Origin of the sequence: Oceanithermus desulfurans, from assembly GCF_014201675.1 — a bacterium.
Classification (GTDB): Bacteria; Deinococcota; Deinococci; order Deinococcales; family Marinithermaceae; genus Oceanithermus; species Oceanithermus desulfurans.
This window is the reverse complement of record NZ_JACHEZ010000001.1, coordinates 387,058-439,565: the sequence shown is the minus strand read 5'-3', so window position 1 is coordinate 439,565 and position 52,508 is coordinate 387,058. Positions and strand designations below refer to the sequence as shown.

Here is a 52,508-nt window from a genome sequence, read left to right as displayed (position 1 = left end):
CCATGTGCTCGTTTGATTATCGTTCTCCTTACTGGGCGCAAGAAAGCATGGGGACGTGGATCAAAGCTTCGGATGAGTCATCGGAGCGGAAGGGTTCTTTGCGCGTACGCACGCTGGGCAACGACGATGGCCTGAGGGTCGTGAGCGTTAACCTGGGAGACCGGCGTCTGCCAACCGATCATTATTGGAAGTTTGACCCGCGCGTTCCAGAGAAATGGGAATACTTGTGGAAAGACTTACTGAAAACGCAACGCGCACATATCTATATGTTCCAGGAGATGATGGTCGAGAGCTATTATTGCAGGAGTGAGAAGATTGACGCGCCAAATCAGCATTTCTGCAGCGGTCGCGAACCCCGCACCAATTACATGGAGCGGGCGCTCCGCCTAGCCTTCGGCGCTAACTGGCGCGATCATTGGGACTACGTATGCAAGGCTTACGAATGCATCGTAGTAAATACCGACATGGTTCAATTCGTGGACAAGAACGATCCGTTCTTGACGCGCTATGTGTCCTTCCGCTGGGAGAACGGGCAGGTAGTTATCGGCGATGAGAACGACGAGGATTCGGGCATTCTCCTGACTTCGGTGTGGATCAAAGGAAAAGACGGAACATGGCGGAAAACGATTCTAACCAACGACCACTTGCGTACCCCCGCAGATCCTTTTCACGGGGCTGATCTGCGTCAAGCTGCCCTGGAGTACCAGAACAGCATCATGTACCAAGGCCAGGGTGGATATCCTTACTCGCTGGATCGAAGAGGCGGCGTCCTCCCTCAAGGCGTGGGCTTTCTAGAAAGCCTGCCGGTCATTAAATGCGGAGACATGAACATCGACCATAACACCAGCATCTACGACGCTAACGACGATACGCTTGCCCTGATCACCAGTCTGGCCTTCGCATGCCCGCCCGATGCTCAAACACAAGACGAATACCGGATGATGAGCTCGCCCTATATGCTCGTCGGCAGCGAGCGCTACACTTCGGTTGCGGGTGGAGGTATGTTTGACGTTTGTGCCACGACTGGCGAGTACACAGGGACGTCGAACCTGGCAAGCAGGAGTGGGACCAGCTGGGATGGCGTAGGCGTGGACCACAATGCTGTGGGAAGTGTCTTAAACCACTATGAAGATAGTGACACCGTGGACATCACGATAAAATTATGCCCTGAACTCCGGGACAAGGCTGGCTTGAGCCGTGGGGGTACGGTGAACGTCCCAACCTGCGCATCGGCTAATGAACCTGATACGTATGTTATCCTCGATGGCCCGCTCAATTTACCTGTGCAGCTAGATGAGGATGGGAACTTGCATCTTCAGGTTCCTAAAGCCTTATATGAAAAAGGCTTCTTACTGGACAAACTTGGCTCCGGACCTACTGATTCTGGGTTGCTGGAGACAGAATTTAAATGCAGCGCAGCAACAGGAAAATGCTGCAAGAACGACTATTCGCCTTCTCAACCATACCAACCCATAGTTCCGGGGCAGACCGAGTATGAAATATGCAACTAGAACCTGGAACATGCGCTGGCTAAAGTACAGCACGTGCCTAAGACTGGGCAGATACCGCAGTCTTATGCTGCTTCTGCTAGTGTTCGCGTTGTGGGAGCAAGGCTCGATCGGCTTTCTTTTTGGAATGGCACAGAACGGCGAATGCCTCCACGGCAATGCCGTCATCCCCCCTTCCGGCGGCGGGGTCGGCCTGCCGGGTAACGAGGTCTTCGTCTCCGTGGCTCCGGGCACCGTCGAAGAACCCATAAGGATACGCATTGAGAAGGTAACACCCGAGGACGCTCCGGGGCCGATCACCGAAGGGGTGACGGTCATCAAGGGGGTCAGGATCAGCCTTCCCGACGCCGACTACAGCCAGCGGCCCTACCCGGGGCTTTTCAAGGGGCGGCCGCTGGCCGTGCGATTCAAGGCCGAGGGGTTCGTGGAAGAGCCCAACCTGTTCGGCGACTACTACACCGCCGTCTGCTTCTGGGACGACTTCGAGGGGCGAGGAACGTTTGGAAAGCTGCGGTGGGCCTGCAGCTACGGGGCCGAGTCGAAGATCGTAGAGCTTGACGGCCAGCGGTACTACGTCTACTGGCTCCACGTGATTCCCGAGGCGGGCGCTACCTCTACCTGGTGCAGTACCCCAAGGAGCTTTCCCGGCAGAACTGCGAGGCGATCGGGGGCGAGTTTATTGGGAACGATGGAGTGCCCATGTGCTCGTTTGATTATCAGTCCCCCTTCATCACTGAAGAAAGCATGGGGACGTGGATCAAAGCTACGAAAGAGTCATCGAATCGCCAGGGTAAGCCGTAACGAGTAGGCGAGCGACTATGAAACACGCCTTGGTTCGCTTCGCGGTAGCCGCGCCGGTTTTACTGGCGCCGGGGCTTGGGCTATAGGGCGTTTTCCCGTCGGCCCGGTTGGTGCGACACCGGGTTGCGGGAGCGGGCCGCGGCTGCGGCGTTCTTCGCCCCGGGCGGTGGCAAGATTGTGCTTCCTCGGTAACGAGGTGGTTCTGCTCTGACCTGAGTGGCCGTGGCGCAGCCCGTCCGCATCCGCGTGGAGAAGGTAAGCCCGGATGACCTGCCCCGGCGGGTGGAGTTGGATGAGCTGGGTTGGGCGCGGGTGGGATGATTGGCGCGTTTCAGGGAATACGGTAAGCACAGGAAGCCTCGTCGGTACGAGAAATACCGCCGACTCGGTCGGCGGTTTTTGGCGGAGGGGGCGGGATTCGAACCCGCGGTGCCCTGACGGACACACCGGTTTTCGAGACCGGCCCGTTCAACCACTCCGGCACCCCTCCAGACTAGGTTTTGGGCTCGCGAAGATCCGCGAAAAAACCCTTAAGGAGCATAGCACTTTCGCGCGCCAGGCGTCCACCCTCGAGCTCCAGGGGAACGTCCATACCGTAGCGGGTCACCGCTCCGGCCTTGGGGTTCTCAGTCGCCCAGACGAGGCGCCCTACCTGCGCTTCGATCAGCGCCCCCATGCACATGGGGCAGGGCTCGAGCGTCACGTAGAGCGTCGCTCCGGGCAGCACCTTCTCCCCTGCGCGCTCCTGTGCCGCGCGCAACGCCAGCAGCTCGGCGTGTGCGGTGGCGTCGGCGCAGGCCTCTACGGCGTTAGCCGATTCGCCCAGAACCTCACCACCCCGCACCAGCACGGCCCCGATCGGGACCTCTCCCCTACTGGAGGCCTCGCGAGCCAGCTCAAGCGCGCGGCGCATCCAGCGCCGGTCCTCGTCTTCGGGCAAGAACCGCCAGACCCAGACGACCTCCCCCTCCCGCTCGGCCACCGGCCACACCCGGCGAAGCTCGGGGGGTACGCCGCGCTCGGCCAGGAAGTCGACGAGCCGCTTGCGGATCTTCCCCGCCCGCACCCGGTCGCCGGGCTGCGCCGTCCGCAGCGCAAGCCCGGGCGGCGGGTTCGCGGCGGCCAGCAGCTCGGGGCGCCGGGGCGCCCAGACCACGCCCCCCGCCGAAGGCCGGAGCACGAAGGAGCTCAGGCTGACGCTCGCACCCGCCAGCGCCCGTTCGGCCAGCTCCAGGTAGCGCCGCTCGGGGCGCAACCCCTGGCGCTCGAGCACCCAGCGCAGCGCGCGGCGCCTGAGCGCTGCGGATGCACGCAACAACGGGGCCGTGCGCAACGCAAAAACCGGTTCGAAGCGGCGGTCGGGCACGATCCGCGCCCGCGCGAGCGGATCGAGCGCGGCGTCGTCCGCCTGCTGGCTTTCGGCATACCGCAAGAGCGCCTCGCCCGCGCGGGGGAACCGCGCGGTGACCCGCGGCCAGACCTCGTGGCGCAGGTAGTTGCGGTCGAGGCAGACCCGTTCGTTGCTGGGGTCTTCGAGCCAGTCCGCGCCACGGGCCTTCAGGAACGCGCGAAGCTCGGCGCGCGCGACCTCGAGCAGCGGACGCACCACCCGGCCCTGCCGGGCCCGGATGCCCAGGGCGCGGCCCGCCCCCCGGAACAGCTGCAGGAGCACGGTCTCAGCGTTGTCCTCCAGGGTATGGGCGGTCAGCACGCAGGCAGCCCCGTGCTTCCGAGCCACCTCGGCCAGAAAGGCGTAGCGCAGCTCGCGCGCCGCCGCCTCCAGGTTCTGCCGTTTCCGCTGCGCCACCGCGCGCACCTCCACCCGGCGCAGCTCGCAGGGGAACCCCAGCCGCCCGGCCAGTTCGCAAACGAAGCGGGCGTCCTCCGCCGAATCGGAGCGCAGCGCGTGGTCGAGGTGGGCGACCACCACCGGGCGGCCGACCCCCGCCAGCAGGTGCAAGAGCGCCACCGAGTCGCCGCCGCCGCTCACCGCGGCCACCACCGGCTCCTCACCGGGGCAGAGCGCCTCAAGGCGGGCGCGGAACCGCCGCTCCAGCTCGTTCACGCTCCTATGCTACCGCCCGTGTAGGCTGGGGCGGTGGAGCCCGAACGCCTCGTCTTCGACTTCGACCGTTACCCCTACCTGACCCAGGACCTGCCGGGGACCGGGGGACAGATAAGGGCGCAACCCGAGGACTTCTCCGTCACCGAACTGCCCGCCTACCTCCCCAGCGGCGAGGGCGAGCACCTCTACCTCTTCGTGGAGAAACGCGGGCTCACCACCCGCGAGCTCGTGGACCACCTGATCGCCTCCCTGGGCGTACCCGAGAAGACGATCGGGGTGGCCGGCCTCAAGGACAAGCACGCCGTTACCCGGCAGTGGATCAGCCTGCCGCGCCGCTACGAACCGCGCCTGGCCGAGCTGGAGGCGCTTGCGGGGGTGCGCATCCTCGAGACCGGCGCCCACACCAACAAGCTGGGTGTGGGCCACCTGCGCGGCAACCGTTTCGAGATCCTAATTCGTGACGTTCTTCCCGGGTCGGATGTTTCGGCCCGCGCGGTGCTGGATCGGCTCCTCCGGTTCGGCGTGCCCAACTACTTCGGGCCGCAGCGCTTCGGCCTCGGCGGTCAGAACCCGGTGCGCGGCTACCGCCTCGTCAAGCAGGGCAAGGGCCGCGGCCGTCCCTGGCTCAAGAAGTTCCTGATCGGCTCGCTGCAGAGCCTGCTCTTCAACGACTGGCTGGCGCTGCGGCTCGAGCGCGGTCTCTACGATCGGGTGCTCCGCGGCGACATCGCCAAGAAGCACGCCACCCGCGGCGAGTTCCGGGTCGAGGATCCGGAGGCCGAAAACCCCCGCGCGGCAACGCTTGAGATCAGCGCCACCGGACCGCTCCACGGGCGCAAGTACTTCGAGGCCACGAACGAGGCCCGGGCCCTCGAGGACGAGATCCTGGCGCGCTACGAGCTCGCGCGCGAGGACTTCCGGGCCCGCAAGGGCGCGCGCAGGCCCCTGCGCTTCCCCCTGGAGGAAGCCCGCTTGGAGGTGCGCCCCGAAGGGCTCTGGCTCGCCTTCTTCCTCCCCAAGGGCGCCTACGCCACGGCGGTGTTGCGGGAGATCATGAAAAAGAACCCCGAAGGCGAGGCCTCCGGGGTTGGGGACGAGGACGTTTAGAAGCGGTAGCCGGCCTTGAACTGGGCCACGACCGCGCTGGGCGCGCCGGCGAAGCCGTAGGCGTAGCCCAGGTCGCCGCCCACGAAGAGGGGCAGGTTCACCAGGTCGGCGAGGTCGTACTCCACGTCGCCGCGCAGGTAGGCCTGCACGCCGCCCTGGTAGCGGACGCCCACGCCGCCGCCCACCTTGACGCCCTCAGCCACGTCGAACATGTGGCGCATGGCGAAGGCGGCCTGGAAGCCCCCGGCACCGTAGCCCAGGTCCAGCGTGGGGCGCAGCGCGCCCTTCTTGGGCTGGAAGAGGATGCAGTCCCAGCTGGCTTCGACGCCGCCGAAGACGCTGCCGGCGTAGCCCGCCGAGCCCGCCACCGAGAAGTTTCCGGCCGCGAGGGCCGAGCCCATAGCCAGTACCAGTAAAACGATCCATTTTCTCATAACGGCCTACCTCCAGGATACGATGGTAGGGTATCCCGACGGCGCGGTCAAGCGCCGCGCTCGGCGAAGCAGTCGGGCCGGTCGGCCGCCGCGTGCGCGGGCAGCAGCCCGCGCAGCGTCAGTTCGCGGACCACCAGCAGCGCAAACTCCCAGACCGCCTGATCGCTCCACCCCGCGCCTTCGAGCCGCTCGAGGGTCAACCCGCGGGCGCGGGCCGCGTCCGCCATTTCTTCCCATTCCATGGGGACAAGCCTACTACACAGCCCGGCGGCCGCTGCCTTAGGATGAGGGACGTGCGCGCTCGCATCGCTGCCCCCAGGCTCGGCAAGACCGGTCGCATGCTCCTCCTCAGCCTCTTGGTGGGCGTGGTCAGCGGCCTCGGCGCCATCGTCTTCAACCTCCTGCTCGACGGGGCCAAGGAGGTGTTTCTCCTCAAGCTCGCCGGCTACCAGCCGCCGGGGCTGCCGCGCGAAGGGGGCACGCTCGTCGAATCGCTGGCGCCCTGGGGGCGCTGGCTGATTCCGGTGGCCACCACCCTGGGGGGACTGGTGGCCGGCTGGCTGGTTTTCACGTTCGCGCCTGAGGCCGAGGGTCACGGCACCGACGCGGTCCTGAAGGCGTACCACCATGCGGGCGGCAGCATCCGCGGCCGGGTGCCGGTCATCAAGACGCTGGCCTCGGCGCTGACGATCGGATCCGGCGGTTCGGGCGGCCGTGAGGGCCCCATCGCCCAGATCGGGGCCGGCTTCGGCTCGGTGCTGGCGAGCGTGCTGCGGCTGAGCGACGGCGAACGCCGCATGCTGGTGATGTCGGGGGCCGCCGGCGGGATCGGCGCCATCTTCCACGCTCCCCTGGGCGGGGCGCTCTTCGTCACCGAGGTGCTCTACCGCAAGCTCGACTACGAGACCGACGTGCTGGTGCCCGCGATCGTCTCGGCGGTGACGGCTTACTCGATCGTCGGCTACTACTACGGCTTCGGGTCGCTCTTCATCACCCCCAGCGACTACTTCGCGCACCCCCAGCTGCTGCCGCTCTACGCGCTGCTCTCGCTCATCAGCGCCGCCGGCGCCTGGCTCTTCATCCGGCTGTTCTACGGGACCGCCGAGGTCTTCGGACGCTGGCCCGTCGCCCGGTTGCTCAAGCCCGCGGTGGGCGGTCTGGCCGTGGGGCTGATGGGCATCGCGCTCCCCTACGTGCTCGACGGCGGCTACGGCTGGCTGCAGATGATCTTCATGAACCGGTTCACCTGGGGGGTGCTGCTCCTCATCGCCCTCGGTAAGATGCTGGCCACCTCCTTCTCCATCGGCTCCGGGGGCTCGGGGGGCGTCTTCGGTCCCAGCGTCATCATCGGCGCCGCGCTGGGCGGCGCGGTCGGTCAGGTTTTCGCGCAGCTCTTCCCCACCTTCGGCGTCGAGCCGGTGCACTTTGCCCTGGTGGGGATGGCCGCCTTCTTCGCCGCCGCCGCCAAGACGCCGCTATCTTCCATCGTGATGGTGACCGAGATGACCGGCTCCTACGGGCTGCTCGTCCCGCTCATGCTCTCGAGCTTCCTGGCCTACCTGGTGCTCAGGCCCGACGAAACCCTCTACCGCTCGCAGGTGCCCGAACGCATCGACAGCCCGGTGCACGCGCACGAGTACATGCGGGCGGCGCTGGTCAACCTCAAGGAGCGCGGCCTCGCCATCCCCAGCGACGTCCCCCTGCCCGACGTGGCCCGCCTGCTGGAGACGGGCCAGCCGGTGGTGCTCGATCCCGAGGGCGAAGAGGTCATGTTTACGCTCGAGCTCGAGCCCAACCACCCCTGGGTGGGGCGGCGGATCTTCGAGCTCGACCTTCCCCCGGACGTGCTCGTCATCTCGGTCATGCGCGAAAAGGCCGACAAGGTCGTCATCCCCCGCGGGCACACGAGGCTCGAGGCCGACGACCGGCTGATCCTGGTGGGACCCGCCTACGCCTCCCAGGAGCTGATGGAGCGGCTGGCTCAGGAGAAGGAGGCGTCGGAGCAGGCGGGCGCGGGCGTCACCGAGAGCCCCAACCGCTCCGAGAGGTAGAGGCCCAACCCCTTGGCGCGCGGATGCACCCACAACTCGGCGTCGGTAAGGTGCAGCAGCACCAGCAGCGTCACCAGGTGTTCGGCGAGCTCGTCCTCGCTCAGCCCTTCGGGACCTTGGGTGCGGCCGTGCCCCGGCAGGTCGGCCGCGAGGTAGCGGCGGCCCTCCGGCAGCCGGCAGCCGCGCCAGTCGTCCGCGCTGTAGGCGATCAGCACCGTGTCGGGGCCCTCGCCCCAGCGGTCGTAGACCACGTTGGTGCCGTAGACGTTCAGGTAGGGCATCTCAGCGGGGCGCCTCCGGATCGAAACGCAGCAGCGGCGGTGCTTCGTCTTCCTCCTCCGCCTGCCATTCCGCCGGACCCTCCACGAACTCGCGGTAGCGCTCGATGAAACCGCGGGCCACGCTCGTGGCCTCGCGCGGGTTCTCCCAGAAGCTGAAGTGGCCCGCTCCGTCGAGGGTGACGAGGATGCCCTTCAGCTCGGGCACCCACTCGGTCACCTCGTGGGCGTAGCGCATGGGGGCGAAGGCGTCCTCCGCGCCCACCACGCTCATGACCGGCAGCTGCTGCAGGGTGCGCAGCCAGCGGCGCTCGTCGCCCAGCTCCACCAGGGAGCGCGCCCAGGCGGCGACCCCTGCGGGCGCGAGCCCCTCCCGCCAGGCTGCGATCAGCTCCTCACCGCGCTCGAGCATCAGACTGCCGAAGAAGAGGGGCCGCGCCACACGGGCGAACCCCTCGATGCCGCCGGCGTCCAGGGCCCAGGCGAGGGCGCGGGCGCGCGCCTTCAGGGCCGCGTCCGAGCGGGCGTAGGGCGAGAACCAGGTCAGGCTGCGGGCGCGCTTCTCGCTGGCCAGCCGCACCGCCGCCAGCCCCGCTTCGAAGGAGGCGACCAGGTGCGCCTCCTCGGGCAGCTCGGTGGCCCACGCCTCCAGCTGCTGCGCAGGCGTGGGCCGGCGTTCGAGCTCGACGTGCGCGTACCCCTCGAGCCGTTCGGCCAGCATCCGGAAACCGCTCGGGGGGCTCAGGTACCCCGGAAGGTAGGCGATCGTTTCCACCCCCGTATCTTGGCATAGAATGGCGGCGTGACCGCACTCGACCCCGAACTCCTGCAACGCCCCGGCCTCGACCGCACCCTCGGCGTCGAGTACCTGGAAGTCGGCCCCGAACGCGTGCGCGCCGCGCTTACCGTCGACGAACGCCACCTGCAGCCCTTCGGCTACCTCCACGGCGGCGTCAACGTGGCCTTAGCCGAGAGCGTGGCCAGCGTGGGGGCCACCGTCGCCGCGCCCACGGGGCAGGTGGCCTTCGGGCTGGAGATCAACATGAACCACCTGCGGCCGGTACGGCCGGGCGACCGCATCGTCGCCACCGCCGAACCGCTGCACCGCGGCCGCTCCACCCAGGTCTGGGCCATCGAGGTGCGCGATGCCCGCGACCGGCGCGTCGCCGTCGGCCGCTGCACCCTCGCCCTGCGTCCGCAGGACGCTTGACAGCCGGGCGGCGGCTTGATGTAAGGTTATGCATATGCGTCGTACCGCACGCAACGCACAGCGCAAGGGGGGTGGGGCCATGGAAGACGGCTATCCCGGCTATCCCCGCCCGGCATCGGTTGCGCGTCGTGCCTGCGATCGCGCATAAGCCCCAGACCTCTCGAAAAACCAAGGAGCCCCCGCCATGCTGATCGTTACCAAGCCCGGCATTTCCCAGGAAACCTTTGAAGCCCTGCTCGCCGAGATCAAGCGTCAAGGCTACACCCCGCACGTATCCGAAGGCGAGTCCCACACGCTGATCGGCGCGATCGGCGCGCCGCCCACCCCCGAGCTGATGGAGCATTTCCGCGCCCTCCCCGGCGTGGACCAGGTCATCCGCATCTCCAAGCCGCACAAGCTCGCGAGCTGGGAGGTGCATCCCGAACCCACGGTGCTCGACTTTCCCACGGGGCGCACCGGCAACGGCCACTTCATGGTGGCCGCCGGACCCTGCGGCGTCGAGTCGCGGGAGCAGATCCTCGCCGCCGCCCGCTACGTGAAGCGGCACGGCGCCCAGATGCTGCGCGGCGGCGCGTTCAAGCCGCGGACCAGCCCCTACGCCTTCCAGGGCCTGGGCCGGGAGGGACTGGAGCTGCTCGCCGAGGCGCGCGCCGAGACCGGCCTGCCGGTGGTCACCGAGGTGACCAGCCCCGACCTGGTGGACCTCGTCGCCGAGTACGCCGACGTGCTCCAGATCGGCGCCCGCAACGCCCAGAACTTCGCCCTCCTCAAGGCCGCCGGCGGTTCCGGCAAGCCGGTGCTGCTCAAGCGCGGCATGAGCATGACCCTGGACGAGTTCCTCATGGCCGCCGAGTACGTTCTCAGCGAGGGCAACCCGCAACTCGTGCTGGTGGAACGGGGCATCCGCACCTTCGAGAAGGCGACCCGGTTCACCCTCGACGTCTCCGCGGTGCCGGTGCTCAAGGCGCAGACCCACCTGCCGATCTGGATCGACCCCTCGCACGCCGCCGGCACCCGCGAGTACGTGACCCCGCTGGCGCTCGCGGGGATCGCCGCCGGGGCGGACGGCATCATCGTGGAAACCCACCCGAACCCCGGCGAGGCCAAGTCCGACGCCGCCCAGCAGCTCCCCGAGGAAGCCTTCGCCGACCTGATGCAGGCGGTCCGGCGCCTGCTTCCGGCGGTGGACAAGGCGCTGGCGGTGTCCGCCTAGAACGGCCGTGTTCGCGCGCGTCGGCATCTTCGGAACCGGCCTGCTGGGCGGGAGCGTCGGCCTGGGTCTGCGCGAGCGCTTCCTCGCCGAGGAGGTCGTGGCCTACGACCCCGACCCCACGGCACTGGAGGCCGCCCTCGCCCTGGGCGCGGCCGACCGCATCGAGACCCGGCTGGGGCCCTGGATCGCCGAGCTGGACCTGGGCGTCCTCGCCGCCCCCGTGGGGGCGCTCGAAGCGCTGGGGCGGGAGGTCGCCCGCTACGCCGCCCCGTCCACCCTCTGGACCGACGTCGGCAGCGTCAAGGCGCCGGTCGTGGCCGCGCTCGAGCCGCTGCTCCCGCGTTTCGTGGGCGGCCACCCGATGGCCGGCAGCGAACGGGCCGGCGTCGAGAACGCCCACGCCGGTCTGCTGCAGAACGCGGCCTGGATCCTCGCCCCTTCCCGCCGCACCGCCGCGGAGGACCTGAAGCAGCTGGAGCGGCTGGTGGAAGCCCTGGGGGCCTACCCCCTGCTCGTCGCCCCGGAGCTGCACGACCGTCTGGTGGCGCGGGTCTCCCACCTCCCCTACCTCCTCGCCGTGGCCCTGAACCGCATCGTGGACGCCGATCCCAACCGCGAGACCCTGATGTTCCTGGCGGCGGGCGGCTTCCGCGACCTGACCCGGGTGGCCTCGGGGTCGCCGCGGATGAGCCGCGACATGGTCGTGGCCAACCGCGACGCCCTGCGCGAGGCCGCGCGCGACCTCAAGGCGGTGCTCGACGAGCTGGTCGCGGTGCTCGACGACCCGGAGCGGCTGCTCGAGCTGGCGCAGGAAGCCAAACGGCTGCGCGACGGCCTGCCGGTGGTGCGCCGCAGTCTGCTGCCGGTCCAGCACGACCTCGTCGTCGCCGTCCCCGACCGCCCCGGAGAGCTCGCCCGCATCACCAGCGCCCTGGGCGAAGCCGGCGTCAACATCCGGGACATCGAGGTGCTCAACGTCCGCGACGAGGGCGGGGCCATCCGCCTGGGCTTTACGAGCGCCGAGGAGAAACGGGCGGGGCGGCGGGTGCTCGAGTCCATTGGCTACCGCACGCGCTAGCCGCGTTATAATGAGAGCAAAGAAAAGGAGGGGACCATGTACAAGCGCGTGCTCCTTCCCACCGACGGTTCGCCGTGCAGCGAACAGGCCCTGCGCGAGGGGTTCGAACTCGTCAAGAGCTGCGGGGCCGAGGCCACCGTGCTCTACGTGATCGAAAACCCGCTGCTGACCCTGCCCATGCTCCCGGAGGGCATACCCTACGAGGCCGACCTCTACGAGGACCTGAAGAAGGCCGCGGAGGAGGTGCTGGCCTCGGCGCGGAAGATCGCCGAGGAGGCGGGGGTCCCCGTCAACACGATCATGCACGAGGGGCAGCCGGTGCCGACGATCGTCGAGTTCGCCAAGGACTACGACCTGATCGTCATGGGCACCCACGGACGCGGCGGTCTGGAGAAGCTGATCCTGGGATCGGTGACCGAGGGCGTGCTGCACCGGACCGAAACCTCGGTCTTGGTCATCCACTGCAAGCGAAAACGCGCGTAATCGGTTAGGCTGAGGGTGGTGAAACCGAGATTAATCCTTAGTTTTCTAATCTTTCTCGCGGGGTGGGCCCAGGCGGCCAGCTACGTGGTGCAGATCGAGGGCACGATCGACAACCCGCTGGCCGCCTACGTGGAGGACGCGCTGGTGCGCGCCGAACGCGAGGGGGCCTCGGGCGTGGTGCTCTGGATCGACACCCCGGGCGGCCGCGTCGACGCGGCGATGCGCATCTCCGACGCGGTGCTGCAGGCGCCGCTGCCCACCCTGGCCGTGGTCAAGAACGCCTTCTCCGCCGGCGCGCTGATCGCCCTTTCCGCGGAGCAGGTGGCGATGCTGCCGGGGTCCGAGATCGGCGCGGCGCTGCCGATCGTCGTCACCCCCGTCACCGAGCCCAGCGCCGCCGACCGCAAGTTCATCAGCGCCCTGAAGGGCAAGTTCCGGGCCGTGGCCGAGGCCCGCGGCCGCCCGGTGGAGCTGGCCGAGGCCATGGTCGACCCCGAGATCGAGGTCGAGGGGCTGGCCGGCAAGGGCGAACCCCTGACCCTTACGGCCGCCAAGGCCGTGGAGCTGGGGGTCGCCGACTTCGAGGCCGCCAGCCTGCGCGACGCCCTCGAGCGCGCCGGCTTCGCCGCCGAGACGGTGGTGCTGAGCGTCCCCACCCGCATCGAGGTGGCGCGCTTCCTCACCAGCATGTACGTCGCGCCGATCCTGCTCGCCCTGGGGCTCTTGGGGCTGATCGTCGAGTTCTTCACGCCCGGTTTCGGCGTGCCCGGGCTGCTGGGCCTGCTGGCGCTGGCGCTCTACTTCGCCGGCGGGGTGCTGACCGGCATGAGCGGGGTCCTCGAGGTGACGCTCTTCCTGGCGGGGATCGCGCTGCTGCTGGTGGAGATGTTCCTCATCCCCGGCTTCGGCGTCGCGGGGATCGCCGGCTTCGTCGCCATCGGGGCCTCGATCTACCTCACCTTCGGGGACCAGGCGCTGATGGTGGGCGCGATCGCGGTGGTCACCGGCGCGGTCGGCCTGGTGCTCGTCTTCCGCTACCTGCCGCGGACGCGGGCGGCCCACGCCCTCGTCCTCGAGGGCGCGATCGGCGAGCAGGCCCCGCCGCGGGAGCGGCTGCAGGCCCTGGAAGGCGCGATCGGCACCGCGATCACCGACCTGCGGCCGGCGGGCACGGCCCGCTTCGGGCAGCTCAAAGTGGACGTCGTCTCCGACGGGGAGTTCGTACCCAAGGGCTCCACCGTTCGGGTCATCTTGGTGGAAGGTGCGCGCGTCGTCGTGCGCAAGGAGGAGGGATAACGCATGGACATAGGATTCTTGATCGTAGCCGGGCTGGTTCTCATCGGACTTTTCATCTTGTTCTCCATCGTCCCCGTCGGCTTGTGGATCCAGGCCTGGGCCTCGGGGGTGCGGGTACCGCTGACCACGCTGATCGGGATGCGGCTCAGACGCATCCCGCCGGCGCGGATCATCTATCCGCTGATCAACGCCACCAAGGCGGGCATTCCCGTGGAGCTCAACAAGCTCGAGTCCCACTACCTGGCCGGCGGTAACGTCGACCGTGTGGTCAACGCCCTCATCGCCGCCCAGAAGGCGGGGATCAACCTCACCTTCGACCGCGCCGCGGCCATCGACCTGGCGGGCCGCGACGTGCTCGAGGCCGTGCAGGTCTCGGTCAACCCCAAGGTGATCCAGACCCCGATGGTGGCCGCGGTGGCCAAGGACGGGATCCAGCTGCTCGCCACCGCCCGCATCACCGTGCGCGCCAACATCGACCGCCTTGTCGGCGGCGCAGGCGAGGAGACCATCATCGCCCGCGTCGGCGAGGGCATCGTCACCACCATCGGCTCGGCCGCCAGCCATAAGGACGTGCTCGAAAACCCCGACCTGATCTCCAAGACGGTGCTGGAAAAGGGGCTCGACTCGGGCACCGCCTTCGAGATCCTCTCGGTCGACATCGCCGACGTCGACGTGGGCAAGAACATCGGGGCGCAGCTGCAGATCGACCAGGCCGAGGCCGACAAGAAGATCGCCCAGGCCAAGGCCGAGGAGCGCCGCGCGATGGCCGTGGCCGCGGAGCAGGAGATGCGCGCCAAGGTGGAAGAGATGCGCGCCAAGCTGGTCGAGGCCCAGGCCGCGGTGCCGATGGCGCTGGCCGAGGCCCTCAAGAAGGGCAACCTCGGGGTGATGGACTACTACAACCTCAAGAACATCGAGGCCGACACCGACATGCGCGAGTCGCTCAGCAAGGCCGCTGGCGAAGAGGACGAACGCTAGCCGATGAAGATCGACGACCTGCTCGGGATCCTCTTCCTGCTCTTCTTCATTGTGGGGCCGGCGCTGCGCGGGCTGCTAAAGCCACGCGAGCCGCTCGTCGAGGTCGAGCTCCCGCCGGAGCTCGAGGAGATGATGCGCGAGGTCGCCCCGGGTAAGCAGGAACCGCCCCCGCAGGCGGCCCGCCCCAAGCCGGCGCCGGCGCAGACGAAGCCCGCCCAGAGCGCGCGGCCGTCCGCTTCCAGCACTCCCGCCCCCGCCGCGGCGACGGGAGCCCCACCGGGCGCGACGCAGACCGCCGAGGGACACGCGGCCGGCTCGCGCTCGCGCCGCCGCATCGAGGAGGCGCGCACCGACGCGACCGACATGGCCGCCGAGGAGCGCGCCGCCTTCGTGCAGAAGGGCGAACGCCCCCCGCACCACCGGCGCGCCGGGGTGCCGCTGCACCGCAAGGGGATCGTGCACGGCATGCTCTGGCACGAGATCCTGAGCGAGCCGGTCAGCAAGAAGCGCCGTCGCGTTCGCGCGAAACGGAGGAAGCTGCTAAGCTAAAGTAACGAATGGAAACGAACGACACCCCCAGGGAAAGCGCGGAAACGAGCACCAGCATCTTCGTGCGCTCCCCCGACGAAGCCATGGCGCTCTTCGGCAGCCGGGACCGCTGGCTCAAGGTGCTGCGCCAGCGGCTGGGCGCCAAAATCGTCGCCCGTGACCAGCAGATCCGCATCAGCGGCGAGGAGGAGGAGGTCCGCGTTGCTGAAGCGGTGCTCCGCGACCTGCTCACGCTGCTGCGCCAGGGGGCGGAGATCGACGAGACCGTGCTCGAGCAGACGCTGGCCCTCGCCGAGCGCGGCCGCCGTCTCCCCGAAGAAACCGAGACCCGGCTGGGCGGCTTCCGCCTGCCCGGCCGGCTGCGCCCCAAGACGCCGGGGCAGGCGCGCTACGTCGAGGCGATCGCCACCAGCGACATCATCTTCGGCATCGGCCCCGCCGGCACCGGCAAGACCTACCTGGCCGTGGCCATGGCCGTGGCGGCGCTGAAGGCGAAGAAGGTGAAGCGCATCATCCTCACCCGCCCCGCGGTCGAGGCGGGCGAACGCCTGGGCTTTTTGCCCGGCGACATCCAGGCCAAGGTGGACCCCTACCTGCGCCCGCTCTACGACGCGCTCTTCGAGATGATCGACGCCGAGCGCTTCGACCAGTACCTGGCCTCGGGAATCATCGAGGTGGCACCGCTGGCCTTCATGCGCGGCCGCACCCTCAACGACGCCTTTATCATCCTCGACGAGGCCCAAAACGCCACCGCCGAGCAGATGAAGATGTTCCTCACCCGCATGGGATTCAACTCCAAGGTGGTGGTCACCGGCGACGTCACCCAGATCGACCTGCCCGCGAGCAAGCACAGCGGCCTGCTCGCCGCGCAGAAGATCCTCCAGGGCATCGAGGGCATCCGCTTCATCTACTTCAAGGAGTCGGACGTCGTCCGCCACCCGCTGGTGGCGCGGATCATCAAGGCCTACGAGCAGGCTGAACTGAAGAAGCAGGCCGAGGCCGAAGCCGCACGCGAAGACCGTGGCGAGGGTTGAGGTCGTCCCGCAGAAACGCCCGCCGCGAGGGCTGCGGCCGCGGCTGCGCCGGGCCCTGGAGCGCCTGATGGGCGAGCTGGAGCTAGGGGACCGCGAGGTCACGGTCATCCTCTGCTCCGACCGCCGCATCCGCCGGCTCAAGCAGGCCCACTGGGGCGAGGACGCCGCGACCGACGTGCTCAGCTTCCCGACCTACGAACCCGGCGACCCCTTCATGCCCCCGCACCTGGGCGACATCTGGATCAGCCTCGACACCGCGGAGCGCCAGGCCCGCGAACAGGGGCGGAGCCTCGAGGAAGAGGTGCTCACCCTCGCGGCCCACGGCCTTTGGCACCTGCTGGGGCACGACCACACCACGGAGGAGGCATGGCGCGGATTCCGGAACGTCCAGCGCAGGATCCTCGAGCTCTGAAAGGGGTTCTGCGCTCGTTCGGCTTCGCCTGGCAGGGGCTCGCCTACGCCTGGCGCAGCCAGCGCAACTTTCGCATCGAGGTCTACCTGGCGGCCCTGGCGCTGGCGCTGGCGTGGGTACTGGACGTGGACCCGGTTCCGGTGCTGCTCCTGATCCTGGTGGTGCTGACGCTCGAGCTGATGAACACGGCGCTCGAGGCGGTGGTGGACCTCACCAGCCCCGGCCAGCACCCGCTGGCCAAGGCCGCCAAGGACACCTCGGCGGCGGCGGTGCTGGTGGCCAGCCTGATCGCCCTCGTCATCGGGGCCGGGCTCTTTCTGCCGGCCATCGCCGAAAAACTGCGTACGTATGGTAAAATTCCTTAAGCACTATGGACCGACCTCCCAGTCGTAGCCCCCGCCTGCTGGCCCTCCCCCTGCTGCTCTCAACCGCCCTTGCCCAAAACCCGGTCACGGAGGCCGCGTTCGCCTACCCCTGGATGGACGCCGCCCTGCTCGTCGTCCTCTTCGCGCTCTCGGGCTTCTTCTCCGCAGCGGAGACGGCGATCACCACCCTCTGGCCCTGGAAGGTGCGCGAGCTCGCCGAGCGCGAGGGCGCCGGCAGCCCCTTCGCGCTGCTACAGCGCGACATCACCCGCTTCCTGACCACGATCCTGGTGGGCAACAACCTGGTCAACATCGCCGCCACCGCCCTGGTCACCGACCTGGCCACCCGCGCCTGGGGTTCCACCGGGGTGGCCTACGCGACAGGGCTGATGACCTTCCTGATCCTCTTCTTCGGCGAGATCACCCCCAAGTCGATCGCGGTGCACAACGCCGACCGGCTCGCCCGCTTCTTCGTGCGCCCCATCTACTGGCTCTCGGTGCTGCTCTACCCCATCGGCCGCTTCTTCACCTGGATCTCGGCGCTGATCCTGCGCGCCCTCGGGCTCGAGCCGCGCCAGCAACCGCTCGTGACCGAGGACGAGCTCAAGCTCATCCTCTCCGGAGCCGAGGCCAGCGGCGCCATCGAAGAGGCCGAGGAGGACATGATCCAGAACGTCCTCGAGCTCGAGGAGACCCAGGTCCGCGAGATCATGGTGCCCCGGGTCGACATCGTGGCCATCGAGCACACGGCCAGCCTGCGCGAGTTCGTACGGCTCGAGCGCGAACATCGCTACTCCCGCATCCCGGTCTACCAGGAGAGCATCGACCAGATCGTCGGCATCGCCTACGCCAAGGACCTGCTCAACTACCTCGAGACCCCGGACCTGCTCGACCAGCTCACCGTCATGAGTCTGGCCCAGGACCCCTTCTTCGTCCCCGAGTCCATGCCCGTCTGGAACCTGCTGCTCGAGATCCGGCGCCGCAAGGTCCACATGGCCATCGTGGTGGACGAGTTCGGCGGCACCGCCGGGCTGGTGACCCTCGAGGACATCATCGAAGAGATCGTCGGGGAGATCTACGACGAGACCGACGTCGAGGAAGAGCAGCCCATCCAGGCGCAGGCCGACGGCAGCTTCCTCATCGACGCCCAGACCCCGCTCGACGACGTCTCCGAGGCCCTCGGGGTGGTCCTTCCCGAAGGCGAGTACGAGACGCTTTCGGGCTACCTTTACGAGACCTTCGGCTACATCCCCAAGGTCGGCGAAGAGCACACCTTCGACGGCTACCGCTTCGTCGTCGAGGCGGCCGACGAACGCAAGATCGAACGCGTACGCGCCGTGCCCGTGGTCGCCCCCGCGACCCGCGAAGCCGAGTGAGGAGGCCCCGTGCCCACCCATGAAGAGATCGTCCTCCTGGCCCAGACCGCGCTGGCGCACGCCTACGCGCCCTACTCCAAGTTTCCCGTGAGCGCCGTCGTCGTCGCCGAGAGCGGCCGCAGCTACGTGGGCGTCAACGTCGAGAACGGCGCCTACCCGCTCTCGCGCTGCGCCGAGCAGATCGCCGTGGGCGCGATGGTCGCCGCCGGCGAACGCGCGATCCGCGAGGTCCTTATCCTCTCGACCTCCGCCGAACCCGCCACCCCTTGCGGCGCCTGCCGCCAGATCCTCGCCGAGTTCGCCGGCGAGGACACCCCCGTCGTCTGCCGCAACACTGCGGGGAAGGAGCGTCGCTTCAAGCTGGGCGAGCTGCTGCCCGCCGCCTTTCGCCTCGAAGACGCGCGGTGAGCACGTAGCGGCCCCGCCGCTCCCGGTAGTCCCCCTCAAAGCCGAGGTCCCGCAGCGAACGGAGCAGCGCCTCCGGCGTGAAGAAGTGCGCGGGCTCCCCCAGGAGCCGCTCGCCCCAGTAGACCCAGCGACCGACGCCGCGACGCGGGTCGAACTCGTAGATCCAGAGGAGGCCGCCCGGCTTGAGCACGCGGGCGATCTCCGCGAGTGCCGCCTCCGGGTCCTGGAAGTGGTGCAGCGCCTCGCCGACCAGGACCGCGTCCATCTCCGCGTCCGCAAAGGGAAGCGCCTCCGCGCGCGCGACGACGACCTCCGCCGGGTCCGGGGCGTGGCGCAGCATGCCCCGGGCGGGGTCGGCGATCACCGGCTTCAGGTCGGCGCGGGCGGTCAGCGCGGCGCGGGAGAGGACCCCGGTTCCGCCCCCCAGGTCCAGCACCCGCGCGCCCCGGGGCAACGCCTCCAGGGCGCGGGCGAGCAGCGGCCAGGCCCAGCTCGGGTAGGTGCGGTGGCCCCAGCGCGCGAAGACGCGGCCCAGCAGATCGAAGGGGATGCCCACCCGCTAGCGCACCCTCCCCCCGAAGGCGACGTCCAGAAGCGTCTGCCACACCCCGGGCACCTCGGCGCGTACCGCGCCCGCGAGCTCGACGGGCAGGCCCGCGACCAGCGCGGTCGCCGCTCCGGGCACCTGGGCGAGGTCGACGCGGAAGGCCAGCGCACCGGAGCCGGTCTGGCGCGGCCGCAACGGCATATCGAGCGCCGCTTCGGCCACGCTGCGGCCGCCCACCCGCAGGGCCACCGGCCCGCGCAGGTAGAAGCCCACGGGGTTGGGATTGGCGACCCGGAAGCCCACGACGACTTCGAGCCGGCCGCCGGAAAGGCTGAGGCGGCTCTGCTGGGGATCGAGCTCGAAGCGGGGCCAGGCGAAGCGCAGATCGACGCGCACGGTCTCGTCCAGCAGGGTGAAGGGGCCCAGGTCGAGGGGAACCGGGCCCACCTGCACGCGAACCCGGCCGTCCACGCGCAGGCGTACGGCCTCGCCGCGGAGCAGCTTGCCCACGCCCTCGGTGCTCTCGGCGAGCGGCACGGTAACGCGGGTGTCCACCACCTCGAACCCTGCCGGCGGCAGCGTCACCGCGGGGAGGTCGAAGGGCAGGCGCGCGCGGTCGAAGGTGAGCGCCAGCCGGCTTTCGAGCAACGGGAGCTCGAAGGCGTTGGGGTTCGTCACCCGCAGGCGCAGCGCGAAGCGCGCCTCGCCGCTGAAGGGGTCGACGCTGATCAGGTCGAACCCTTCCACCCGCGCCTGCGGCGGCTCGGGTTTCTTCACGCCGGGGACGCACGCGGCGAGCACGAGGGCCAGAACAGCCAGCAACGCTAACGTCTTCTTCACAGCAACCACCCCTCTTCCTGCAACCTGGCCAGCAGGCGTTCGGCTTCGGGCCAGAGCGGGCTTGTCTCGGGCAGCGGGGCGCGCGGGACGCCTGCGGGCAGCCCCAGGTGGCGCAGCGCCTGCTTGAGCAGCGTGACGCCGCCGCGCCCGAAGAGCGCCGCGGTCTCGTAGGCGAGGCTGGCCAGGCGCGCGCCAAACCGCCCCGCCCGGGCGTCTTCTAAGACGCGGGCGAAGAGGCGCGGGGCCAGGTTGCCCACGGCCAGGATCGCCCCCTCGGCGCCGCTCGCCACCGCGGCCGGAAGGGTGGTGCCGCTGCCGGTAAAGACCCGCAACCCGGGGGCGAAGCGACGGTAGTGCTCGAGCCGCGCCATCTCCCCGCTCGAGTCCTTGATGCCGACGATGCGCGGGTGGCGGGCCAGCTCGGCAACAACCTCGACCGGGAAGTTCGCCCGGGTGAAGACGGGAACGTGGTAGAGCCAGACCTCGCCCAGCTCGGTCAGCCCCTCGAAGTAGACCTGGAAGGCGCGGGTGTCCAGGGCGCGGTCGTAGAACCGCGGCGGCATGGCCAGCAGCCGCTCCGCACCGCCGGCTACGGCGGCCTCGGCGTGGCGGCGCGCCAGCGCCAGCGATTCGTCGCCGACGCCGACCCAGAGCGGCTTGCCGACGTCGAGCCGCTGCAGCAGCGCGGCGCGTTCGTCGGGCGCGAGGGTGACGGCCTCGCCGGTGGAGCCCAGCACCAGGAAGCCGTCCACCTGGGGCGTCAGCCGGTCGATCAGGGCCTGGAGGGCCCCGGCGTCCGGACGCCCCGCGGCGTCGAAGGGCGTGATCAGGGCGGGAACGATCACCGGTGCACCTCCCCGTACCAAAGCACGAGGTGGGGCAGGTAGGCCGCGGCCAACCACAGCCCGCCGCCCGTCGGATCGCCCAGGATCCAGCGCACCGCGCCGTAGGCGGCCGCGAGCAGCAGCACCACCCCCCAGCCCTTGCCGAAGCTGGTGCTGCCGGGGACGAGCAGCTCGAACGCCCGGGCCACGGTGCCGGCGGCGCGGACGGTGCCCCGGGGGCGCGGCAGGAGCAGGACCCAAAGGTGCAGCAAGGCCCACGCCGCCAGGGCCACGAGCAGGGCCCAGGCGGCCCCGCTGGACCAGCCCAACGCCTCGAGGTTGCGCGTGGGGCGGACGGTCAGCTGGCGCAGGCTGCCGATCAGGTAGGCCCGGCAAAGGTCGCGGGCGCGCGGCGTACCCAGCCGCTCCACTCCAGCCGTGCGGTAGACCTCGGACCAGGCGTCGTCTCCCAGACCCAGAGCCGCGTGCAGCGGCGGGTAGACGGCCTCGGCGCGGTAGGCCGCAAGCAGCGCCTGCGGGTCGCCGGTAAGGCGGTAGCGCAGCGCCTCGACGAAGGCGAGCGGCGCCGCCCCCTCGAATGCGCGCGGGTCCGCCGCGCCCCCGGGGAGCGCGGCGTAGGCCTGCAGCACCGCCCGCTCCGGCCCCGCGCGCCAGTTATCGAAGCTCGCGCCCACCAGAGTGGCGCGGTCAAGCGGCGGCCGCGCCGTTTCCGCCTCGAAGCCGCGCACCCCGCCCCAAAGCCACAGGACCGCCACCGCGGCAAAGAAGAGCAGCGCCGCGAGCAGCCGCTCACCCCAGCCGGCGTGCGCGAAGAGCAGGTAGCGGAAACGGCGGAGCGGGTTGCGCACCCAGCTGCCCCAGACCCCGCCCCAGTTGGCGAGGCTGCGGCGCTGCGCGGGCAGGTAGCGCACGCCCAGCACCAGGACCAAAGCCAGATAGGCGAGCGCCAGGGTGGCCAGCGCCCGCTCGAGCCCGTTCGCCCTGAGGACCGGAAGCTGCGCTTCGGCCTGCCGCGCCAGGGTGCGCAGGCGCAGCGCGGCGGCGGGGTCGCCGGCGGCCGCGAAGCGGTCCGCCATCTCGCCGAAGAAGGCCGCCGCGCCCGGATGCAGCGGCGCGTAGCGCAGCAGCGCCTCGGTCAGTCGGCGCGCGGTCGCCTCGTCACCGCGGCGCGCCGCCGCCTGCCAGCGGTCGCTCCAGGCCCGCGCCCCCTCGCCCCAGACGAGTTCGGGGCGGTGGCCCCGGCGCAGCAGGTCGCGCCCCCAGGCGGCGAGGTCCCGCTCGTCCAGCCGCGCCGGGTCCTCGGCCAGGAAGGACCAGTAGGGGCGGTAGCCCCCGGGGCCCGCCGGGAGCCGCGTGGCGACGCCCTGGTCCCGCCAGAACTGGGCCAGGACGTGCAGGGGCTCGAGCGTGGACCAGTCCCCCGCGTAGGGCCGGTCAGCGGGCAGTCCGGCGAGCGGCCAGACGCCGCCCCCCTGCAGCGACACCGCGGGCCCTTCGCGCAGTTCTTCCACGGGAAGGTGGGGGTAGAAGGCAAAAAGCGGCCCGCGCTCGCCCCCGCGGGGGAAGGCGAGCACCAGCGGCGCGCCTCGCTGCGCCAGGTAGACCGCGTCGGGCGTCTCCAGCGGGGCGAGCCAGTCGCCCGGCGGCAGCGGCCAGGTGCGCGACCCGATCCGCAGCCCTTCGGCCTCGAGGGCCACCGGTGGCGGGGGCGGGGCGACCTCCAGCTCGGCGTGGTACTTCGCCCCCGGTGCGAAGAGGGTTATAACGTAGCGGCCGGGGGCGTCCGGCGTCCAGGCGAGCCGGCCGCCGTTCTCGGTGGTGACCAGGGTGACCACCTCGGTGCCGCCGGGCCCGGCGATCTCGATGGGGTAGGCCCCGGGCTCGAGCCCCTGGGCGGCGAGCTCGACCGGGCGGCCGGCCACGGCCCCCTCGGGAAGGACGAGGCCCTGGGCCAGGGCCGCGGCGAACAACCATCCAAGAATCCAAAGACGTCGCATGCTCCCATTCTGCCACGCCGCCCTCGCCCTAGAATGGGGCCATGGGACTCCTCGACATGATCGGGCCGGTGATGGTGGGCCCGTCTTCCAGCCACACCGCGGGTGCGGCCCGCCTCGCCTGGCTGGCGCGGCAGCTGATGGAGGCGCCCCCCAAGCAGGTGCGCTTCGGCCTGCACGGCAGCTTCGCCAAGACCGGCAAGGGACACGGCACCCACCTGGCGCTGGCCGGCGGGATGCTGGGCTACGCCCCCGACGATGCGCGCCTCAAGGACGCCCTCGAGCGGGCCGCCGAAGCGGGGATGACGATCGCGTTCGAGGCGGTAGAGCTCGGCGACGTGCACCCCAACACCGTCCGGATCACCATGGAGAACGACGAGGAACGCCACGAGGTGCTGGGCAGCTCGATCGGCGGCGGGGCGGTGCGAATCTGGAGGGTGGACGGCCTTGACGCCTACCTGAGCGGCGAGAGCCCGGCGCTGCTGGTGCGCCACGTCGACACCCCGGGGGTGATCGCGCGGGTGGCGCGCGTGCTCGCCGACGACGAGATCAACATCGCCCGCATCGTCTCCGGGCGCGACCACAAGGGCGGCGAGGCGCTGATGAGCCTGGAGGTCGACCACCCGCTCAGCGACGTCGCGCTCGCCTACCTGGCGCACCTCTCCTACGTGCACTGGGTCAAGGCGCTGCCGCCGCTCGGGGGCTGAGGGGAAGGTGTCGTTTACGTTTGACTAAACGCAGTAAACACTTGTAGGCTAGGGGTATGAACCCCGACGATTCCGCCCGCCGGCAACTCGCCGAACAGATGGGGCTGGCGTTCGAAGCCTTCGGGACGCCGCGCATGGCGGGCCGGGTGCTGGGCTGGATGCTGCTCGCCGAGGAGGACGAGATCGCGCTCGAGGAGCTGGCGCGGCAGCTGGGCGTGAGCAAGGCCTCGGTCAGCCACGCCACCCGGCTGCTCGAGCAGATGGGCGCCCTCAGGCGGGTGGCGCGACCCGGCACCCGCCAGGCCTTCTACGCGCTGGCCGAGGACCCCTGGAGCGCCATGCTGGCCGTGGAGGAGCGGGTGAGCCGCGGCTTCGCCCGCTTCGCCCGCGAGGCCCGCGCCGCCCTCGCCTCGCACCCCCGGCGCGACGCGCGCCTCGCCGAGATGGAAGCGGCCTTCGCGCTCTACCTGGAGCTCCTGGCCACCTTCGCCCGGCGCTGGAAGGCGCGCAAGGAGGCGTCGTGAAAGGGGCCCGCTTCGGCGTGATCGTCCGCCTCGCCTGGCGCAACATCTGGCGCCACCGCCAGCGCACCTACCTGCTGGCCGCGGTGGTCGCCTACGCCTCGGTGGCGACCATCTTCTACTGGAGCATGATCGACGGCTACAAGCTCTCGGTGCTCGAGGCCCACGCCCGCTACGTCATGGCCCCGGTCACCATCGCCCGGACGGCCTGGTTCGACGACCCCGATCCCGAGAACGGGCTGCGCGACCTGGCGCCGCTGCGGGCGGCGCTCGAGCGCGCCGGTTCCCCGCGCTACGCGCCGCGGCTGCAGTTCGCCGGACTGCTGACCTCGCCCTACCTCTCTGAGGGGGCGTTCCTGCTGGGGGTGGATCCGGCGGTGGAGCCGGCGGTCTCCCGCGTGCCCGGCAAGGTGACCGAGGGCCGCTGGCTCGAGGCCCCCGGGGAGGTGGTGCTGGGGTACAAGCTGGCCGAACGGCTGGACGTGCGGCTGGGCGAACGCCTGGTGGTCAGCACCGCGGCCCTGGCCGGGCCGCAGTCGCTGGGGCTCGAGGTCGTGGGGTTGGTCCACGCCCGGGTCTCGAGCGTGGACCGCTCCGGCGTCTACCTGCACCTCGACGACGCCCGGGCGCTGACCGGCCTCTCCGGCGCCACCCACCTGGCCGTGGACGCCCCCCTCGGCCGGGAGGAGGGCGTGGCCCGGCGGGTGGCCGCGCAGCTGCCCCGGGGCCTGACGGCCCACCCCGTGTGGGACCTGGTCGGCCCGATCAAGACCGACGTCGAAGCTGGCAAGAGGCTGTCGCTGCCCATCGGGCTGCTGCTCGCGCTCTTCGCCGCCCTGGCGGTGACGAGCACGCTGATCGTGAGCGTGCTCGAGCGCACCCGCGAGTTCGGCGTGGTGCTGGCGCTGGGCATGGACAACCCCAAGCTCGGCTGGATGATCGTGCTGGAGGCCGCCTTCGCGACCGCGGTCGGCTGGCTGCTGGGGCTGGTGCTCGGCTACGCCCTCATCTACTACACCGGCACCCACAACGTCCTCGGGCCCTTCTTCCAGCTCTCCGGCGAGGTCTGGAGCGAGGCGGGCCTGACCGAGGAGTTCTACACCCACCTCTCGCCCGTCTACGCGCTCTACTCCCTCATCACCGTGGTGGTTTCGGCTTTGAGCGCCCTCCTCTTCCCCGCCCTGCGCGCGCGCAGGCTGCACCCTTCGGAGGCACTGCGATGGGACTGAACCGCAAGACGATCCTGCTCACGGCGGCCGGGCTGCTCACGGCGGCGGCCCTGGCCCAATCCCCCGACCCCAAAGCCCTGCTGCACGAGGCGGTGAACCAGCTCCGCGGGCCCGCGATGGTGGCCACCTACACGCTGACCGTGGAGCGGCCCGGCCGCAGCAAGCGCTACGTGCTGCGCGTATACACCGACGGCGACCGCCGGGCCCTGATCCAGGTGATCGAGCCCAAGCGGGAGGCCGGCCAGGCCTTCCTGATGCTCGGCGAGGACATCTGGATCTACAACCCGCGGCTGGGGCGGGTGCTGCGCCTGCCCCCCAGCGGCCGCAACGACCGCTTCCTGGGCTCGGACGTCAGCTACGCCGACCTCTCGGGCCGCGACCTCGAGGACTATTACGAGGTCCGCCTCGAGCCCGCGGCGCCGGCAGGGCAGCTGACGCTGGCGCTCACCCCCAAGCCCCGCGCCCCCACCCCCTGGGGCCGGGTCGTCCTCCAGATCGAGGCCGCCACCAAGCTCCCGCGCCGCATCGTCTACTACGACCAGCGGGGCCAGCCGGTGAAGGAGATCGAGATGCGGAAGGTGGCCCGCATTGCCGAAGGCCGCTACCTGGTGACCGACACCCTCGTGGTTGACCGGGTGCGAGAAGGCTACCGCACCGTCTTCGAGGTCTCGGACTGGCGGGTCGGCGAGGTTCCCGACCGCTGCTTCACGCCCACGGCGCTCGAGCGGGGGTGCGAACGCTGATGTGGACCCTGGCCTGGAAGAACGTCTGGCGGGGCCGCGGACGCAGCCTGGTCACCGCAGGTGCGGTGGCCGCGGTGGTGGCCATGATGCTCGTCATGTACGGCTTCAGCGGGGCGACGCTGAACGGAATGTTCCAGAACCTTACCCGCACCACCGGGCACCTGGTGCTGCGGGTGAAGAACGCCGACGAGGTGCGCGAGTTCGACCTCGGCCTGGTGCGGGGGGTGCCCGAGCTCAAGTCCGCCATCGTGCAGGCGCTGCCCGAGGCCGACGTGGAGGCGGTGCTGGAGGTTCCCGCCCTGCTCGCCGGCGCCAGCCGTTCGCGCGGAGTGGTGCTCATGGGACTGGAGCCGGACGGGCACCTGATGAAGGAGCTCGTGGACAAGTACCGGGTGCGGGGCGCGCCCCCGACGGACGGCGCCGAGTGGACCGCGGCGCTGGGGCTGGCGCTCGCCCGGGCGCTCCAGGTCGACGTGGGGGACCCGGTCTACGCCTTCGCCCCGGGCACCGACGGCCTCGGGGCGGCGGCCTTCACCGTCTCCGCCGTCCTCGACCTGCCCGAAAGCACGATGGAGGCCCGCACCGCGGTGCTCACGCTGCGGGCCGCCCAGGAGCTCGCCGCCCCCGACGCCGCCAGCCGCATCGTCGTCTTCCTGCCCGGGCTCAAGAGCCTGGAGCAGTCCGGAGTCCTGGAGGCGGCGCGGCGCCGGCTGCAACCCCTCGTCCCGCCCGGCTACGAGGTGCTGACCTGGCGGGAGGCGCAACCGGCGCTGGCGGCCATCCTCGACATGATCAAGCCGATGATGCTGATCTACGCGGTCCTCTTCTTCGTGCTCGCCGGGCTGCTGGTGGTCAACACCGTCTACCTGGGCCTGGTCGAGCGCATCCGCGAGTTCGGCGTCATCATCGCGCTGGGCGCGGACCGCTGGCGCATCATGCGCCTCGTCGTCCTCGAGAGTCTGCTGCTGGTGACGAGCGGCGCCGTCTTTGGCGGCGTCCTGGGAGGGCTCGCGGTCTGGCGGCTCGCCCAGGGGTTCAGCCTCCCCGGGAACCTCGCGCAGCAGTACGCCGAGTTCGGGCTGCCGGTCGTCATGTACGCCAGCATCACTCCCGGCCAGGTGGTGCAGGTCTTCGCCTTCGCCGTGCTCACCGCGATCGCGAGCGCCCTCTGGCCGGCCTGGCTGGCGGGGCGGCTCGAGCCGGTGGAGGCCATGCGCCACGTCGCGTAGGGAGGAGCCAAGATGGAAGCACTGGTAGAAGCCAGGAACCTGCACAAAGTCTACAAGGCCGACGGCGTGGAGACCCCGGCGCTGCGCGGCGTCGACTTCACCGCCCGCGCCGGGGAGTTCACGGCGATCGCCGGTCCTTCGGGTTCGGGCAAGAGCACCCTGCTGCACCTGCTGGGCGGCCTCGACCTACCGACCGAGGGCGAGGTCTGGCTGGACGGCGAGCGCCTGGACGAGAAGAGCGCGGTGGCGCGCGCCCGGCTGCGCCTGTGGAAGGTGGGGTTCGTCTTTCAGGCCTACAACCTCATCCCGGTGCTGACGGCGCTGGAGAACGCCGCCTTCGTGCTCGAGCTGCGAGGCCTGCCCGCCCGTGAGCGCGCCGAGCGGGCGCGGGCGGCGCTGACGGAGCTGGAGATGGAAAGCTTCGCAGACCGCAAGCCCAACCAGCTCTCCGGGGGCCAGCAGCAGCGGGTCGCGGTGGCGCGGGCGCTCGCCGCGGAGCCCGCCGTCATCTTCGCCGACGAGCCCACGGCCAACCTGGACTCCCAGACGGGCCTGGCACTGATCGAGTACATGAAGCGGCTCAACCGGGAAAAGGGCGTGACCTTCGTCTTCTCGACCCACGATCCGCGGTTGCTCGAGCACGTACGGCGGGTCGTCCACTTGGAGGACGGCCGCATCGCCCACGAGGAGGACCGCAGCTAGTGCGCGCATCGGCGCTGCTCCCCTGGCTGCTGGGTCTCGCGCTGGCGCTGGAGACGAGCGGCTCCCTCGAGGTGCGCCTCGAAGGGCGCTACGCCGGCGGCGTCTTCGCCCTCGAGCCCGTCTACGCCGGCTCGCTCTTGGTCTCGGAAGCCTGGGGCGACTGGCTCGCTGAGGCGGCGCTCTACCCGCGCTGGAACCTGGCGACCCAGGACTTCGATGCCGGGATCTCGAAGCTCGAGCTCAGCTACGGAGCGCCGGCCTACGCCCTGGGGGCGGGCGCCAGCCCCGAGCCCACGGCCGTCCTGCGGCTACTCTCCCTCTTTCCGCTCGCGCCACCGCGGCCCGACTTCGCTCCCGGCCTCTGGGGTGGCTGGCTGGAGGTCTACCCCGACCCCTTCACGCGGCTGCGGCTGGCCCTCCGCCGCCTGCGGGACCGCCCCCTCGGCCTCTTCCGCGCAGACGGCCGGCTGGCCGGCGTGGACTACCAGCTGACCGCGCTCTACGGCCCCGCACCCTCTCCGGCGGCACTGGGTGCGGGCGCTACGGTACGGCTGGGCCCCTGGGTGGTCTATGGAGAGGGCTGGCGGGGCTGGCGCACGGCCAACCCCTGGCGCGGCGGGGTGGGGGCGACCCGCTACCTGGGGAGCGGCCTCTTCACCATCGAAGCGGGCTACCGGGAAGGCGGGCAGCTGGCCACGGCCTACACCTGGCAGGCCAGCGAGAGCTGGACCGTGGACGCAAGCCTCCACAGCGACTGGGCTCTGGGCGGCGTGCGGCTCGCGGCCTTCGCGGGCCTCCTCCACTCGAGCGACGACGGCGACGTCACGCTCGCGTTGGGCGCGCTCCGGCTGCCCGGCGCGGGGTGGCGGCTGCAACCTTCCTTTGGGGTATGCGTCTATTACTAGGGCAGAACGTGGTTGTAGCCGACCACGTATAGCCGCACCACGCCTTCCGGATCCATCGCCGTCCAAGCCACCATGGGCCATCCCCCAGGGGAAAAGGTCACCCGCGCCTCGTAACGGTTCTCCTTGTAGATCGCGCCGGCCAGGTTCTTCCAGGCCGTCGCGTCTTCGTCCCAGTAGCGGAGGTAGACCTCTTCCAGAGCCCCGTCGGCGAGGAGGACCCACAGCGTTCCCCCGGCAAAGACGGCGTCGTGCGGGTAGTTTCGGGTCGTCGTGCTTACCCGATCCCCGATGGAAACCCATGACCCCCCGCTCCAGCGGGCCGCATACACGGCGCCCCCCTCCTTCCAGAGCGCGTGCAGCTCACCGGATGGCGCGACGGTCAACCGAACTTGGCCGCTTAACGTGCCCTGCTGGCCGTCCCCGTCCAGCGGTCCGCCGCCAAGGCGGGTCCAGCCCTGGCCGTTCCCCTCGTCGACGACCGCGCCGGCCGGGCCGCCGGACTCGTCGGTATACGCCGCCCAAAGGGTAGCGCCGTGGGCCGTGAAGTCCCACTGCGACAAAGGCGTACCGGAAACGACGTCGGGACGGCCCGGGGACCACGCGCCGTGGTATGCGCTCCAGACCAGCGTGTAGCTGCTGGACTGGGTGTCCCACTCCCGCCAGGCGCCGTAGAGATCGCTCCCGGCAGCCAGCAGCGGCGTGAAGGCCGGCCGATCCGGATCGTGGTTGAGCGCGTCTGAGCGCTGCCAGTCGCCTCCGTCCCAGCGCGCCGCGCGTATCTGCGCCTTTCCCCGTACGAAGCACTGGAAGCCCACCCAGGGGTCACCCTCAAACACCGCGACGCTGGGGTAGTCGCAGCTGGTTTGCGGCGAGATATTTAGCCGCTCGCCCAGCGGTTCCCAGCGGCCCGCATCATCGTTCCAGCGCGCGGCGTAGAGGCTTGCATCCCCCGTATCGGGGTCGACCTCGCCCCAGACCACCAGCGGGCCGTTCCACCAGGTCAGGTCCAGGCTGCTTACGTCGTGCGCGGGGTCGCGGTTCAGCACCCCGCCCAGCGGCACCCAGTCGGCGAGTTCGAACGACCAGCGCCGTGGCTGCAGCCGGTTACCCGCGGGGTCGCGGATCGCCTCCTTCAGCTCGACGGTCACCGTAGCCGGCAGCCGCGGGGGCTGCTCGCTAATCCACAGCCGCAACCTGCGCCCGTCGTCGCTGAGCTCCACGACGTAAGCAAGGGGGGCCCCGTCCACGGTTAGCTCCACGGCCTGCGCGTTCACGCTTGCGGGGTCGAGCGGCTCGGAAAACTCCGCTACGAAGGGCCGGTCGAGCCGCGCGCCGGTTGCGCCCTCCGCCGGATCCAGCGAGACGACACGCGGCGGCGTAACGTCCTTGGTCTGGCATCCTACGAGCCCGGCCGACATGACCCAAAAGCCCAACACCATCGCGACAATCGTGGGGTTCCTGCTCATGCCGCACCTCCCGCTGCTTTTATTCTTTCCGCCGGGCGTCACAACCGCGTCACAAACTGTGAGCAAAGAAAATGGCGCGCCCGGGAGGATTCGAACCCCCGACCTACCGCTTAGAAGGCGGCTGCTCTGTCCCCTGAGCTACGGGCGCATGCGATGCGGGGGCGGCACGGGGCCACCCCCTTGTGGAGCGGGAGACGGGACTCGAACCCGCGACCCTCGGCTTGGAAGGCCGATGCTCTACCAACTGAGCTACTCCCGCAGGCTGGTCGGGGCGGCAGGATTTGAACCTGCGACATCCTGCCCCCAAAGCAGGCGCGCTTCCGGACTGCGCTACGCCCCGTTAGGCGGAAGCCGGGGCAGCTTCCTAGCTAAGGGTAGCATGGGCCCATAGGGGGGTCAAGGAAAGATTTTCGCCTACATGAAGCGTTTTCTGCGTTTGTACGACTTGACGTCGCGGAACGACTTACGGCCGCCCGCCTTGGCCGTGCCCAGGTAGAACTCCTTGACGTCGGGGTTCTCCTTAAGCGCCTCGGCCTCGCCCTCGAGCACGATCTTGCCCTGCTCCATGATGTAGGCGTAGTCGCTGACGGCCAGGGCGATGGCCGCGTTCTGCTCGACGACGAGCACGGTCACGCCCTCCTCGGCGTTAATGCGGGCGACGATGTCGAAGATCTCGCGCACCAGCAAGGGCGCCAGCCCCAGGCTGGGTTCGTCGAGCAAGAGCAGCTTGGGCGCGGCCAGCAGCGCCCGCCCGATGGCCAGCATCTGCTGCTCGCCGCCGCTGGTGTAGCCGGCGAGGCGGTGCTTCAGGTCGGCCAGCCGCGGGAAGTAATGGTAGATGCGCTCCAGGTCCTCGCGCACCTTGCCGTCGCGGCGGGTGACCGATCCCACGCGCAGGTTCTCCTCGACGGTCAGGTGCTTGAAGACGTGCCGCCCCTCGGGCACCTGGACGATGCCCAGCTTGACGATCTGCTCGGGTGGCAGGTTCTGGATCTCACGCCCCTGGTAGACGATCGTGCCGTCGCGCACCGCGCCGTCTTCGGGCACGAGCAGGCCCGAGATGGCGCGCAGCGTCGTGGTTTTCCCCGCGCCGTTGGGACCTAACAGCGCGGTGATGCGCCCTTCGGGTATGTTGATCGAAACCCCGCGCAGCACCTGGATAATGTCCTGGTAGACGACTTCGATGTTGTTGACGCGCAGGAGCCATTTGCGCTCGGTCTTTGCGTTCGTGCCCACGGGGACCTCCTGGGGGTGGTGGAGCGGGCGGCCGCGGCCGCCCGCTCCCCGGCTGGGCTTACTTGCCGTAGTGCACCTTGCGGAAGAGCGCGGAGCTGAAGGGCTCGGTCACCGGCTCGAAGGTGCCGTTCTTGGCCTCGAGCACCCGGAGCTGGTCCACGCCCACGTGGTCGTCCTTGCTGTAGGTCACCGGGCCCACGGCCAGCTTGTTGGGCCAGTTCATCTGCAGCAGGGCCTGGTAGACGCTTTGGGCGCTGATCTTCTTGCCCGCGTCCTTGGCCTCCTTGATCGCCTCGATGGCGATGCCCGCGGCCAGCATGCCCGAGGGGTAGTGCACGCTCTCGATCGTATCGGCGGGACGGCCGTACTTGGCGCCCAGCTCCTTCACGAACTTAGCGGCGGCGTTGTCCTCGTGCGGCATGTAGTAGGCGGTAACCCAGAGGAAGCCCTCAGCGGCGTCACCGGCGAGCCGGAGCAGGTCGGGACCGCCCGCGTAGTGCGCGCCGGCGTGCTTGATCTTGAGGCCCAGGCGCTTGGCGTCCTTGATCATGTTGGCCACCGGGCCGGCGACGTTCTGGTAGACGATGTAGTCCACGCCCTTGTTCTCGAAGCGCTTCAGGGTGGCGGTGTAGTCGAGGCCCTTGGCCATCTCCTGCACCTCGACGATCTCGATGCCCAGGTCCTGCGCCGCCTTCTTGGCGTCCTCGACCGGCGCGCGGCCGAAGGGCGAGGGGTGGATGGCCATGGCCACCTTCGCGCCCGGCGACACCTTGGCGATGTACTCGAGGACCGCGATCACCTGCTCGGAGTACGAGGCGATGGGCAGGAAGATGTAGTCGTTGTCGGGCGGGTCGATGTTGCCGATGTGGTAGGAAGCGGGGATGAAGGGCACGCCCACCTCCTGCACGAGCGGCTTCAGCTGCAGCGTACCGCCGGTTGAGTAGCCCAGGAAGACGGGGTCGCCCCGGTCCACGGCCTCCTCGAAGTTGCGCAGGGTGTTGGCGTTGTTGTACTGGTCGTCACGCGTCTCGCAGACGAACTCGACACCCGCCACGTAGCCCGTGTCGTTCGCCCAGCTGCAGTAGTCCTCGATGCCCTGAGCGTAGTACTTGCCCGCATCGGAGGTGGGCCCGGTGATGGCACCGGACCACATGATGTGCACTTTTTCTGCGGCCGCAAATCCCATAGCGAGTACCGCGGCCAAGGCCCACAACGTCCATTTGTTCTTCATACGCCTACCTCCCTTATTGCGACGGCGCGCACGGCGCCGGATCGCCTAGTACTTGAACGGCCAGTTGCGGAAGTAGCTACGCAGCAGCCGCCACCAGTTCGCGAGCCCCCGTGGCTCGAAGATGAGGAAGAGCACGATGGCGAGGCCGAAGGCCAGGGGGCGGATCGCCGAGCCGACGTCGACGCCCGGCGGGTTGTAGATCTCTTTGATCCAGTAGGAAAAGGTCTCCATGTTGATGTCGAGGAGCTCCAGGAAGGCCGGGCCGAAGAAGCTGCCCACGAGGGTGCCGAGCCCCCCGACGATGGCCATGGCCAGGAACTTGATCGAGATCATCAGCGAGTAGTCCTCGATCACCACCGCGCGCGACCAGTAGGCGTAGAGCGCTCCGGCCACCCCGGCGTAGAAAGCCCCGAGGGCGAAGGCGAAGACCTTGGTACGCCCCGGGTCCATCCCCATGGCGTCGGCGGCGCGGTCGTTGTCGCGTACGGCCACCAGCGAACGCCCGAAGCGGGTGCGCAGCAGGTTGCGGAAACCGAAGGCCATGATGACGAGTACAACGAAGGTCACGTAGTACCAGAAGTAGTGGTGGTTCTTGAACCCCACCTTGTAACCCAGGAAGACGACCCGCGGCATGGCCATCGCGCCGCCCTGCTCGAGGGCCGGCGAGTGCCCCACCGCCCACTCGAAGATCAGCTGGAAGGCGAGGGTGGCGATGGCGAGGTAGAGGTGCTTGATGCGCAGCGCCGGAATGCCCACCACCGCGCCGGCCACCGCGGCCACCAGGCCCGCGACGGGCAGCACCAGCCAGAAGGGCAGGTAGGGCGCCACCAGCGCCGCGGTGTAGGCGCCCACCCCCAGGAAGGCGGCGTGGCCGATGTTGATCAGGCCCGCGTAACCGGTGATGATGTTGAGCCCCAGGACCGCGAGCGCGTAGATGAGGATGAGGTCGAGGATCTGCATGTCGCCGCGGCTCAGGAACCGGGGCAGCACGAGCATGCCGATCAGGAAGACGACCAGGCTCGCCTGTTCGCTGTAGGTGGCGAAGATGGTGGTGTCCTGCGCGTAGCTGGTCTTGTAGTTGCCCGTGCGCGTCCAGGGGTTACGCATGGCGCCTCCTATACACGTTCGATCTCCTCGGTGCCGAAGAGGCCGTGCGGCTTGAACCAGAGCACGAGGAGCAGCACCAGGAAGGGGAAGACGTCGCCGGTGCCGCCGCCGGGAATGTAGGCGTCGAGGTAACCGGCGGCCAGGTTCTCGAGGATGCCGATGATGATGCCGCCCACGACGGCCCCGGGGATCGAGTCGAGGCCGCCGAGGATGACGACCGGGAAGACCTTGAGGCCGATGCCCACCAGGCCCTCGAGGTTGAGCCCCGAGATCGCCCCCACGATCAGGCCCGCCGCGGCCGCGGTGATCCCCGCCGCCGCCCAGGCGAGGGCGAAGACCTTCTCCACCGATACGCCCAGGCTCATCGAGGCCATCTGGTCGTCGGCCACCGCCCGCATGGCGATGCCGATGGTGGAGCGCTGGAAGAACCAGCCGAACGCCGCCAGGAAGACGCCGGTAAAGACGACGGCCAGCAGCTGCGGATAGCTGACGCTGATGCCGGCGAAGCTCACGCCCCCCTCGGGAAGGAAGCCGGGGAGCGAGAAGTTGCCCGAGCCGTAGGGCGTCAGGTGGATGAGCCCGCCAAAGACCGAGGCCAGCCCGATCGTCACCATGATGACGCTGATGATCGGCTGCCCCACGAGCGGCTTGAGGAAGACCCGTTCGGTGAAGTAGCCCACGATCGCGGTGAAGACGAGGGCGATGGCCGCGGCGATCCAGACGGAGAGGCCCAGGCTGGCCGCGAGCGCGTAGGCGGTGAAGGCGCCGATGGCGATGAAGTGGCCGTGGGCGAAGTTGATGACGCGGCTGGCCTTGTAGATGAGGACGAAGCCCAGCGCCGCGAGCGCGTAGACCGAACCCACGACGATGCCGGAGACCAGCAGCTGGAAGAAGTAGCTCATGCGCCCACCTCCTCGCGGGCGACGGAGGACGTCAGGTCGATCACGCGCACGTTCGCTTCCACGCGCTGCACCGAGCCGTCCTGGTACTTGAACTCGGTCTTCACGAGCACCTCGTCACGGTCGCCGTAGAGCGCCTCCACCAGGTCGTGGTAGCGCTCGGCGACGAACTTGCGCCGCACCTTGCCGGTGCGCGTCAGCTCGTCGTCGTCGGCGTCGAGCAGCTTGAAGAGCAGCACGAAGCGGCGGATGCGCAGCCCTTCGGGCAGGTCGGCGTTCACCTGTTCGACCTCGCGCCGGATCAGCTCGGCCACCTCGGGCTTGCTCGAAAGGTCCATGTAGGTGGTGTAGGCGAGGCCGCGGTCTTCGGCCCACTTGCCCACGGTCTGGGGATCGATGTTGATGAAGGCGGCCAGGTAGGGCCTCTGGTCGCCGTAGACGACGGCCTCCTTGATGTAGGGGCTGAACTTGAGCTTGTTCTCCAGGAACTGGGGGCTGAACATCTCGCCCGAGGCCGTGTGCATGACGTCGGAGAGGCGGTCGATGACGACGAGGTGGCCGTCGTCGGTCAGGTAGCCGGCGTCGCCCGAGTGCAGCCAGCCGCCCTCGAGCAGCTCGGCGGTGGCGTCGTCGCGTTTGTAGTAGCCGGCGCAGACGGCGTCGGAGCGGGCCAGGATCTCCCCTTCGTCGCTGATCTTCACCTCGGTGCCGGGGATGGGCACCCCCACGGTGTCGTAGCGGACGTCGCCGTCGCGGTGCACGAAGGCGATGCCGGTGATCTCGGTCTGGCCGTAGATCTGCTTGAGGTTGACGCCCAGGGCGTGGAAGAAGCGGAAGACGTCGGGGCCGAGCGCCGCCCCGCCGGTGTAGGCGCGCCGCAGGCGCAGAAAGCCCAGCTGGTCCTTGAGCGGCCGGAAGAGGACCGCGTGCGCGAAGGCGTAGGCGAGGCGCAGACCCAGCGGCATCGGCCGGCCGCGCATGCGGTAGTCGGCCGCCTTGTAACCCACCTTCATGAGCTGGCGGTAGACCCAGCGGTTGAAGGCGTAGGACTCGCTGATGTCCACCCAGATGCGGCTCTGGATGCCTTCCCAGACGCGCGGCGGACTGAACATCAGGTGGGGGCCGATCTCGACCAGGTCGCTCATCGCGGTGGCCACCTCCTCGGGGAAGTTGACCGCGAAGCCGCCGGTGAGCCCCATGCCCATCGTCATCATCTGCTCCCCGATCCAGGCCAGCGGCAGGAAGGAGAGGTAGTCGTCGCCGGGCTCCATGGGGTCGATCTCCTGGAGGGCGACGCCCATGTGGATCAGGTTCTTGTGGGTGAGCATCGCCGCCTTGGGCTTGCCGGTGGTGCCCGAGGTGAGCGAGAAGTGGGCGATGTCGTCGGGGCGGCCGGCCTCGAGCCGCTCCTCGAAGGCGCGCGGATCCGCGTGGCGGTGCTTGCGCCCCAGCTCGAGGACCTCCTCGAAGCTGACGAAGAGGTCGGGGTCGTAGCCGCGCATGCCCCGCGGGTCCTCGTAGACGATGCGGCGCAGGCGGGGCAGCTCGTCCTTGACCTCCAGCAGCTTGTCGGCCTGCTCCTGGTCCTGCACCAGCGCCATGGTGACGTCGGCGTACTCCATCACGTAGGCCACCTCGGCGGGGACCGAGGAGGGGTAGATGCCCACGGAGACGCCGCCCAGCCCCTGCACCGCCAGCTCGGCGTAGACCCACTCGGGGATGTTCTCGGCGATGACCGCGAACTTCTCGCCGGGCCGGTAGCCGAGCTCGAGCAGCCCGTGGGCGAAGTCGCGCACGTTGGCGTAGTACTCGGCGTAGGTGACCTCGTTCCAGATGCCGAAGTCCTTCTCGCGCAGCGCCACCCGCTCGCCCTCGTTCTCGGCGCGCAGCTTGAGCAGCTGGGGCAGCGTGTACCGCTTCAGTTCGGGGCTGGGACGGATGATCTTCATCCCGCACCCCCCACGTAGGCCTCGATCACGGCCGGGTTCTCGGCTACGTCCTCGGGCTTGCCGGTGGCGATCACCATCCCGAAGTCGAGGACGTAGACGCGGTCGGAGATGTCCATCACCACCCCCAGGTCGTGCTCGATGAGGATCACGGTGGTGCCGCGTTCCGCAAGGATGTCGAGGATGAAGCGGACCATGTCCTCCTTTTCCTCGAGCGTCATCCCCGCCATCGGCTCGTCGAGCAGCAGCAGCTTGGGCTCCAGCGAAAGCGCCCGCGCTACCTCGACGCGCTTGCGCACGCCGTAGGGCAGGTTGCCCACCAGCGCCTTACGGTAGGGCTCGAGCTCCATGAAGTCGATCACGTCCTCGACGACGCGGCGGTTCTCGACCTCGACCTGGCGGGCGGAGCCGTAGAAGACGGAAGCGGCGCCGATCGAGTACTTGAGGTAGGTGTGGCGCGCCAGCATCAGGTTCTCGAGGACCGAGACGCCCCCGAAGAGCTCGATGTTCTGGAACGCGCGCGCCACCCCGTAGCCCGTGATCGTGTGGGGGCTGGCGTGGGTGAGGTCGTGCCCCTCGAAGGTGATGCGACCGTGGGTCGGGTGGTAGAAACCGGAGATGCAGTTGAGCAGGCTGGTCTTCCCCGCCCCGTTGGGGCCGATGATCGAGACCAGCTCCCCCGGTTCCACGACGACGTCGACGCCGTTGAGTGCGTTGATACCCCCGAAGCTTAAGGTAACGTTTTCGACTGAAAGCTGCGCCAAGACCGCCTCCCCGGAACCAACGATGCTGTTTGCGGCGAGTATACCGACGCAGCCCCCCGTTGTCAACGCTTATTGCAGTCGCTGACGTAAAAGCGTCATATTCAAAGGACCTGCATGGCGGCCCCTGCGTTAAGTTGAGCCGAGGAGGCGCCGCAGCGCCGCTCCCGGGTCGGGATCGCGCGCCAGCGAACTGCCGATGAGCACGGCGTCGAAGCGACCCTCAAGGGACGCCAGCTCCTCGCGACTACGGTAGCCGGACTCGGCCACCAGCAGCCCCGCGAAGCCCAGGGTGCGAAGGTGGCGGGCCACCCGCGGGGCGGTGGTCAGGTCCACCCGCAGCGTCGTGAGGTCGCGGTTGTTCACCCCCAGGATCTCCGCCCCCGCCTCCAGGGCCAGCTCCGCCTCGCGTTCGTCGTGCACCTCGACCAGGGCGTCCAGCCCAGCGCGGCGCGCCGCGTCCAGGTAGGCCCCGGTGAGCGGACCCAGGACCGCGACGATGAGCAGCACCGCCGAGGCCCCGAGCGCATGCGCCTCGGCGAGCTGGAGCGGATGCACCACGAAGTCCTTGCGTAAAACCGGCAGGGCCACGGCTGCGCGCACGGCCTGCAGGTCGGCGTCGCTGCCGGCGAAGAATTCGGGCTCGGTCAGCACGCTCACCGCCCGCGCTCCCGCACGCGCGTAGGCGCGCGCCACCTCCGCGGCGTCCAGATCCGCGATCGCGCCCTCGGAGGGGCTCTTGCGCTTGACCTCGGCGATCACCGAGAGGCCGGGGGCCGCCAGCGCCTCCGCGAAGGAGGGCGGCCTACCGGCCAGCGGCGGCGAAGGCTGCGGGACGGCGGCCTCGACGAGCTGCAAACGGCGGCGGGCGATGCGCCCCAGCACGCCGGGAACGCGGCTCAGGTCAGGAACCATGGCTTCCATGCAGGGCGAACGCGTCCGGGGGCAGGTCCACTTCGGCCACCCAAACCATCAGGCGGCTCAGGTAAACCTGCAGAAAGTAGTCGGGGCTGATCACCTGATCCACAGCCAGGTAGGCGTCCTGCAACGGCGGCTCTTTGAGTGCGAAAAGGCCGTGGTACGGCTGCAGCACGGCGAGCGGTAAACTCCCGCCGGCGTAGAGGATCAGGTCGACCTCGTGCGCCAGGGCCTCGACCTGGGCCTGCGAGAGCGCGACCCGGCCGCGCTGCGGCTGCGGGAGCCGGCCGAGCACGGCCTCTCCCTCGCTGGGGCTGGCCTGCCAGACGTGCACGGTACGCGCCGTTCGCAGCGCCGAACGCAGCCCGGGGAGCGGCGGCCCCACCCAGAGGACGCGCGCCCCCGTAAACCCGGCCCGCTCGGTGGCGAAGCGAACGGCCTCGGGCCAGAGGAAGCTGCCCGTCGTCGCCCCGAACTGCACCTTGACCGCGTCCACGCGGCCCGCCTCCTCCGCCTCGGCTTCGCGCCGTGCCACCGTCTCGAAGGCCCCCGCCTGGGCCGCGGGGTCTTCCACGAAGGCCCCGGCGAAGCCCAGCGGCGCCAGGCCCGCGACGGCCTCGGCCAGGGCCGGGCCCGGCTGGGCGCTCTGAACGTGGAGGGGCAGGTCGTGCCCGTTCACCGCCGACACCAGCGCGTCGTGCCAGCGGCTTTGGGCCGCGGTGAAGAGCGCGACGAGGTTCACCGCCGCCCCCTGGTGCGGGCGGCGCGGGCGGGTGCAGCGACACGGCTCACGAGGCTGATTATACCCACGCTCACGCACCCGGAGCGATCTGCGCGCCCTCGCCGGCCGGGGTGCGCCAGGCCACGCTCATCTCGGGGGTCGTATGGTGCCAGGCCAGGCGGCCCTGCGCGTCCACCAGGATCAGGCCGCCGGCACCGCCCAAACGCGCGACCGCCTCCAGGGCCGCGCGCACCGCCCGGTCGGGGGGCGCTTCGCGCAAGGCGCTGGCGGTGCGGTACGCCGCCAGCGCCCGGGCGAAGTACTCGCCGTGTCCGGTGGCGCTGACCGCTCCCAGGCCGGCCTCGGCGTAGGTGCCCGCGCCCGGCAGGGGGGTGTCGCCGACGCGCCCCACCCGCTGGTCGACCATCCCCCCGGTGGAGGTGGCCGCCGCCAACCGCCCCTCGGCGTCCAGGGCCACCGCGCCCACGGTGCCCGAGCGCTCCTCCAGTGCCCGCCGGCGGGCCTGCGACCAGCGGCGCCGCTGACGCTCGGTAACGAGCTCTCCGGGGGCGCACGCGGGAATGCCGCGCTCGCGCGCAAAGCGGCTGGCCCCCTCGCCGACCAGCAAGACGTGCTCCGAGCGCAGCACCTCGGCGGCCAGCAGCACCGGGTTCTTGACGTCGCGCACGGCGGCGACGGCGCCGAAACCCAGGTTCACGCCGTCCATGACGGCGGCGTCCAGCTCGGCGAAGCCGTCGCGGTTCAGGGCCGCGCCGGTACCGGCGTTGAAGAGGGGGTCGTCCTCGAGCCGGCGCACCGCCTCGAGCACCGCGTCCAGCGCACTCCCGCCCTGTTCGAGCCGCGCCCACGCTGCGTCACGCGCGCGCACCACCCCGGCGACGCGGTCGTCCCAGCCCGAAGCCTCGACGCGCCCCGCGCCGCCGTGGACCGCGAGCGCGGGTCCGCCGGCTACCAACGCCACACCATCCCCAATCCGGCGCGCGCGTAGGGCGCCGCCCCGTAGTTGTAGCTGAACTCGGCGTAGGGCCGCGCCTGACCGAGGTTGAAGGCCAGCCCCAGGGTCACGACGGCGTAGGACTCCGAGCCCACGTCCATCACGAACCCCCCTTCCGAGGGGAGCCGGGCGATCATCGTGGCGGCCCCCGCGCCCGCGTAGGGCTCGAGCAGCCGCCGCCCCCAGGGGCGGTAGAGCAGGTCGAGCCCGCCCATCAGCCCTCCGCGCTCGCCAAAGAGCAGCCGGCCGCGCGCGGCCAGGGGCTGCCCTTCGAGGTAGAACCCCAGCGCGCCGGAATAACCGCCCAGCGCCATGTTCCGGCCCACGGCCAGATCCAACCCGCCCGCGGCCCACGCGGACGCCAACAACAGCAGCAGCCCAATCCCGTACCGTTTCACGAGCTCTATTCTATGCGCTCGAGCCCCGCGTACTTGACCAGGAGCCGCTTCAGCCCCGCCTCGGCGAAGTGCACCGTGACCTCCTGGCGCGCCCCCTCGCCGCTGGTGGCCACCACCGTACCCTCGCCGTAGCGCGGGTGGCGCACCTTCTCGCCGCCGCGGAAGCCCGACGCAGCCCCCGCCGCGGCGCGGTTCACCGGCGCGCTCGACACCGGCGCGGGGGCGGGTTCGTGGGCGTCGCCGAAGGGGCCCACGGGCTTCAGGAGACCGTCGGGAATCTCCTCGAGGAAACGGCTCGGCCGCACCCGCTCACGCTGGCCCCAGGTCTCACGCTCCTCGGAGAGCGTGAGGTAGAGCCGCTCCTGGGCGCGGGTGATGCCCACGTAGAGGAGGCGGCGCTCCTCCTCGATCTCGGCGTCGGAGCCCAGGCTGGAGCGGTGGGGCAGCAGCCCCTCCTCCACCCCCACGACGAAGACGACCGGAAACTCCAGCCCCTTGGCGTTGTGCAGGGTCATCAGGGTAACCGACTTCTCGGGCGCGGCGTTCGGCTCCTCGGCCCGCGCCGTCAGGGCGATCTCGTCGAGGAACTCGGCCACGCTGCCGCCGTGTTCCTCTTCCCACTCGGCGGCGGCGCGCAAAAGCTCTTCCAGGTTCTCGAGCCGCGGTTCGCTGTCGCCCTCGCGCCGCAGCATCTCGCTGTAGCCGGTCTCGGCCAGCACGAGGCGCAGGAAGGCCTCGGGCCCGGTGCCCTCGGCCGCCTCGCGCAGCGTCGCCAGCAGACCGGTGAAGCGGGCCACCGCCGCCGCCTGGCGCGCGGCGAGCAGCTCCCCGGCCCTGTGCGCGGCCTCGAGCAGGCTCACCCCCTGCTGCTCCGCCCAGGCGGCGAGCTTGCCCACCGAAGCGGCGCCCACCCCCCGCGCCGGCACGTTGATGACGCGCCGAAGCGCCACGTCGTCGGCAGGGTTGACGGCCAGGCGGGCGTAGGCGAGCACGTCCTTCACCTCACGACGCTCGTAGAACCCTACCCCGCCGACGATCCGCGCCGGCAGGTTGATGCGCCGGAAGGCCTCCTCGAGCACCCGCGACTGGGCGTTGGTGCGGTAGAGCACGGCAAAGTCGTCGACCGCGCGCTCCCGGGCCAGCCGCGCCACCTCGCGCGCCACGAAGGCGGCCTCCTCGCGGTGGTCCGGGGCGCGGTAGAGGCGCACCGGCTCGCCGGCGGGCTTGACCGGCCTCAGGGTCTTTTCGAGGCGCTGCTGGTTACGCTCGATCAGGGCGTTGGCCACCCGCAGGATCGCCGCGGTGGAGCGGTAGTTCGCCTCCAGGCGGTAGACCACCGCCCCGCGGTAGTCGCGTTCGAATCCGAGGATGTTCTGAATGTCGGCGTTGCGGAAGCCGTAGATCGACTGGTCGGGATCGCCCACCACCATCAGGTTGGCCTCGTCCCCGGCGAGCAGCTTGGTGAGGCGGTACTGGGCGGGGTTGGTGTCCTGGTACTCGTCGACGTGAATGAAGCGGGCACGCTGCCGCACGGCCTCCAGCGTCTCGGGATGGCGTTCGAAGAGCTCGATGGTGCGCAGCAGCAGGTCGTTGAAGTCGACGGCGTTGTTCTCGGCGAGGCGCTGCTGGTAGCGCGCGTACACCTCGGCCATCTGCTGCTTGGTGAGGCCGCCCACCCAGTCGTCGGCGTGGGCCAGGAACTCGTCAGTCGACCACATGCGGTTCTTGATGCGGTCGAGGATGGCGCGCACGTAGGTGGGGCGCGCCTCGAGCCCCAGCGAACCCAGCACCTCCTTGAGCAACACCCGCTGATCGTCGTCGTCGTAGACGACGAAGCCGGGCTTCAACCCGATGCGCTCGCCGTAGCGGCGCAGGATGCGCAGGCCGGCGGAGTGGAAGGTGCTCACCCACAGCTCGCCGGCCGCGCGCCCCACCATCCGCGAAAGCCGTTCGCGCATCTCGCCCGCGGCCTTGTTGGTGAAGGTCACGGCCAGCACCTCGGCCGGGTAGACCTCGCGCTCGGCCAGCAGGTAGGCGACCCGGTGCACCACCGTCCGGGTCTTCCCCGAACCGGCCCCGGCGATCACCAGCGCCGGGCCCAGGAAGTGCTGCACCGCGGCTTGTTGTTGTTCGTTGAGGGAGGAAAGGAGGTCGCGCGCAGACACGCCGAACAGTCTATCAGCTCACGCCCCCGCCGTATGATGAGGCCATGGACGAGCTCCGTTTCGGAACCGACGGCTGGCGCGACGTCATCGCCGACCGCTACACCTTCGCGAACGTCGCCCGGGTGGCGCAGGCCACCGCCGACTACGTGGCCTCGACGGGGGGCGGCCGGGTGGTGGTGGGGTACGACACCCGCTTCCTCTCGGACCGCTTCGCCGCGCACGTGGCCGGGGTGATCGCCGCCAACGGGCTCGAGGCCCAGCTGGCGAAGGGCTACCTGCCCACGCCGGTCACCTCGTTCGCGGTGGTGCGCCAGGAGGCCGCCGCGGGGGTGATGATCACCGCAAGCCACAACCCTCCCGAGTACAACGGCTACAAGCTCAAGGGGCCCTACGGCGGCTCGGCCACCCCCGAGATCTACGACGGCATGATCCGCCGCCTGGACGCGACGCCGGCCAAAGCGCCCGACCCGGGGGCCGTGCGCACCTTCGACCTGCGTGAGGTCTACTACGACCGCATCGGCGAGATCGTGGACCTCGAGTCCCTGAGGGCTTACTCCGGCGCGCTCTACCACGACGCCATGGGCGGGGCCGGCGGCGGCTGGCTCGCCGGCTTCGTGAAGCACGCGGGGCTGGCGCTCGACCTGCGCGAGCTCCACGGCGTGCCCCATCCCCTCTTCTACGGCGTGCATCCCGAACCCATCCCCCAGAACCTGGTCACCCTGCGCGCGGTGATGAGCGCCGAGAAGGACCCCGTCTTCGCGGCGGTGACCGACGGCGACGCCGACCGCATCGGCGCGGTGCTCGCAGGCGGGGTCTACTTCAACAGCCACCAGATCTTCGCGGTGCTGCTGCGTCACCTGCACCGCAAGGGGCTGCGCGGGCGGGTGGTCAAGACCTTCTCGGTCTCGCAGGTCGTCGACCGGCTGGCCGAGAAGCTGGGGCTCGAGGTGGTGACCACGCCCGTCGGCTTCAAGTACATCACCGACGAGTTCTTGAAGGGCGACGTGCTCATCGGGGGCGAGGAGTCGGGGGGCATCGGGGTGGCCGGCCACATCCCCGAGCGCGACGGCCTCCTCAACGCCCTGCTGCTCCTCGAGAGCGTGGTGACGAGCGGCCGGAGCCTTGGCGAACAGTTCGCCGAGATCGAGGAACTCGTGGGGCTGAAGCACGCCTTCGACCGCCTGGATCTGAAGGTGGCGAGCCCCGAGGCGCGCGACGAGGTGATGAAGCGCCTGCACGAGGCGCCTCCCGAACGGGTGGGGCGGTTCGTCGTCGAGCGGGTGGAGACCCTGGACGGGGTCAAGCTCCATCTCGCCGGCGGGGCCTGGCTGCTCTTCCGCCCCTCGGGCACCGAGCCGCTTTTGCGCATTTACTGTGAAGCCGAGGACACCGGCACGGTGAAGCACGTCCTCAAGGAAGCGCGCAAACTCGTCGGAGTCTAGCGGCCACGGTCCGAGACGCCGTTCACCAAGGCCGCCGGTGTGCGTGTTTAAGGCCGTGCGAACGTGCTACGTGGTGCGTAGTACGTGGTAGCTGGTCGGAATCGAAGGCCTTGTGCGAGACGGAACGCCACGGGGCTTCCATAGGCCACGAGCCACAGGCCACGAGCCGCTTTCTATTCCCCCACTCCGGCCCACCCTACGGGGGCCTTTCAGCTTTCCGCAGCCGGTGCAGCGCCTCCATCCCGACCACTGGATGAGTCCTGGACCCCGGCTTTCGCTTAGGTGAGAAGGAAAGCTCCTCGCGGCGGCGGGGACGCGCAAACGGCGCGTTCGGACGGCGCGGCTAGCATTCCTACGCCAGCGTCAAGACGGCCCGGCCCGCTATCTTTTTGTGAACGCTTGGACGTCTATCCGCTCGTGATATATTTCCCGTGTTTTTTTAGAAGATTGCTACGCGAGATTTTGAATAAAGGGCTCAGCGGCGGTAGCGGCCGCCGACGAACTCGCCCATACCCCAGACGCGCACGGCTTCGCCGAACCAACGGCCCGACCCCGCGACCGGACCCTCCCAGTAGGCCACGGGCAGACCCGGCGGCCGGACCTCCTGCGCGAGCCGCAGCGGCTCGAGCTCCAGGCTCCAGCCCTCCCCTTCCACGCGCCAGGCCACCGCATAGCGCAGCCCCGTCACCGGCGAGGTCCAGTAGCTGAGCGGCTCCATCCGTACGCCCTCGAGCCGGCTGACCCGGCCCAGCGCGTCGACGCGGGTCGCGTGCAGCACCTTGAGGTTGCCCTGGACGTCGCGGATGCGGTAGAGCATCAGGTCGTCGCCGTTCGAAAGGTGGACGCCGTACCAGTCCCAGAGCGCGGCGACCCCGCTCATCTGCTCCCCCCACTGGTGGTCGATCCAGGCGGTGCCCCGAACCTCGCGGCCCGCAACGGTGCCGCGCAGCTCGGCGCGGGTATAGGAGACGTAGTACATGCGGCCGGTCTCGGCGGTGCCCGACCAGCCCGGGGGGTGGACCACGGGCGGCTTGGTCGGGATCAGGGTCACGTCCACGGAACCGGCCTGCAGCCGGAACCCCTCGGGCGTTTGCTGGAAACGCCAGCCGTCGAGGTCGAGGAAGAGCGGCTGCGCGCGCACTACCGCGCGCAGCTCGGGAAAGTCGTGGCGCTCGCGGAACGTGAAGCGATCCGCCCGCAGGTCGGTGACCGCCAGGTGCTCGCTGGCGAAGGGGTAGGGGAAGACGGCCCGCGCCGGCAGCCCCAGGACCCGGTACCCCTCGGGGGCGTAGTACTTGAAGAAGGCCCAGTGAAAGGCCAGGCCCTGCTCGGGCAGGTAGGCCGAGACGTACCACCACTCGATCGGCGCCGGCTGCGGGTCCCACTGCTCGGGGCTCGGCGGCCGGGAGGGGTCCACGCCCTGCAGGCGCGGGGCGCAGGCGACGAGGCTGAGCAGGAGCAAGCCGGCGAGTGCGCGCTTCATGCCCGCAGCATACCGAAAGCAAGCCCCGCCGGGCGGCGGGGCTTGCGGGGGTTGCGCGGATCTAGCGGAAGACCTCGATCAGCTCGGTGGTGCTCTCGAAGCTGCGGCGCTCGAGCGCCTTCTTGCGCGCTTCCTCGGCCACGCCCTCGAGCGTGGGCACGCCTTCGATCTTGTAGATCACGCCCAGGGGCACCTTGTCGGTCCACTGGGTGACCTCGTGGGCCTGGTTCCAGTCGCTGGGGTCGTGGCTTTCGTCCAGGTAAACCCCGTGCTCGCGGATGACGTTGAACTCCTGGCGGCCGCGGAAGGTCACGCAGGGGCTCTTGACGTTCACCAGGGCGAAGCCCTTGTGCTGGGTGGCCTGGACGATGAGGTCGCGCAGGTGCTTGACGTTGCCCGAGAAGCCCTGGGCGATGAAGGTGGCCCCCAGCTCGAGCGCCAGCGCCAGCGGGTTGAGCGGGCGCTCGGGGTTGCCCTGCGGGGTCGACTTGGTCACGTCGCCGTGGGGCGTGGTCGGCGAGACCTGGCCCTTGGTGAGGCCGTAGATGTGGTTGTCCATCACGATGTAGGTGATGTCGGGGTTGCGGCGGATCGTGTGGACGAAGTGGTTGGTTCCGATCGAGTAGCCGTCGCCGTCGCCGCCCGCGGCCCAGACGGTCAGCTCGGGGCGGGCCAGCTTGGCGCCCGCGGCGATGGGCAGGGCGCGGCCGTGGATCGAGTTGAAGCCGTAGCTGTTGATGTAGCCTGCGATGCGGCTCGAGCAGCCGATACCGGAGACGACCATCAGGTTCTCGGGCGGCAGCTGCAGCTCGGCGGCCGCCTGCTGCATGGCGTTGAGCACGCCGAAGTCGCCGCAGCCCGGACACCAGACGATGGGCACGGAGGTCTTGTAGTCCTTGGCGGTCAGCTTTACCGGTTCCATCTCAGGCCTCCTGGAGCGAGCCGAGCGCGGCCGCGTGTTCCTTGATGGTATCGAAGACTTCGCTCACCAACAGTGGGTTGGCGCCCGAACGCGCGTAGGAATGGGTTTCCTTGGGCAGGCCGTCGTAGTAGGCGCGCAGGTAGCGGTAGAACTGCGCCCCGAAGGAGAGCTCGACCACGACGGCGCGCGTCACGCCTTTGAGGGCCTCGTCGAAGGCCTTTTCGGGGATCGGGTAGATGAGCTGGGGCACGATGGCCTTCACCTTGATGCCCGCTTCCTGGGCGCGCTCGACGGCCTCGCGCACCGCGCCCTTGGAGGAGCCCCAGGCCAGCACCGCGAGCTCGGCGTCCTCGTCGCCGTAGACGCGCACGAAGCCCGACTCCTCAGCGATCAGCGGCAGCTTGCGGGCGCGCTTCTCGCTCATGACCTGGTGCAGGGTGCCGCTCGAGGTGGGGCGGCCGTCCTCGTGGTGCTCGAGGCCGCTGATGATGTGCTGCCCTCCGGGCATCCCGGGCACGGCCATGGGCGAGACGCCGGTGTCGGTGAGTTTGTAGCGCTTGTAATCCTTGAGGTCGTTGGGCCCCGCCAGCTGGCGGCTGATCACCCGCTTGCGGGCGAAGAGCACCTCGGCCTCGACGGTCTCGCTGCGCTCACCGAGGAACTGGTCGGAGAGGATGATGACCGGGATCTGGTACTTCTCGGCCAGGTAGAAGGCCTCGACCGCGACCTGGAAGTTGTCCTCGACGTCGCTGGGGGCGAGGACGACCCGGGGCACGTCGCCGTGGGTTCCGCCGATCGCCTGGAAGAGGTCGGCCTGCTCGCTCTTGGAGGGGATGCCGGTGGAGGGCCCGACGCGCTGGACGTTGACGACGACCAGGGGGATCTCCGCCATCGCCGCGAGACCGAAGGCCTCCTGCTTCAGCGCAATGCCGGGGCCGCTCGAGGCCGTCATGGCCTGCTTGCCCGCCCAGCTGGCGCCGATGGCGTAGGTGATGGCCGCGATCTCGTCCTCGGTCTGCACCACCGCGCCGCCGAAGTGGGGCAGCCACTTGGAGAGGAACTCGAGGATGGGGCTCGCCGGAGTGATGGGGTAGCCGGCGAAGACCTTGACGCCGGCGTGGATGGCGCCGAAGGCCACCGCGTCGTCGCCGGTCATGACCAGCTTGGGCTCGCCCGAGCCCTCGGCGTCGAGGGCGATCTGGGTCCCCTGCGGCAGGTGCTCGTTGACCCAGGCCTTGCCCAGGTCGATCGCCTGCAGGTTGACCTGGGCGGCCTCGGGCTTGCGCTTGCCGAACTTCTTCATGACCGCGTCCTTGATGGCTTCGAGCGGGAGGCGCAACAGCTCGGAGATCACGCCCAGCGCCACCATGTTCTTGGTGAGGGGGACCTTGATCTCCTCGGCGGCCATCTTCTTGAAGGGCACGGCGATGTACTCGACTTCCAGGTCCGCGTCGATGGGGAACTCTTCGCGCGGGGTGGTGTCGGCCTCGTCGTAGAGGACCACCGCGCCCTTGCGCAGCTGGATCTCGTCGAGGAAGCGGTTGAAGTCCTTCCAGCTGAAGACGACCAGGAAGTCGACGTAGTCGCCCTGACTGTAGATGGGCCGGTCCGATATGCGAATCCGCGCCGAAGATTCTCCGCCGCGGATCTGAGGCCCGTAGGACTTGAGCATGAAGGCATGAAGACCCTTCCGGGCCGCGGCTTGGACGATGAAATCACCCGCGGTGATGACCCCGTCCCCACCCGAACCGGCGATGGCCAGCGTTACGTCTCGCATCTTACCCTCCGTAGGGTTGGGGCTCCGGCCCCAAAACCGCCGCTCATTCTAGCACTAGTTTTGTGAGCCTACGCATGGGAAATAAGCCCCTGGCCAGGACGGTTAGACTTTTGTGCTACCCTACGTTCGGCATGACCGACACCCACGCCCACCTGGACCGCCTCGAGGCCCCCGGCGAAGCCCTGGAGCGCGCCCGCGACCTGCGCGCCGTCCTCACGCTGGGCACCGACACCGCCAGCAGCGAGGCCGCCCTGGGCTTTGCCGAGGCCTGGCCCAACGTCTACGCCGGCGTGGGGCTGCACCCCACCGAGGCCGAGGCCTTCTCTCAGGAGGTGGCCGAACGGCTGCGGGCGCTGGCGGCGCACCCCCGCGTGCGCGCCAGCGGCGAGACCGGCCTCGACTACTACTGGGACGCGGCCACCCCCGCAGCCCAGTTCCGGGTGCTCGCGTTTCAGCTGGAACTCGCCCTGGCGCACGACCTGGTCATGGTCTTCCACGTGCGCTCCAAGGACGGCTCCGACGCCGCCGAGCGCGACCTCGAAGCCTGGCTGCGCCAGCACCGCCCGCCCCGCTTCGTGCTGCACGCCTTCGGCGGCGACCTGCGGCTCGCCGAGACCGGGCTCGAGCTGGGGGGCTACGTCAGCTTCGCGGGCAACCTGACCTACAAGAAGAACGCCCACCTGCGCGAGGCCGCGGCCGCTCTGCCCGCGGACCGGCTGCTCGTCGAGACCGACAGCCCCTACCTGCCCCCGGTGCCCAAGCGCGGCAAGAGGAACGAGCCCGCCTTCGTGCGCTACACCCTCGAGGCCCTGGCCCTCGCCCGCGGCGTCGGCTCAGGGGCGATGGAGCGCACCACCGACGCGAACGCAGAGAGGTTGTTCCGATGGTGACCCCGGTCCGTTTCCTGGTGCACTACCACGAGATCGGTCTCAAGGGGAAGAACCGCCGCCGCTTCGAGCAGCTGCTGGCCCAACGCCTGCGCGACGCGCTGGGGCCGGATACGACGGTGCGGTTGCTGCACGGCCGCCTGCTCGTCGAGGCCGAGCCCGCGCGCGCGGCCGAGGTCGAGGAGCGGCTGGCCCGAGTCTTCGGGGTGGCCTACTTCGCGCGGGTGCGCACCGCCCCGGTGGACTTCGGCCGCGTCGCCGAGGCGGCGCTCGAGCTGCTCGAGGCCCGGCCCGGCAGCTTCCGGGTGCGCGCCAAGCGCGCCAACAAGCGCCTGCCCTTCACCTCGCCCGAGGCCGAGCGCGAGATCGGCGCCCGCATCGTCGCCGCCACCGGCCGCCCGGTGCGCCTCAAGGGGGCCGACGTCGAGGTCTTCGTCGAGTTCTACGAAGACGAGGCCTGGGTCTTCACTTCGGCCCAGCGCACCCCCGGCCCCGGCGGCCTGCCCGTGGGCGCGAGCGCCCGGGTCGTCGTGCTCATCAGCGGCGGCATCGACTCCCCCGTCGCCGCCTGGCGCATGGCCAAGCGCGGCGCCCGACCCGTCTACGTCCACTTCCACTCCTACCCCCACACCAGCCTCGACTCGCTGCGCAAGACCGTGGCCGAGCTGGAGGTGCTGGCCCGCTGGCACGGGCCCGCCAAGCTCTACGTGGTGCCGCTGGCGGACGTTCAGGAGCAGATCTTCGCCCACAGCCCCGAGCGCTACCGTACCCTCCTCTACCGGCGCTTCATGTACCGCATCGCCGAGCGCGCCGCCGCGCGCGAAGGGGCGGGGGCGCTGGTGACGGGCGACGCCCTGGGCCAGGTGGCCAGCCAGACGCTCGAGAACCTGCACGCGGTGGAACGGGCGGTGGGCATGACGGTGCTGCGCCCCCTCATCGGCATGGACAAGACCGAGGTGATCGCCGAGGCGCAGAAGATCGGCACCTATGCGATCTCCATCCTGCCCCAGCAGGACTGCTGCAGCTTCCTGGAACCCAAGCGCCCCGCCACCAGGAGCACCCCCGAGCAGCTCGAGCGCGCCGAGAGCGACCTCGACGTGGAGGCGCTGGTCGAGCAGGCCTGGTCCCAGGCCGAGCTGCGCCGCATCGAGCCGCAGGATTAACCAAGACCGCCGCACCCCGGGTCTACAATGCCCTTAGGAGGACGTTCATGCGAGGACTCATCACCGCAGCGCTCGCCCTGATCGGCCTGGCCTTCGCCGCCCCCCAGCCCACGCTCTGGGTCCAGCCCGACGACGGCGTAGAGCCGCTGATCCAGCTCATCGACACCGCCGAGTCCTCGATTCGGCTCAAGATCTACCTCTGGACTCCCAGCCGCATGGACGTCGTCGAGGCCCTGGGCCGCGCGGCCCGACGCGGCGTCGAGGTGCGGGTGCTGATGGAGCGCGAGCCCGCCGGCGGCCGCCCCAGCATGGAGGTCATCAGCGCGCTGCGCGACCGCGGGGTGGAGCTGCGCCTCTCCAAACCCTTCCGCTTCGTCTTCGTGCACGAAAAGAGCATGGTCATCGACGACCGCGTCGCCTGGTTCGGCAGCGGCAACCTGACGGGGTCCACCTTCAAGGCCAACCGCGAGTACATGCTGGTGACCGAACGCCCCGACTGGGTGCGCGAGATCGCCCGCGTCTTCGACGCCGACTGGCACGGCCAGCGCATCGACCTTTCGCGCGCCCGGCTGGTCTGGAGCCCCGACCGGGTGGTGCGGGGCGTGCGCGAGGGCAACGCCCGCGAAAAGGTGCTGGGCCTCATCCGCGGTGCCCGCAAGACCCTCTTCTTGGAGCAGGCGGGGATGGTGGACGAGGAGGTGATCGCGGCGATCGAGGAAGCAGTGGCCCGCGGCGTCGACGTGCGCCTCGTCGGCAGCCCCGCCGACCCCAAGGAAAACACTTACTTCGTTCCGGGGGCCGAGCGGCTGCGCAAGGCGGGGGTGCGCCTGCGCTACCTGCCCAGCCCCTACGTGCACGCCAAGGTGATCGTCGCCGACGGCAACACCGCGCTGGTGGGCTCGATCAACATGAGCCAGAGCTCCATGAACGCCAACCGCGAGCTGGGCGCGATTCTTACGGCCGCAGGCGAGCCGCGCGCGTTCTTCCGGCTGCTGCGCACCATGGAGGCCGACTGGAAGAACGCCCGCCCGGACAACCCCTTCCTGCTGCCGCCGGTGGAGGGCGTGGTCCCCTGGACCGAAGCGCCCAAATACTACGGGCGCGTCGTGACCGTGGAAGGCAGGATCGCGCAGGTGGAAAGCCGCACCGGCGTAGCCTTCCTGAAGTTCGACACCACCACCGACGCCTTCCGCCTCGTCTTCTTCCCGCGGGTCTACGGCGAGTTCGACCAGCCCTTCCCCGAGGCCTACCTGGGCAAGAAGGTGCGGGCGACGGGCCGGATCAAGATTTACGCCGGGTATTACGAGATGATCATCAACAGCCCCAGCCAGCTGGAGGTGCTGCCATGAGCACGAAGGTCGCATTGGAAGAAGCGCGCAAGGTATTGGAAGCCCTGGATTACGAGGTTTGGGAAAACGAAGACGGCCTCGAGGCCGAGCGCCGCCAGGTGGGGCTGATCTACCGCGTCTACTACGCGCCCTCGGGTGACCTCAAGCTCGAGAAGGTGCGCAGCAAACCCGAGGAGGTGCGCGAAGCGCTGCTGGCGGACCACCACGGCCAGTTCGTACGCCAGGAAGAGGTGCGGGAATCGTTCTTCACCGTCTGCAAGCCCGCAGAGCTGCTCGAGTTGCTCAAAGCCTGGGAAGCCTAATTCTCATAACGATGACGGAAGACCTTGCAATGAAGCTGAAATGTCCCATTTGCGGCGTCGCCATCTACATTGACAAATGGGAAGAAACAACTATTTATATTAGTTCTGATGGTCTTGGAGAACAGATTTTTGTCAGCTACTGTCTAAGCTGCGATTCTCCTCTTATTCGCGCGCGCCATGGGGAAGTAAAGGGCGGAGGAAAGTACGACTACGATTCAGATGCCTGGATAGACGAGGACTTCTTTTTATCAAACATATTTTTTGATGGAATCATATACCCTCCGCCTAAGCAAGCGGACATCCCAAACGAAGTCCCAGAGAGGTATAGAAAAGAGTTTTTTGAAGCATTTGATATACTTGCCACTAGTCCGAAAGCTAGCGCAGCCATCAGTAGACGCTTGTTACAAGATTT

At 69.5% G+C, this 52,508-nt stretch carries 53 protein-coding genes and 4 tRNA genes (1 of these 57 running past the window's edge); 29 read left to right on the top strand and 28 right to left on the bottom strand.

The features are described from left to right. A partial coding sequence (locus HNQ05_RS02340) for a hypothetical protein (protein ID WP_221266625.1) occupies nt 1-1,511 on the top strand: 1,511 nt, incomplete at its 5' end. Between the two features lie 10 nt (nt 1,512-1,521). Next, on the top strand, nt 1,522-2,316 hold the full coding sequence (locus HNQ05_RS02335) for a hypothetical protein (RefSeq protein WP_183677533.1): 795 nt from the start codon (nt 1,522-1,524) through the stop codon (nt 2,314-2,316). 393 nt (nt 2,317-2,709) lie between these two features. Here the strand turns inward: HNQ05_RS02335 and HNQ05_RS02330 are convergent. Together HNQ05_RS02330 and tilS are read right to left on the bottom strand one after the other, a co-directional pair. Continuing rightward, a tRNA-Ser gene (locus HNQ05_RS02330) sits at nt 2,710-2,799 on the bottom strand. Between the two features lie 3 nt (nt 2,800-2,802). Beyond that, nucleotides 2,803-4,374 (bottom strand): tRNA lysidine(34) synthetase TilS, encoded by a 1,572-nt coding sequence (gene tilS / locus HNQ05_RS02325; RefSeq protein ID WP_147148272.1) that lies wholly within the window; start codon nt 4,372-4,374, stop codon nt 2,803-2,805. Nucleotides 4,375-4,407: 33 nt separating this feature from the next. Between tilS and truD the strand changes: the two genes are divergently transcribed. Beyond that, entirely contained in the window at nt 4,408-5,481 is a 1,074-nt protein-coding gene (gene truD / locus HNQ05_RS02320) for a tRNA pseudouridine(13) synthase TruD (RefSeq protein ID WP_147148270.1), read from the top strand. Here the strand turns inward: truD and HNQ05_RS02315 are convergent. Beyond that, nucleotides 5,478-5,915 (bottom strand): hypothetical protein, encoded by a 438-nt coding sequence (locus HNQ05_RS02315; RefSeq protein ID WP_147148268.1) that lies wholly within the window; start codon nt 5,913-5,915, stop codon nt 5,478-5,480. The two genes, truD and HNQ05_RS02315, sit on opposite strands and share 4 nt — an antisense overlap. Nucleotides 5,916-5,962: 47 nt before the next feature. Next, nucleotides 5,963-6,157 (bottom strand): hypothetical protein, encoded by a 195-nt coding sequence (locus HNQ05_RS02310; protein ID WP_147148266.1) that lies wholly within the window; start codon nt 6,155-6,157, stop codon nt 5,963-5,965. A 42-nt stretch (nt 6,158-6,199) separates the two neighbouring features. Between HNQ05_RS02310 and HNQ05_RS02305 the strand changes: the two genes are divergently transcribed. Beyond that, the gene (locus HNQ05_RS02305; RefSeq protein ID WP_147148264.1) at nt 6,200-7,966 is read left to right on the top strand and encodes a chloride channel protein; all 1,767 of its coding nucleotides are present in this window, start codon (nt 6,200-6,202) and stop codon (nt 7,964-7,966) included. Here the strand turns inward: HNQ05_RS02305 and HNQ05_RS02300 are convergent. Then, a complete protein-coding gene (locus HNQ05_RS02300; RefSeq protein ID WP_147148262.1) occupies nt 7,897-8,247 on the bottom strand; it encodes an alpha/beta fold hydrolase in 351 nt (116 codons plus the stop codon). The genes HNQ05_RS02305 and HNQ05_RS02300 overlap by 70 nt on opposite strands. A gap of 1 nt (nt 8,248) precedes the next feature. After that, nucleotides 8,249-9,019 carry an alpha/beta fold hydrolase gene (locus HNQ05_RS02295; RefSeq protein WP_183677531.1) on the bottom strand — a complete coding sequence of 257 codons (771 nt, stop codon included), beginning with the start codon at nt 9,017-9,019 and terminating at the stop codon, nt 8,249-8,251. Nucleotides 9,020-9,046: 27 nt separating this feature from the next. On the opposite strand from HNQ05_RS02295, the gene HNQ05_RS02290 reads away from it, so the two are divergent. From HNQ05_RS02290 to cdd, 12 genes are all read left to right on the top strand, one after another. Continuing rightward, nucleotides 9,047-9,454: a PaaI family thioesterase gene (locus HNQ05_RS02290; protein ID WP_147148260.1), complete on the top strand. Its 408-nt coding sequence runs from the start codon at nt 9,047-9,049 to the stop codon at nt 9,452-9,454. Between the two features lie 184 nt (nt 9,455-9,638). Beyond that, nucleotides 9,639-10,667 (top strand): 3-deoxy-7-phosphoheptulonate synthase, encoded by a 1,029-nt coding sequence (aroF, locus tag HNQ05_RS02285; protein ID WP_147148258.1) that lies wholly within the window; start codon nt 9,639-9,641, stop codon nt 10,665-10,667. A 7-nt stretch (nt 10,668-10,674) separates the two neighbouring features. After that, nucleotides 10,675-11,745, top strand: coding sequence for a prephenate dehydrogenase/arogenate dehydrogenase family protein (locus tag HNQ05_RS02280; protein ID WP_147148256.1), 1,071 nt, complete (start codon nt 10,675-10,677; stop codon nt 11,743-11,745). A 36-nt stretch (nt 11,746-11,781) separates the two neighbouring features. Further along, nucleotides 11,782-12,228: a universal stress protein gene (locus tag HNQ05_RS02275; RefSeq protein WP_147148254.1), complete on the top strand. Its 447-nt coding sequence runs from the start codon at nt 11,782-11,784 to the stop codon at nt 12,226-12,228. Nucleotides 12,229-12,243: 15 nt separating this feature from the next. Then, nucleotides 12,244-13,524: an NfeD family protein gene (locus tag HNQ05_RS02270; RefSeq protein WP_147148253.1), complete on the top strand. Its 1,281-nt coding sequence runs from the start codon at nt 12,244-12,246 to the stop codon at nt 13,522-13,524. 3 nt (nt 13,525-13,527) lie between these two features. After that, nucleotides 13,528-14,502, top strand: coding sequence for a flotillin-like protein FloA (floA, locus tag HNQ05_RS02265; protein ID WP_147148251.1), 975 nt, complete (start codon nt 13,528-13,530; stop codon nt 14,500-14,502). A 3-nt stretch (nt 14,503-14,505) separates the two neighbouring features. Beyond that, nucleotides 14,506-15,051, top strand: coding sequence for a hypothetical protein (locus HNQ05_RS02260; protein ID WP_147148249.1), 546 nt, complete (start codon nt 14,506-14,508; stop codon nt 15,049-15,051). A gap of 8 nt (nt 15,052-15,059) precedes the next feature. Continuing rightward, complete coding sequence (locus tag HNQ05_RS02255; RefSeq protein ID WP_371862336.1) at nt 15,060-16,085, top strand: PhoH family protein; 1,026 nt, start codon at nt 15,060-15,062, stop codon at nt 16,083-16,085. Next, nucleotides 16,072-16,497, top strand: a complete 426-nt coding sequence (gene ybeY, locus HNQ05_RS02250) for an rRNA maturation RNase YbeY (RefSeq protein WP_147148247.1) — start codon at nt 16,072-16,074, stop codon at nt 16,495-16,497. Before HNQ05_RS02255 ends, ybeY begins: the two co-directional genes overlap by 14 nt. Beyond that, nucleotides 16,452-16,862 carry a diacylglycerol kinase gene (locus tag HNQ05_RS02245; RefSeq protein ID WP_147148245.1) on the top strand — a complete coding sequence of 137 codons (411 nt, stop codon included), beginning with the start codon at nt 16,452-16,454 and terminating at the stop codon, nt 16,860-16,862. The genes ybeY and HNQ05_RS02245 overlap by 46 nt, the downstream gene beginning before the upstream one ends. 5 nt (nt 16,863-16,867) lie before the next feature. After that, on the top strand, nt 16,868-18,238 hold the full coding sequence (locus tag HNQ05_RS02240) for a hemolysin family protein (RefSeq protein ID WP_147148243.1): 1,371 nt from the start codon (nt 16,868-16,870) through the stop codon (nt 18,236-18,238). Between the two features lie 9 nt (nt 18,239-18,247). Beyond that, the gene (gene cdd, locus HNQ05_RS02235) at nt 18,248-18,646 is read left to right on the top strand and encodes a cytidine deaminase (RefSeq protein WP_147148242.1); all 399 of its coding nucleotides are present in this window, start codon (nt 18,248-18,250) and stop codon (nt 18,644-18,646) included. On the opposite strand, the gene HNQ05_RS02230 is transcribed toward cdd, so the two are convergent. From HNQ05_RS02230 to HNQ05_RS02215, 4 genes are read right to left on the bottom strand one after another with little or no spacing between them, the layout of a single operon-like run. Continuing rightward, nucleotides 18,594-19,202 (bottom strand): class I SAM-dependent methyltransferase, encoded by a 609-nt coding sequence (locus HNQ05_RS02230; protein ID WP_147148240.1) that lies wholly within the window; start codon nt 19,200-19,202, stop codon nt 18,594-18,596. The two genes, cdd and HNQ05_RS02230, sit on opposite strands and share 53 nt — an antisense overlap. A 3-nt stretch (nt 19,203-19,205) precedes the next feature. Then, complete coding sequence (locus tag HNQ05_RS02225; RefSeq protein ID WP_183677527.1) at nt 19,206-20,033, bottom strand: LEA/WHy family protein; 828 nt, start codon at nt 20,031-20,033, stop codon at nt 19,206-19,208. Next, nucleotides 20,030-20,878: a dihydrodipicolinate synthase family protein gene (locus HNQ05_RS02220; protein WP_147148237.1), complete on the bottom strand. Its 849-nt coding sequence runs from the start codon at nt 20,876-20,878 to the stop codon at nt 20,030-20,032. The genes HNQ05_RS02225 and HNQ05_RS02220 overlap by 4 nt, the downstream gene beginning before the upstream one ends. After that, on the bottom strand, nt 20,875-22,875 hold the full coding sequence (locus HNQ05_RS02215) for a hypothetical protein (protein WP_147148235.1): 2,001 nt from the start codon (nt 22,873-22,875) through the stop codon (nt 20,875-20,877). Before HNQ05_RS02215 ends, HNQ05_RS02220 begins: the two co-directional genes overlap by 4 nt. A gap of 41 nt (nt 22,876-22,916) precedes the next feature. On the opposite strand from HNQ05_RS02215, the gene sdaAB reads away from it, so the two are divergent. Genes sdaAB through HNQ05_RS02180 form a run of 7 tightly spaced genes read left to right on the top strand, consistent with a single transcriptional unit; the run spans nt 22,917 to nt 28,908 of the window. Further along, nucleotides 22,917-23,579 (top strand): L-serine ammonia-lyase, iron-sulfur-dependent subunit beta, encoded by a 663-nt coding sequence (gene sdaAB, locus HNQ05_RS02210; RefSeq protein WP_183677525.1) that lies wholly within the window; start codon nt 22,917-22,919, stop codon nt 23,577-23,579. Between the two features lie 56 nt (nt 23,580-23,635). Next, on the top strand, nt 23,636-24,103 hold the full coding sequence (locus HNQ05_RS02205) for a GbsR/MarR family transcriptional regulator (RefSeq protein WP_147148233.1): 468 nt from the start codon (nt 23,636-23,638) through the stop codon (nt 24,101-24,103). Next, the gene (locus tag HNQ05_RS02200) at nt 24,100-25,329 is read left to right on the top strand and encodes an ABC transporter permease (protein WP_147148231.1); all 1,230 of its coding nucleotides are present in this window, start codon (nt 24,100-24,102) and stop codon (nt 25,327-25,329) included. Before HNQ05_RS02205 ends, HNQ05_RS02200 begins: the two co-directional genes overlap by 4 nt. Next, entirely contained in the window at nt 25,320-26,072 is a 753-nt protein-coding gene (locus HNQ05_RS02195) for an outer membrane lipoprotein-sorting protein (protein ID WP_147148229.1), read from the top strand. Before HNQ05_RS02200 ends, HNQ05_RS02195 begins: the two co-directional genes overlap by 10 nt. Beyond that, nucleotides 26,060-27,301 carry an ABC transporter permease gene (locus HNQ05_RS02190; protein WP_246104127.1) on the top strand — a complete coding sequence of 414 codons (1,242 nt, stop codon included), beginning with the start codon at nt 26,060-26,062 and terminating at the stop codon, nt 27,299-27,301. Before HNQ05_RS02195 ends, HNQ05_RS02190 begins: the two co-directional genes overlap by 13 nt. A gap of 12 nt (nt 27,302-27,313) precedes the next feature. Further along, nucleotides 27,314-28,003 (top strand): ABC transporter ATP-binding protein, encoded by a 690-nt coding sequence (locus HNQ05_RS02185; protein WP_147148227.1) that lies wholly within the window; start codon nt 27,314-27,316, stop codon nt 28,001-28,003. Then, nucleotides 28,003-28,908: a hypothetical protein gene (locus tag HNQ05_RS02180; RefSeq protein WP_147148226.1), complete on the top strand. Its 906-nt coding sequence runs from the start codon at nt 28,003-28,005 to the stop codon at nt 28,906-28,908. The genes HNQ05_RS02185 and HNQ05_RS02180 overlap by 1 nt, the downstream gene beginning before the upstream one ends. Here the strand turns inward: HNQ05_RS02180 and HNQ05_RS02175 are convergent. From HNQ05_RS02175 to HNQ05_RS02105, 15 genes are all read right to left on the bottom strand, one after another. Then, nucleotides 28,905-30,374, bottom strand: a complete 1,470-nt coding sequence (locus HNQ05_RS02175) for an Ig-like domain-containing domain (RefSeq protein ID WP_147148224.1) — start codon at nt 30,372-30,374, stop codon at nt 28,905-28,907. The genes HNQ05_RS02180 and HNQ05_RS02175 overlap by 4 nt on opposite strands. Before the next feature lie 72 nt (nt 30,375-30,446). Beyond that, a tRNA-Arg gene (locus HNQ05_RS02170) sits at nt 30,447-30,522 on the bottom strand. A gap of 35 nt (nt 30,523-30,557) precedes the next feature. After that, nucleotides 30,558-30,633, bottom strand: a tRNA-Gly gene (locus tag HNQ05_RS02165). 4 nt (nt 30,634-30,637) lie between these two features. After that, nucleotides 30,638-30,714: transfer RNA gene (locus HNQ05_RS02160), tRNA-Pro, on the bottom strand. 74 nt (nt 30,715-30,788) lie between these two features. Beyond that, nucleotides 30,789-31,610 (bottom strand): ABC transporter ATP-binding protein, encoded by an 822-nt coding sequence (locus tag HNQ05_RS02155; protein ID WP_147148222.1) that lies wholly within the window; start codon nt 31,608-31,610, stop codon nt 30,789-30,791. Nucleotides 31,611-31,668: 58 nt separating this feature from the next. Further along, nucleotides 31,669-32,841 carry an ABC transporter substrate-binding protein gene (locus HNQ05_RS02150; protein WP_147148221.1) on the bottom strand — a complete coding sequence of 391 codons (1,173 nt, stop codon included), beginning with the start codon at nt 32,839-32,841 and terminating at the stop codon, nt 31,669-31,671. 45 nt (nt 32,842-32,886) lie between these two features. Continuing rightward, nucleotides 32,887-33,948: a branched-chain amino acid ABC transporter permease gene (locus HNQ05_RS02145; RefSeq protein ID WP_147148219.1), complete on the bottom strand. Its 1,062-nt coding sequence runs from the start codon at nt 33,946-33,948 to the stop codon at nt 32,887-32,889. A gap of 8 nt (nt 33,949-33,956) precedes the next feature. Next, on the bottom strand, nt 33,957-34,850 hold the full coding sequence (locus HNQ05_RS02140) for a branched-chain amino acid ABC transporter permease (RefSeq protein ID WP_147148217.1): 894 nt from the start codon (nt 34,848-34,850) through the stop codon (nt 33,957-33,959). Further along, nucleotides 34,847-36,796 carry a long-chain fatty acid--CoA ligase gene (locus tag HNQ05_RS02135; RefSeq protein WP_147148215.1) on the bottom strand — a complete coding sequence of 650 codons (1,950 nt, stop codon included), beginning with the start codon at nt 36,794-36,796 and terminating at the stop codon, nt 34,847-34,849. The genes HNQ05_RS02140 and HNQ05_RS02135 overlap by 4 nt, the downstream gene beginning before the upstream one ends. Then, the gene (locus HNQ05_RS02130) at nt 36,793-37,557 is read right to left on the bottom strand and encodes an ABC transporter ATP-binding protein (protein WP_147148213.1); all 765 of its coding nucleotides are present in this window, start codon (nt 37,555-37,557) and stop codon (nt 36,793-36,795) included. The genes HNQ05_RS02135 and HNQ05_RS02130 overlap by 4 nt, the downstream gene beginning before the upstream one ends. A 129-nt stretch (nt 37,558-37,686) precedes the next feature. After that, nucleotides 37,687-38,469 carry an indole-3-glycerol phosphate synthase TrpC gene (gene trpC, locus HNQ05_RS02125; RefSeq protein WP_147148211.1) on the bottom strand — a complete coding sequence of 261 codons (783 nt, stop codon included), beginning with the start codon at nt 38,467-38,469 and terminating at the stop codon, nt 37,687-37,689. Then, nucleotides 38,459-39,214 (bottom strand): hypothetical protein, encoded by a 756-nt coding sequence (locus HNQ05_RS02120; RefSeq protein WP_147148209.1) that lies wholly within the window; start codon nt 39,212-39,214, stop codon nt 38,459-38,461. Before HNQ05_RS02120 ends, trpC begins: the two co-directional genes overlap by 11 nt. A 70-nt stretch (nt 39,215-39,284) precedes the next feature. After that, complete coding sequence (locus tag HNQ05_RS02115) at nt 39,285-40,175, bottom strand: isoaspartyl peptidase/L-asparaginase family protein (protein ID WP_147148207.1); 891 nt, start codon at nt 40,173-40,175, stop codon at nt 39,285-39,287. Continuing rightward, complete coding sequence (locus tag HNQ05_RS02110; protein ID WP_147148205.1) at nt 40,163-40,606, bottom strand: hypothetical protein; 444 nt, start codon at nt 40,604-40,606, stop codon at nt 40,163-40,165. Before HNQ05_RS02110 ends, HNQ05_RS02115 begins: the two co-directional genes overlap by 13 nt. A gap of 5 nt (nt 40,607-40,611) precedes the next feature. Continuing rightward, nucleotides 40,612-42,771 carry an ATP-dependent helicase gene (locus tag HNQ05_RS02105; RefSeq protein WP_147148203.1) on the bottom strand — a complete coding sequence of 720 codons (2,160 nt, stop codon included), beginning with the start codon at nt 42,769-42,771 and terminating at the stop codon, nt 40,612-40,614. A gap of 44 nt (nt 42,772-42,815) precedes the next feature. Here HNQ05_RS02105 and HNQ05_RS02100 point away from each other — a divergent pair, with 44 nt between their 5' ends. Further along, nucleotides 42,816-44,213 (top strand): phosphohexomutase domain-containing protein, encoded by a 1,398-nt coding sequence (locus HNQ05_RS02100; RefSeq protein WP_147148201.1) that lies wholly within the window; start codon nt 42,816-42,818, stop codon nt 44,211-44,213. A gap of 475 nt (nt 44,214-44,688) precedes the next feature. On the opposite strand, the gene HNQ05_RS02095 is transcribed toward HNQ05_RS02100, so the two are convergent. From HNQ05_RS02095 to HNQ05_RS02085, 3 genes are all read right to left on the bottom strand, one after another. Continuing rightward, complete coding sequence (locus tag HNQ05_RS02095) at nt 44,689-45,696, bottom strand: lipocalin-like domain-containing protein (protein ID WP_147148199.1); 1,008 nt, start codon at nt 45,694-45,696, stop codon at nt 44,689-44,691. A 61-nt stretch (nt 45,697-45,757) separates the two neighbouring features. Further along, nucleotides 45,758-46,618, bottom strand: a complete 861-nt coding sequence (locus HNQ05_RS02090; RefSeq protein ID WP_147148197.1) for a 2-oxoacid:ferredoxin oxidoreductase subunit beta — start codon at nt 46,616-46,618, stop codon at nt 45,758-45,760. Nucleotide 46,619: 1 nt separating this feature from the next. Continuing rightward, nucleotides 46,620-48,395, bottom strand: coding sequence for a 2-oxoacid:acceptor oxidoreductase subunit alpha (locus tag HNQ05_RS02085; RefSeq protein ID WP_147148195.1), 1,776 nt, complete (start codon nt 48,393-48,395; stop codon nt 46,620-46,622). Nucleotides 48,396-48,526: 131 nt separating this feature from the next. Between HNQ05_RS02085 and HNQ05_RS02080 the strand changes: the two genes are divergently transcribed. The 5 genes in view from HNQ05_RS02080 to HNQ05_RS02060 are tightly spaced (at most 47 nt apart) and all read left to right on the top strand, a layout consistent with a single transcriptional unit that may run on beyond the window. Continuing rightward, entirely contained in the window at nt 48,527-49,285 is a 759-nt protein-coding gene (locus tag HNQ05_RS02080; RefSeq protein ID WP_147148193.1) for a TatD family hydrolase, read from the top strand. Beyond that, a complete protein-coding gene (gene thiI / locus HNQ05_RS02075; RefSeq protein WP_147148191.1) occupies nt 49,279-50,445 on the top strand; it encodes a tRNA uracil 4-sulfurtransferase ThiI in 1,167 nt (388 codons plus the stop codon). The genes HNQ05_RS02080 and thiI overlap by 7 nt, the downstream gene beginning before the upstream one ends. Nucleotides 50,446-50,492: 47 nt before the next feature. Next, nucleotides 50,493-51,794: a phospholipase D-like domain-containing protein gene (locus HNQ05_RS02070; RefSeq protein WP_147148189.1), complete on the top strand. Its 1,302-nt coding sequence runs from the start codon at nt 50,493-50,495 to the stop codon at nt 51,792-51,794. Then, complete coding sequence (locus HNQ05_RS02065) at nt 51,791-52,096, top strand: hypothetical protein (protein ID WP_147148187.1); 306 nt, start codon at nt 51,791-51,793, stop codon at nt 52,094-52,096. The genes HNQ05_RS02070 and HNQ05_RS02065 overlap by 4 nt, the downstream gene beginning before the upstream one ends. An 11-nt stretch (nt 52,097-52,107) precedes the next feature. After that, nucleotides 52,108-52,508, top strand: the 5' portion of a protein-coding gene (locus tag HNQ05_RS02060) for a DUF4145 domain-containing protein (protein ID WP_147148185.1). The gene runs 337 nt beyond the window's last position; the window shows 401 of its 738 coding nt (coding positions 1-401); the start codon lies at nt 52,108-52,110; its stop codon lies beyond the right edge, outside the window.

Bases quoted from the DNA above. Each gene is read 5' to 3' on its own strand.
- HNQ05_RS02335 (WP_183677533.1), top strand. From the start codon at position 1,522: ATGCGCTGGCTAAAGTACAGCACGTGCCTAAGACTGGGCAGATACCGC.
- HNQ05_RS02315 (WP_147148268.1), bottom strand. From the start codon at position 5,915: ATGAGAAAATGGATCGTTTTACTGGTACTGGCTATGGGCTCGGCCCTC.
- HNQ05_RS02310 (WP_147148266.1), bottom strand. From the start codon at position 6,157: ATGGAATGGGAAGAAATGGCGGACGCGGCCCGCGCCCGCGGGTTGACC.
- HNQ05_RS02305 (WP_147148264.1), top strand. From the start codon at position 6,200: ATGAGGGACGTGCGCGCTCGCATCGCTGCCCCCAGGCTCGGCAAGACC.
- HNQ05_RS02300 (WP_147148262.1), bottom strand. From the start codon at position 8,247: ATGCCCTACCTGAACGTCTACGGCACCAACGTGGTCTACGACCGCTGG.
- aroF (WP_147148258.1), top strand. From the start codon at position 9,639: ATGCTGATCGTTACCAAGCCCGGCATTTCCCAGGAAACCTTTGAAGCC.
- HNQ05_RS02275 (WP_147148254.1), top strand. From the start codon at position 11,782: ATGTACAAGCGCGTGCTCCTTCCCACCGACGGTTCGCCGTGCAGCGAA.
- floA (WP_147148251.1), top strand. From the start codon at position 13,528: ATGGACATAGGATTCTTGATCGTAGCCGGGCTGGTTCTCATCGGACTT.
- HNQ05_RS02260 (WP_147148249.1), top strand. From the start codon at position 14,506: ATGAAGATCGACGACCTGCTCGGGATCCTCTTCCTGCTCTTCTTCATT.
- HNQ05_RS02255 (WP_371862336.1), top strand. From the start codon at position 15,060: ATGGAAACGAACGACACCCCCAGGGAAAGCGCGGAAACGAGCACCAGC.
- HNQ05_RS02245 (WP_147148245.1), top strand. From the start codon at position 16,452: ATGGCGCGGATTCCGGAACGTCCAGCGCAGGATCCTCGAGCTCTGAAA.
- HNQ05_RS02240 (WP_147148243.1), top strand. From the start codon at position 16,868: ATGGACCGACCTCCCAGTCGTAGCCCCCGCCTGCTGGCCCTCCCCCTG.
- HNQ05_RS02215 (WP_147148235.1), bottom strand. From the start codon at position 22,875: ATGCGACGTCTTTGGATTCTTGGATGGTTGTTCGCCGCGGCCCTGGCC.
- sdaAB (WP_183677525.1), top strand. From the start codon at position 22,917: ATGGGACTCCTCGACATGATCGGGCCGGTGATGGTGGGCCCGTCTTCC.
- HNQ05_RS02205 (WP_147148233.1), top strand. From the start codon at position 23,636: ATGAACCCCGACGATTCCGCCCGCCGGCAACTCGCCGAACAGATGGGG.
- HNQ05_RS02195 (WP_147148229.1), top strand. From the start codon at position 25,320: ATGGGACTGAACCGCAAGACGATCCTGCTCACGGCGGCCGGGCTGCTC.
- HNQ05_RS02185 (WP_147148227.1), top strand. From the start codon at position 27,314: ATGGAAGCACTGGTAGAAGCCAGGAACCTGCACAAAGTCTACAAGGCC.
- HNQ05_RS02175 (WP_147148224.1), bottom strand. From the start codon at position 30,374: ATGAGCAGGAACCCCACGATTGTCGCGATGGTGTTGGGCTTTTGGGTC.
- HNQ05_RS02150 (WP_147148221.1), bottom strand. From the start codon at position 32,841: ATGAAGAACAAATGGACGTTGTGGGCCTTGGCCGCGGTACTCGCTATG.
- HNQ05_RS02145 (WP_147148219.1), bottom strand. From the start codon at position 33,948: ATGCGTAACCCCTGGACGCGCACGGGCAACTACAAGACCAGCTACGCG.
- HNQ05_RS02140 (WP_147148217.1), bottom strand. From the start codon at position 34,850: ATGAGCTACTTCTTCCAGCTGCTGGTCTCCGGCATCGTCGTGGGTTCG.
- HNQ05_RS02135 (WP_147148215.1), bottom strand. From the start codon at position 36,796: ATGAAGATCATCCGTCCCAGCCCCGAACTGAAGCGGTACACGCTGCCC.
- trpC (WP_147148211.1), bottom strand. From the start codon at position 38,469: ATGGTTCCTGACCTGAGCCGCGTTCCCGGCGTGCTGGGGCGCATCGCC.
- HNQ05_RS02100 (WP_147148201.1), top strand. From the start codon at position 42,816: ATGGACGAGCTCCGTTTCGGAACCGACGGCTGGCGCGACGTCATCGCC.
- HNQ05_RS02095 (WP_147148199.1), bottom strand. From the start codon at position 45,696: ATGAAGCGCGCACTCGCCGGCTTGCTCCTGCTCAGCCTCGTCGCCTGC.
- HNQ05_RS02090 (WP_147148197.1), bottom strand. From the start codon at position 46,618: ATGGAACCGGTAAAGCTGACCGCCAAGGACTACAAGACCTCCGTGCCC.
- HNQ05_RS02085 (WP_147148195.1), bottom strand. From the start codon at position 48,395: ATGCGAGACGTAACGCTGGCCATCGCCGGTTCGGGTGGGGACGGGGTC.
- HNQ05_RS02080 (WP_147148193.1), top strand. From the start codon at position 48,527: ATGACCGACACCCACGCCCACCTGGACCGCCTCGAGGCCCCCGGCGAA.
- thiI (WP_147148191.1), top strand. From the start codon at position 49,279: ATGGTGACCCCGGTCCGTTTCCTGGTGCACTACCACGAGATCGGTCTC.
- HNQ05_RS02070 (WP_147148189.1), top strand. From the start codon at position 50,493: ATGCGAGGACTCATCACCGCAGCGCTCGCCCTGATCGGCCTGGCCTTC.
- HNQ05_RS02065 (WP_147148187.1), top strand. From the start codon at position 51,791: ATGAGCACGAAGGTCGCATTGGAAGAAGCGCGCAAGGTATTGGAAGCC.